Below are 57,464 nucleotides of genomic sequence, written 5' to 3' on the forward strand. Positions count from 1 at the left end.
TGAAGATTCTGCGTGAACCGATATCGATCCCCGCAGCATGATCGTGAATGATTTTCATGGCACATCAATTAAAATGTGAAACCATTAAGCCCATAGAGGAAAAATAAACGGCAGGCTACCATACGGACAATCTAAAAGATGTACCAAACTCCAATGCCTCAATCTATGGAACCAAGCTCAGGGACAGGCAAGATGCACTATACGATAGTCCGGTCAAACTGCAGAATGGTCAATGAACTAAGTTACTAAATGTCATCACCTTCCGATAAATTTAGTTCAAATTTTTAATTCTCAGGATGGCAAGCAAACGACGTTCAGGATGACAAGCAAACTACGCTCAGGATGACAGGTAAGCGCTACTTTTACTAAACTGGGAATTGAATTTCTGGACGATCTGTTTCTTCATTCCGAGCACCCGTAACCCGATAAACCTGATGGCTTCCCAAATCATGTGGATAAGGTTTGATCAACTTCTGAATATCTTCTTTCCGATTGGCAAACAGCCATTGATCTTGTTTATCTTCAGGAATAATCAACGGCATTCTTTTTTTAAGATTATGGATTTCCTCCAATAGGGGGTTAGCAGGGGTCGTAATAATAGAAAAAGTAGGATAGGTCTCTCCAGTCTGCTGATCTAAAAAATCAGCATATACAATCCCTAAGGTCATGATTTCTTTATTGGGCGCATAGATAAAGTAATTATCGGAGACTTTGCTGCCTTTGACCTGATGCGGTTCATAAAAACCAGTCACATAAAGCAATCCTCGATTTTTAAGGATATAGTTCTTGTAAGAAGCCTTCTCAAAGATACTTTCTCCCTCGGCGTTCAAGGTATTTGCATATTTGGCCGCATCGGCTTCAGTCTTTACCCAAAATGGAATAAGTTTCCATCTTGCCGACTCAATATGATTCTCCCGTGCATTTAAGGTGACAGGTAAGAAAGGCCTGCTAAAACCTGAAACATGAAAAATCTCCTTATCATTCTCATAGGTGATTTTCTTTTTTGGATACTTATTCTTCAAATCAGATTTCGATGGAGCGCCAGTATGATAACACATAGGATTTTAATTTTTATGAAAATACAAAAAAGCAAAGAATGATAAACATTTAAAATAGATATTCGTTTCCTCAATTAGAAGTTTTATTTTAGGAAAAAAATTACATTAACAGAGACATATGGCATCAGGAATATTTGCAGTTTTAGACGATATCGCAGCATTGATGGACGACGTGGCGGTAGCCAGTAAAATCGCTACACGTAAAACGGCTGGAATTTTGGGAGATGATTTGGCCGTGAATGCTGAGAAAGCAACCGGTTTTCTAGCATCTCGAGAAATCCCCGTTCTTTGGGCTATTACCAAAGGATCCTTCATCAACAAACTTATCATAGTACCAATCGCCTTATTATTGAATGCTTTTTTTCCGGTGATTATAAAATATATCCTCATCCTGGGAGGTCTATACCTCGCTTATGAAGGCGCCGAAAAAATCATACATTATCTTTTCCATCGGGAGAAGAAAGGGGTTGAAGTCGTAAAGGAACAAGAAGAAGAGGGAGAGGCTTTGGAAAACGCAAAGATTAAATCAGCGGTTACTACAGACTTTATCCTATCCGTAGAGATCGTGATATTAGCTTTAGGAACCGTATTGGATAGCCCTTTAACTGTACAAATTCTTACTGTTTCCGTAGTAGCTATTTTGGCAACAGTAGGGGTATACGGCATTGTTGCCTTAATTGTCAGAATGGATGATTTAGGTTATAGTCTTATTAAACGTTCCAACGAGAAAGGGTTTGGAAATACAGTAGGAAATGCCCTTGTCAAGCTATTGCCCATTGTCATCAAAGCATTAGCCGTAATTGGTACAATAGCCTTATTATTGGTTTCCGGCGGTATATTTGTTCATAATATTGACTATTTCCACCATATGCTACCTAACGTTCCTGCTACATTAAAGGAGTTTGGATTTGGGTTAGTGATCGGTATCTTGGTGGTCATTGTGGTCACTATATTTAAAAAGATATTTGGTTCATTCAAAGGCAAAAAAGCATAATTCGGATTCTACGTTCGAACAAAACTTTTAATTATCTGTTATTATGTAAAAGAACAGATAATTATGAGAAATGAAGACGAAAACAACAAGAAAGTAAATGCAGCCGATTCGGTCGATCCTACGGAAGCTCCAGAAATATTGGATAAAGAGGCAGATGATAAACCGGCAGCCATGAATATTAGGACAACCATTATTATAGCTGTGGTTATTTTGGCCATCATTTATGCTATTTATGAATTGTCAACAAAATAAAAAAGGAAGGTAATTGACCTTCCTTTTTTATTAAATATCTGTTTGCATCCTGCTGATAAGACCCTCTTTAAATATCATTTCCTTGATCAATAAGTAAGACATCCAAAAGGATATATTGCTTTCTGCACCTTGATTTTTGTTCACGCCATAACTTTCTAATCCATCATAACACGAATTATCCTGTGCATTGAATAAACTCATCCTTTGATCGTTCAAACCTAAATACCACAGAAACGAACGTTTGATCCTGTCAATATATAACGGATTGGGATCTATATTATAAACCTCTTGGTATAACCATAATATTCCGGGAATTTCAATAGGCTGTTGACCATAGGTGCATACTTCCCCATTTTTTTTCAACCAGTTCTCATTACCGATTAAGGAAAGATGATCTCCTCGAAATAGTATACTGTCTAAAAAGTCGAAACTTTTTTCAGCAATGATCAATAGTTCTTGATTATTTAGTTGTTTTCCAGCACGGAATAAGGCCAAGGGGATCATGGCATTATCATAGGAAATTATCTCTTCAAACCATGGCCATTCATCGGTAGCACACATCTGAAACTCCACTTCCAGAAATTTCGTTAAAGATTGAATAAGATTCAAAACATGCTGATCTTCAGGATATCTTTCCTGATAATGCAGTAAGCCTAATAGTGCATAAGAAATGGCCCTTGCCGATTTGAGTTCCAATAATTGATCTATGCCTCGGTCGAATATTCCACGCGCAACTGGCCAATAATGATCAAATGATTCATTCCCCAATAGGTAACCTAAGCACCAAATCGTACGGCCTTGACTGTCTTCAGAGCCTTTATCTTCCAAAAATCGAAGATCATAGGACATGAAATTCTTGAAGGATCCATCCTCATTCTGTGCATAGAAAATAAAGGAAAGATAGCTGGAGAACAAGGGATGTTCTATTCCGAGATTTTCCTGTTTTTGGGCCATCATTAATAATAATAAGGCCCTACAATTATCATCTATACAATATCCATGATGGTAATTCGGGATATTGAAACTGGCATGTTGAAAAATACCGGTTGAAGAACTAATTTTTTCGATATAGGAAAGATCAATCGTTGGATTACTGTAATAAAAGTTATTCAAACGCCGATCTATCTCTGCTGTATTTATTGTTAAAGTATCCATTTAATTATTTACAATGCTCCTTTGGGAAATCAATTTCATTCCCATGGGCAATATTTGATTTTTTAGATCCTTAATGATATTCTTAGATTTTGAAATTGGACGTTTTTCTATGATCGTATGGATCAATGCGATCTGTTTTTTACCAATATTTTTCCAGGTAATGGTCTTACCATAAGCTAATGCTTTCTCCCTGTAAGAAGCCATATGAAGAGGATCTTCCAAAAGTTGGTTGATGCTCAACGCCAATTGGTTGGCATTGTTGAAATCGAACAATTTACCTTTACCCTCTGCTAATAAATCAACAGCATACCAATATGGGGTCGAGAGAACAGCTGCTCCAGCACCTAATGCAAAGGTCAATGTTCCACTGCTGATCTGGTTTTCATTTGGATAAGGAGTTACATAGATATCACATGCCTTTAAATAGGTCTGTAATAATTTATCACTAGCATATTTATTTACAAATAATACCTTCCCATTCAATCCTAAATCTGCAGCTTGTTGCATCAAACTGTTCTTATAACTTTCGCCTTCGGCCAATAATACATTGGGGTGGGTCGCGCCTAGGATGATGTAAACAAAGTTATCATGTTTAACTTGGGATACCGCATCAATAGCTACTTCATAGCCTTTGTTCCGTCCTAATAAACCAAAAGACAACATCACTGTTTTATCTTCCAATCCGAGTTCCTCTTTTGCTTCTTGAGCGCTGATCTTAAAGTTGGGGATTCCATGGGGAATAACCTGTATCATGTGAAAAGGAACATGGTAAACCTGATTCAACATAGTGATGGCTCGTTTGGTCATTACCGTTATTTTATCACTTTTAGCAGCAATTTTTTGAATGACAGCCAGTTCATCTACCGATGGTTTTTCCAGAACGGTATGTAGGTTACTAATTAATGGAACCTCCAGTTCATTGATCAATTCCAAAATATAGTTACCGGCATCCCCAGCAAAAATTCCAAATTCATGCTGTAAGATGCAAGCATCATATTTTTGGGCATTGATCCATGCCGCAGCTTCTTTATAAGCTTGCCTCTCTTCTCTCAGCAACTTGTACTTGACCTCTTTGGGATGATTATGCTCTGATTGGTCAATCATCGCCAAAATATCCACTTCCTGACCGTTTGCGATCAAGGATTTATAGAGATCATGGGTAAAAGTTGCAATCCCACACTGCCGCGGAAGATATGTTCCAATAATTAATACTTTCATAGATATGCTTAAAATAAAATAGTTAAATGTATAAAGTGCATATGATTGCTTATCAATAGAACACTTTTAAAAAGATTTTGTTCTTTATGTATTATTTATTTAAAGAGGAGGCCAATGGGAATAACAGTAAATAGAAAAAACAGCTTTTTTAAACCAAAATTAGACCGTGTACTAGCGAGAAGATTTTTATTGCCACAGGAAAGGGCAAAAAAAATCGTAAACCGAGTTCTTGGTATGTCAGATGACCAAAAACTTGCCCTCATAACCCAGATTTTAAGGAATTATGCCCGTAGACATCGGAGTATCCTGAATGTTCTGGAAAAGAATTTCAACCTCATGGATAACACCTTCAAGGAGTTGAATCTGGATAAAAGAAAATTGACAGACATTGAAAAAATGCTGATAGGTTCCTATTTCACGATGGAATATTCCATTGAAGCAGCGGCCTACTTTAATCCGTCCATTATTTTATCACCGGACCAGACACAGACTCAGGAGGGGGAAAAGCGAGTAATCTTAAGTTTTCGTGCAGTAGGAGAAGGCCATTTATCTTCCATTGTGTTTCGGACGGCTATCATCGATAAGAATTTGGATATCCATCTGGATGAAGTAGGGATTTTATTGGATAAACCTAAGCATATCAAAAATCATCGGTATAAAAAGCAAGAATTTCTGGATAAATTATTTCAGCTCCATAAAGCCGAAGGGGAGATCGTGGAAGTTATAAAAAACAAATTTCCCGATACATTCACTTATGATGAATTAATCCGATATGTAAAGGAAATCCGTGGAGAAAATGAATTGAGTCCTGATAACGAAATCCTTATGCAGCAGATCCTGTGGGTCGCATCTTCTCATTATGAGATATCCTATTCCTTGGATACTTCCATTTCTGAAAGAGTCATCTTTCCCATCAGTGATACCGAAAAGAATGGGATTGAAGATGCCCGTTTTGTTCGATTTGTGAATGATCAAGGAAAAGTGACCTACTATGCGACCTATACGGCATATGATGGACATTCCATTTTACCGAAATTACTTTCCACCAAGGATTTTGTGAATTTTAAAATTCAACCGGTCAATGGAAAAATAGCTAATAAAGGTGCGGCATTGTTCCCCAGGAAAATAAAGGGTAAGTATGCGATGTTGTGTAGGGTCGATGGCGAAAACAGTTATATCGCCTATTCTGATTCGATCAATAATTGGCATGAAGATGTCATCCTTATTGCAGAACCCGAATATCCATGGGAATTTATCCAAGTGGGTAATTGCGGGTCTCCATTAGAAACGGATAAAGGATGGCTGGTTATTACACATGCCGTAGGTCCTATGCGAGAGTATGTGTTGAGTGCTTTATTGCTGGATCTGGAAAACCCAACAAAGGTTATCGGAAAGTTGAAAGAACCTTTACTTTTTGCTACAGAAGAGGAACGAAATGGTTATGTGCCAAATGTATTATATTCTTGCGGACAGATCATCCATAATAATCAATTGATTTTACCTTATGCTTACTCCGATCATGAATCGACTTATGCAACAATTTGTTTAGATGAATTGTTGAATGCACTTTTAGCTTCACCGGATTAATACTTGCAGGCGGGATAAGTACTTGTTTATGATTTAAGGACAACCATCTGGGCTGTGAGGTTTTCCATTTAAAGAAAGGGGCGAGATTCACTCGCCCTTAGAAATAAAAATCTACAGCGATGGAAAATCCAATGAACAATCCAAATTTAAACGAAGGCGAGACAACCAAAGCCATTGAAAATGTTACGGCACAATTGCCTTCCAAATTTTATTTATGCCTGGCAGTTGGAGCTATGGTCGGATCTGCTGTATTGAAATGTACAGGTCATAAACATGGGGCATTGTTTGTAGGGCAATGGGTAGCTCCATTCTTGCTATTTGGGATCTATAATAAGATCGTTAAAACAGAAGGACATGATTAATTAACACAGACATGGCAACAAAGAACGAAAACAAGAAAGTAGGGATTGTCCAAGAAGACAGACCGAAACGTAAAAAGAGTTTAACATCCGTATTGGAAAAGCAGAAGAAAAACCAGGATGCAGACGGCGAGGCAGGTGTTGATCCCCAGATGGAACAACTGAACGATATGCCAGATGCACATGAACATCCTAAAGAACCCAAAAAGATTAAGCCATAACTATCCACAAATTTCCTTGTAACTTACTGATGGAGTTCCGAAAAATCCCTTTTCCTGGTAATTTAAATATACTGTCGTAATGCTTTTATTTTAATCTCTGGGAAAGTGATTCTTCGATCTTGCTCTAATATGAAATGGATCAGTTTAGCTAGGTCTTCCGCTTTGAGCATTTCTCGATTTTCTTCTTTTTCTGCTTGCTCCTCCGCACTGATTTTTTGCATATCCGTACCAACTGCTGCAGGTTCGATTAAACTGACCCTGATGTTATCAGGATTAACTTCCTTTCTTAGTGATTCGGTAAACCCTTGTATGCCTGCTTTTGTAGCGACATATCCTGTGCTACTGCCACCTCTATCATCTGCACTCATCGACCCTATATTTATGATGTCGCCTTCGATATCTTCTTCCTTCATTTTTTTGGCAAAAAATCCAGCCAATAGGAGGTAGGCATCCAAATTTGTTTTGGTCATGTAGACCAAGCTTTCGGCATCTGCATCAGAGATGCCTGCAAAGCCAATACCCGCGTTATTTATCAAGATGTGAAATGGACCATGCACGTCCCACAGATTAGGCAAGATTTTTTTCCAGGCTTCATAATCCGCGAGATCCTGCAAAAGGAATTTGATTCGGTCTTCAACGCCGGCAGATCGAGCTTCCTCCATCAGCTGCTCTAATTTTTCAGAATTTCTGCCAACAATAAAAACCTTATAACCTTTTTCTGCTAAAAACAAGGTTGTAGCTTTCCCAATACCTGCGGTGCCTCCAGTAAGAAAAATATTTTTATCCCTTAAAACTTCCATGTACTAATTATTAATTGATTAACGATGTATGACTTTGAGCAATGAACACACCCTCGCAATGTTTAGTTCATTGCGGTTTATACTTATTTTTGGATCATTTGCTAACGGAATGATAATCAAAGTGTTCAAAAAGAAAAGTGAAGATGAATTTCTAAACGATATAAAGATGAAAAAGTATTTAGTAGGTATTGTTATGGTTCTGGGAATCCTAACAATCATGGCCTTTAAACAGATTGACGCGACCTTGGATTTCGTCAATAAAGCAAGTATGGCAAACAGGTTTGAGATTGCTGCAGCCAACCAGGCGTTGACATTATCAAGCAATGAAGGCATTAAAAAATTCGCACAGCAAATGATCGATGAACATCAGACCATTCTGGATGAATTGGCTGCCTATGCAAAATCCAAGGATTTGATGGTAATAGATAACTTGGATGATAAACATCAAGAAAAATTGGATTCATTGAAAAATGAAACCGACAATTACGACCAACGATTTAAACAGGCGATGGTCAAATCACATGAAAAAGCCATCAAATTATTTACGGATGCGAGCAATGATAAAGCGATTACAGATTCTACTTTTAGGGAATGGGCCGGAAGCAAAATTGGGCTATTGAATGATCATTTGGAAAAGCGAAAGCGCTTTCCAATGGTGGTTCATTGAAAGATGGTCCAAAACCGGTAATTAATGATACCCTAAAACCTAAATTGAAAAAAACAAAAGAATCAAATGATTAATCCTGATGAGTGGGCATGCATAGTTTGCTAAAAAAAGCCTCCGTTTTTAAAACGGAGGCTTTCTGTTTATATGATAGATAATGTGTGTTTATCTTTTGTCTAGGCGATTGAACCAGTCTTGGATTTCCTGTCTAGATTTTCCAAACCGTTGTTGAAACCGGCCATAAACATCTTCTTCTTTTCCTTCTTGGTAGTTGAAGTCTTCTTCAGGAATATCTGGAAATTCTTCCCTGATTCTTTCCTTAACAACATCCCATTTGCCTTTAAAATTAAAATCTTGTGATTCCATATTGATTTCCTTTCCTTGTTTTTTATAGAACAGGAGAGTTAAAAAATCGTTCATAAAATTTTTAAATATTTTTGTGTTTTTTTTCGGTAAAGCTATTGTATGTAATGCGATTTCTTTGTAAATTGTTGATAGTTAATTTCTTGTGATCAGATTCAGAATCACCGACCATAGCTTCATGGTCCCATTTTCAACAATATTGAGCTATCTATTTACTTATACACAACATAGGAGGAAAATATTATGGACAATTTAAAATTTGAAATCAGTACCATTAGCCAGAACCAATTAAGTAAGGTTAAAGAAGTATTGAACGATCTGGTAGATATCAAAGATTGGCAAATCGCTCCCTATATCGATGGCTATTTGGTATCTGTTCGGGGGATCAATCTGCGTTGCTATGCCATTCTTCAATCGCTTTTATCCATTGGGGTGAATGCCGAAAAACTCTATGAAGAATAAGGTTTATGTATAACATGTTAAAAACCTTTACTACTTAGGTAAAATCGTGTAATCTTTTTTAGATGTAATGGCTTAGTTTTACGTTAGTTTACCATCTGGGAACTAATTTAGGACAATAAAAGATTGAGCATAGCAACCTAAACCTGTTTTATTCGCTATGCTTTTTCTTTTTATGCTTTCCCTTTGGTTGATCATCAATAACCTATACATCTATGAAGAAACATTTTGCTGTAATTGCCTTATTAGGCTTATGGAGCCAAGCCTCTTATGCACAGAACCTATTAAAAGGAAACTCTTTACCTATTAAAAACACCTACCAAATTTTAGCTTCCGATAGCCCCGAAGAATTGATCCGTAAGGCTGCCCATGTGGTTCCCACCAAGAATCAATATGATGCTTTAAAAGATGAATTCATCTCCTTTATCCATTTTGGTCCAAATACATTCACACGAATGGAATGGGGGAATGGTAAGGAAGATCCACGGATTTTCGACCTGAAGAATTTGGATACGGATCAATGGTGTGCAAGTATGAAGGCAGCTGGAATGACCAAAGTGATATTTACTGCAAAACATCATGATGGATTTGTATTATGGCAAAGTCGTTATACCGATCATGGCATTATGTCCACAGGTTTTATGGAAGGAAAAGGGGATATTATGAAGGAACTTGCGACATCATGCAGAAAATATGGATTAAAATTAGGGGTATATTTATCCCCAGCTGATCTATACCAAATCGAAAATGAGAAAGGCTTGTATGGTAATTTAAGTAGCTATACAACGCGAACCATCCCCCGAAAAGTGGAAGGCAGACCATTTGCCAATAAAACCAGTTTTCAGTTTGAGGTGGATGATTATAACGAATATTTTTTAAATCAATTATTTGAGCTATTAACGGAATATGGTCCAATCCATGAGGTTTGGTTTGATGGCGCACATCCGAAGACAAAAGGAGGGCAGAAATATAATTATCCAGCTTGGCGAGAGTTGATCCATAAACTCGCTCCTGAAGCAATCGTATTCGGAAAAGAAGATTTGAGATGGTGCGGAAATGAAGCAGGTGCTACCCGTTCAACGGAATGGAACATTATTCCTTTTGATTCGGATCCACATCAATTGGCAAACCATAAAGATCTGACAGGAAAAGATCTGGGGAGTAGGGAGAAATTGCAAGGGGCAAAATTCTTACATTATCAACCGGCTGAAACAAATACTTCCATTCGAGAAGGATGGTTCTATCGGGACGATACCTATCAGAAAGTGCGAAGCACCGATGATGTTTTTGATATTTATGAACGATCAGTAGGAGGGAACTCGATTTTTCTTTTGAATATTCCGCCTAACCGTGAAGGTAGATTTTCACCGGAGGACGTTCGGGTATTAAAGGAAATCGGTGATAGAATTTCAAAGACCTATGGGAAAAACCTCTTGTCTTTGAGTAAGGGTCCAAAGGAGCTCTTCGATGATAATCCGAAAAGTAGTTTTGTATTCAGCAGTCAAACTGGCGAAGTGGAGTTCACAGCCAAAAAACCGATAACCATTAATCGATTCATGTTGCAAGAGGCCATTCAGACCAATGGCGAACGGATTGAAAAACATGCTATTGATGTTTGGTTAGATGGGAAATGGGAGGAGATTGCAGTATCAACGAATGTGGGGTACAAAAGGATTCTGCGTTTTCCAGAAGTTACAGCACAAAAGTTTAGATTACGGATTTTGGAAAGCAGGAGTTTGCCGGTGATCAGTAGTTTAGGCGCTTATTATGCGGTAAATCGACCACCTCAGTTGCAGATCAATCGGGGAACGGATGGGAAAATCAGTATAACAGCTAAAAAACACGAATTTGGGTGGAAACCCCATGGACAGGATGCTTCAAAAAATTTGAAGGCAGATTATCAGATTTTTTATACGGTGGATGGTACAGAACCTACCTCCAAATCATTGGTTTATGAGGGTGGTTTTTCCTCAACTCCTAAAATAGTGAAAGCTATTGCTATTGCTAAGGATGGTTTGAAAGGGGCGGTAGTGGAAAAGGAAATCGGTTTTTCAAAAGCTGATTGGAGTGTGGTGGAATTAAGTTCTTTTGAGGAGAAGCATCCAGGGAATTTGATGTTTGATGAAGATGAGAAGAGTTTTTGGCGATCGAGAGGTGGAAAAGAGGGGCATTTTGTGGTATTGGATTTAGGAAAAATGATGGATATAAAAGCATTTTCTTATATGCCACAGACACAGAATGGAAAGGGGATGATGGCGAAAGGAAATATTTTGGTTAGTGAAGATGGGAAGAATTGGGTTAAAGGTGGAAGTTTTGAATTTGGGAACTTGATCAATGATCCGAGTAGAAGGATGTATAGGTTGGAAAACGTGGTTAGGGGAAGGTTTGTGAAGCTGGAAGCCACGGAAATAGCCGGCGGGGATGATAGTTTGAGCATAGCTGAGTTGGATATTTTTTAGGCTGGCATTGCGAGGTACATAGTAATTTTCACCCCGTCATTGCGAAGGTTAGTCCCGTCATTGCGAGGTACGAAGCAATCTTTAGCCATGTCATGGTGAGCGAAGTCGAACCATCTGTTCGTGTACCAACTTACAGATCCTTCGACTTCGCTCAGGATGACAAAGAGGGCCCTCACAAATGAACAATGAGAAAACAAGGAGAAAACAAGGAGAAAGATTGCTTCGTCGAGCCTCCTCGCAATGACGGGACAGCCCCTCTCAATGAAGGGTCAAACCCTCTCAATGACAGTTCCCCTCTCTCCCCAAAAAAAAATCCTTTAAACAAAAAAGCCCCCTTGGATAAATCCAAGGAGGCCACAGCTAATATATGAAATTTATAATTTCATCAAAGGAATTAATCTTTCAAGAACTCAATTTCAAAGTTCTCCAGATATGGGTTTCCATCCATTCCGAAATCGGCAAGGATCTCAATATTCATCCAGTAAAGCGTCAATGCTGCAATATCCGTAGCATTCGTTGGGATGGATAACGAAGAAGTAACCGGCATAACAGCAGAGGCCGAAGGGTAGCTATCTCCCATATTCAACCAAACATAACTTCCGGATAAGGACATATTAGGCGTGCCTGGATACCCTCCAAAATACATACCCCCAGTTCCTTCATCCATTGGCCAATAACCAATGATATCCGCATAGTTAGGGTGCTTGGTCAAATCCTTCAGGCCATAATTATTCGTAATAGTACTTGCGCTCAATGCCGTGTTATAATAAACCAAGTTCGCTGGCGAAAAAGAACCTGCAACATCATTATCCCCAGCACGGTGTCCGACCCTTAAATCCTCACCAATATTCAAGCTCTTACGCGCAGAGATATTGATGGATTTCTGAAATTTCCCATCCATGTACATACTTAATGTCCTTGTAGATGAGTTTACATATTCCACGGTCATGATCAGGTTTCTCCATACACCGGTTCCAGGTGCTTCTTCCGAAGAAACTTCTTGCTTTCCACTTCCGCCGTTCAACGTTCCGCCGACAGTTACCACCCATTTTCCACCTGGATAATGTGCCCATTGCCAACCCGTAATATTCTGTCCACTCAAGTTTGTACTTTTTCCGAAGAAACTGGAATATCCACCTGGTACATTATTGAATTTCACATCCATCTGCACGGTGAAACTTTTATTTTCCCCGACATCAAACCTTCCAGTCTCATCATGAAAAGTTGCTCTACCTGTCTTATTATCAAATCTAACCGGATTAAATCCTGATTTTTGCAATTTGAATTCCTGGAAAGCAGGATTGTAAGCCATGGTAAATCCGAAATCGGTTTCATCTGCTCCACCACCATGGTTGGTGGTAATAATGATCAACCAGTCTTCTTTTTCATAATTCTCACGTCCTTTTATGGCGTTTACAATATTCCCAACATATTCATCTGTTTTTAGGACCGCATTCTTGAAATTTGCATTCCCCTCATTAAATCCGCCATTTTCACCCGCTTTCTCCACATCCTTAAAATTCACAATGATGGTTCCCAAAGCGCGGGATTGATTAAGAATATTCAACGTACTATCCTTTACCTGTACGTCATTGCTTACCACAGGGGCAAAATCTGCAATTTTCACAAAATTTCTCAAGTCTTCCCAAGGCGTAACGATCGCCGTTTTCACGGATCGATATTGCGTTACATAATCAAGCACATTACGATAGGAAGTGATGTTTTCATGTTGATGGTTATCATCGTTTTGGTCAGCTTCAAAATCATCATTAGAAATCTTATGCTTTGCATAACCCGTACCTGTCAACATGGATGCCCAGCCCGCTGCTCCGGTTTCTGTTTTCAGGGTGTTATAGGCAAACTTTGAGTTTTTCTGTAAGGCCATAATCTGCGGCGGAGCAATTTTCTCTAAGGAGGTTCCGCCCAAACCATCAATACTGATGACCATCACTTTCCTTTGGTTGGTAGTAAGGTCTTTTAGCTCCTCAAACACAGGAGGAGGGTTGTCGTATTTTGTACAGCTTGCAACTGTCATTGCTGACAGTATGCAAAGCATGGAAAGTATTTTGTTATATAATTTCATCGTCTAATTAAGGTTTAAGTAAATTCAATTCTCCGAATACTACATAAGGCACACCAGAACCGCCATAGCCATTCTTGATAATGATTTTGAAGTATTTCGCATTCACAGGACCATTAGGGAAGATGTATTCAAATCTACTGTTGTTGTTTGGCATTGTTCCAGTTCCTGCTAATTCATAATCTACATTGTTTCGGCTATAATAAACTTCGAAATCCTTACCATCTCCAACACGGTTTCCTCCAGGTCTAGCATAGGAATAAATTCCTTTAATCGGAATATTCGCTCCGGCGTTCAAGATAATAGTATGTGGATAGGATTCTGCTGCGGTAGGTGAGGAGTACTTCGCATGGTAAAAAGTGTTTGGATCGCCATCCACCAAATTCGCCAAGGAACCTTCCTGAGCAGGAGAACTAGCCGATACCACAGAAGTGCGGTAAACGATATCATTATCACCACCAGTCTTTGTCAATGGGTTATATTCCCAGATCGCTTTTTTCAAAAGTGGATATTTCTTGGATACCGTTACGGAAACTGCATCGCTATAAGTGATACCCCAAGCATCGAAGAAAGGAGAAAGATCTGTTTTTGTAAAATCAGATAATTTCTCATACACCCAGTTATGTTTGGTGATATCACTAGGATTTGTTCTGATGGCATGTCTTGCCTCCGTATACAAATGCGTCATGGCATCATAACCAAATTTCTCAAAGATCTGAACAAATGGGGTCATTCGTTTGAACGGATCATTCATAGCCGCATCGGTATCAAAATTCTTGGCAGCACCCGTTTGTTTCGCATACGCAATCGCCTGTGGAAATCCTGAGTTTACAGCAGGATGCATGACCGAATAATCTGCACCAATTCGGTTAGCTACTTTGAAATTGAACAGGTTATTGGTGGTTTCGCCCAAAGTACTCCAAGACCAAATACTAGGTTGCTGACAGTTATGGCCAAATTCGTGGTATGATCCCCACATACCATTACTGGTAGTAATGGAATTCAAACTGGTCATTGCTCCAAACCATTCCGAGTCATTCAATCCGACGAATGGGAATCCACTATGGCCATATCCAACGGACAATTGGATATCCAAAACGCCACGCCATTGTCCTTGTGGGCTGCGGTCTTTTTCATTTTCGGCATCATCCGATAAACCCATCCAACCATTATAATCATATTCGAATACCTCGTTCCATTTGGTCAACACGGCCGTAGGATTGGTGAATGGTTCATTCGAGGAGAATGTCTTGATCACGCGGTCTCTAGGAATCAAGAATACCACCCGTTTGGTCCTTAGTTCCAACCAAGGTACTTTGGAAGCTTTCACTTCGGCTACCCAAGCCGCATCATTGCTCACACCCAATACAAAATCTGGTGATTTTACGGCATTGGTTATCGTAAATTCTACTGGATTCTCATAGGCGCGATCCGCACGGATATAAATTGTTCCACCGTACAGGTTCCTTACATAGTTGACCCCAGCATAGATACGCTGGCGATTATAGATCAATGGATCACGTAATAGGGGATACTTCCCATTAAGATTATCCGTATGGCCACCGATCTGTACGGTTAGCCCCTCGATTCCTTCAGGAACAACAATCCTAACCAATTCCCCTGGAGCAGCATAGTAGCCTGTACTAAACTGAGGTTCTGGAGCAACATTGATACGCAGGTTTTGCGCAGTTTGTTTGGTAAAGTTGAGATCCAAAGTGAATTTAGCATTCTGAACACGGGGTTCCGATTGGTCCACCAAACCAGGGAATACCCTAGCTTTGGCATACATGGATTTGTCAATCTGTTTAAGGTTGGTATCTAAATCCCCACCTGGACGATCCGTATAGTCCGGATAGCCATCAGGTACATTATATCCATATTTTTCACAAGAGCTGGCACCCAACAAACCTGCGAATAATAAAAGGCTGTAAAATAATTTTTGCTTCTTCATGTTCAATTAGTCTCTTGGTAAATTAATACTAGGTACATAATATTTGCCCATTAAACCCCATTGCTGAGGAACGGTGATATTCATCCAAGAATAGATCATAGTTGGAATATCTACTGTATTCGGTACTGCACGGAATGCGGCAGGAGAAATGGCAGGTGAAATATTCGGAGAGATATCTGCGAATGATGTCCAGTTGATCGATCCTTTTAAAGAGAATGGTGCAGATTTGCCCGTAATATCATACAGTTTATTATCTGTAGTCACTTCATTTGCTGGCCAATAACCAACTAAATTATCATGATAGGGATCATTTTCTGCTGTTAATGGCGTTACGCGGCTTTTTGCTATCACTTCAGCATCTGGAAGGGCTACATTATAGATCGCCAAATCATTGATCATACAATTCACATTTGCATCCCCTATAGAGCCTAATCTTAATGGACTGGTCGTATTGATGTTACCAACATTGGTAATGTTCAATGGTCCAGCTGGGGCAGGAATCCCATCACAGAAAACTTTCACATATCTTGTATTCCCTTCTTTATAGAATACAGCGGTGATATTATGCCATTTTCCATCCGCAATAGCTCTGGTATGTAATCGTTGTGTATTTCCTTGTCCAGTCTGACTGAAATTCAATCCAAAGGTCGGTCCTTCATTGAAAAATGTCCAACCAACCACACCAGGGTTGAATGCTGCCCTTTTAGTTAAGAAACTTGGGTAATAAGTACCACCATAATCCCAACGGATATTGAATCGTATCGTAGCATTTTGGTCAGATCCAAAATTTCCAACATTTGGATCATCCATGGTGGCATTGTTGTTTGCTCCTACGTATTTTGGCGTTGTACCAACATATGGAAGAGCAGATACATCCGGTTTACTGAATTCTTGAGGGTTGAATTTTGGGTTATAGAAAGCGATGTAGGCATTTCTGGATGGATCGTCAAAAATGTTTGATCCTGAAGCACCGCCGGAAACACCGCCACCTTTACTGGAAGAAACCACCACTAACCAGTTTTCTTTGGCAAAAGTTGAGCGGTTTACCAATGCATTCATGATTTCTTTGATCTGTTGATCAATGGTGTGAATAGCACTTACATACGCTTCGTTTTCTACCGTGTAATCATTATTCGCCGCTAATTCGGCAGCATGCAGGTGGGCAACCACTAAGGATGAAGTTCCCGAAGAAAGTTCCTGAATAGTCGCATTCTTTACCTCCACATCATTTGCAAAAGTTTGTTTCTTTGTTGCATCAATTGCTAAATGATCAGTAAAAGCTGCCGAAGTACTAAATGAGGCAGTTTGTACATTTTTCTTCTCTGATTTTACCCGCGTAAAAATGGAAGGTGATGTTTCGTTGTTAAATCCTGAAAAGTCACTACCAGTAACGCCACTTACCGTATAATCCAAACCGGTCATCATATTGGTCCACGCGGTAGGAAGCGAGATTTGGTTCCTATGGTCATCAGCTAATCCATCATATGTAAAGATGGATCTATCGGTCAATAGGGTTAGGGTCTCAGGTGCAATGGATTCCACCACATTTCCTTTTACACCATCCAAAATGATGTAAAGTACACGTTTGGAACCATCGTTTATATTCAAGGTATCATTCTCATAAGGCTCCGGAAGCTTATTCGCAAATTCTTTATTACAACTGGATATACCTACCGAACCGAGCAGGATGGTTAATGCACTAAACACTTTAACCCTTCTCCAGATATTTCTATTCTTTTTCATGTCTAAATAATTAAATGTGGTTAGTTTGCAATAGTAATTCTAACTAAGCCTTTTGGAATGGTTGCATTGAAGCGAAGGATATTACCCACCAAAATCACTTTTGTTCCACCGGCAAAAGGAGTTTCAATCATATCATATACCCGGCCTTGGAAACCCCCAGAGTTATTGTATTCCGGTTTAAGGGTACCATCGGCTTCCAGAATCATAAATCCTTGACGAACATATTCGCCATATTTCGTGAAATTTCCGGTAACTAGAATCTTTCCATTGTTCAGTTGACCGGAATAAGTAACCGACCCACCTGTTATTTGTTGAGGGTTGAACGAATCCACCAACGATCCATCTGCGTTTAATAAGGCTACACCCGGTAAAGCTTTTCCATTGTAGTGTGTAAATGTTCCACTAACCACATATTGTTGTGTGGTGGCGTTGTACCTGATCGCATAAATATCACCATCTGCGCCAGAACCCGTATGGAAACTGTTATCTACGGATCCATCAAGGTTTAAGCGGGCAATGCGTTTAGCAGGGGTGCCGTTAAAGGTCTGAAAACCACCAACGATTACCAGTTTGCCATCGGCCTGCATCGTCGCATCCATAATGGCTCCATCACCGCCTAAGCCACTCTGATTGGTCGCTTTGATATAATGGAAGGTGGAATCTAATGAACCATCTGCATTTACTCTAACCATTTGGCGCATACGCGTAGCATCATAGACCTTCTCGTCCCAAGTAGAATTAGGATAGTAAGCACGGCGAAAGATTTGGAAATTTCCAATAATGTACACCTTCTCTCCAAAGGCAAATGTTTTTCTAACCGCACCATCTACACTCGCATTAAAGGAAGGAACGGTGTCCTGGTCTTTCCATTTTACCTCCGGTTTTGGATTTACGATAGGAACCAACGAGTTACCTGCGGCATCGCGTTGAGATGACATCATGGTATCCAATGTACCATTCGCATTTAAGCGGGTTACATTTCCAATGGTCTGTCTATTATTACGCTTGGAATTATAGGCATTGAAACTACCACCAATAATGAATTTTCCACTCTGCGGTCCTGCACTGATACGACTGATGGAATATATAGTTCCACCACTTCCCCAAGCCCCAAATCCAAAGTTGATATCGTTGGTGATATACCCACCATCTGGGTCCAATTGCGCGATACCTCCATTTGGAACGGCTTCCGTTCCTTTTAATTCGAAGGTATTGAAGGAACCACCAACCCAGAAGCGTCCGGAAGGTAACTGTTCGATATCAAAAATAGTTCCTACACCACCAGAAAGATAACCTGCACCATTGACCACCTTAAAGGTGTTATCCACAGAGACCTTGCCACCCACTCGGATCACTGGACCAAAGAATGTCTGTTCATTGGCTGTGATCCAAACGCTACCTGTACTCGCGGTAACAGGGATTTCGAAACGAATGGATGTATCTGTGAAGTCTATAACATTGGCTTCTATCTCATTGACGTATAATTTAAAATTATCCTTGTACTTCATCAAGCCATTTACCTGCAGCTCCATGACCGATCCTGCGGCAACTATACCTAATTCTGATGATTTGGATACGAAATTGATATCTAGTACTTGTTTACCTCCTGCATAGGGATCTTCTGCAAGTTCCGTCTTCTTGGTGCATGCTTGGAAACTCCCCAACATGAAAACCATGGAGACCGCAAAGAGGCCAGTTTTTAAGTTTTTTCTAGTTAACATTGATTTTTTCATTTATGTTAATACTCGATTAGGGTGTTAAGGGATCAATCCCTGCCGAAATGGCTTGATCAATAAACGTGTTGGAAAAGAAACCAAATGTATGTTTTGTTCTATTCAACACATGGATCACACCGTTATTGGTTTGAATATCTGAGGTAGCTATGGGAATATTTCGCAAGGATACCATTGGGTTTGATAGATCCGGTATATAAGCCAGGAATAATTGACGATATCCGGCATACTGTACACCACCCGCATCGTTATAGATGACACCGATATTCATGATGCGACCACCATAACTGGTATAGTTTTGTCCAGGATAAGCTAAGTAGGATACCGTATCGCGCTGAGGATAATCCTTCAACAAATTCTTGCCTTTGAAGATGTAGTTTGATAACATATTCTTCCACACCTGAGGTTTGATTTGGCTCAATTCCTTAACCGTATCTTTTCCATTGAACTGTAATTGTCTATTCAATCCCAATACGGCTCTGGTAATACAACCACTCGGAGGAGCAAAGAAAGTTACCTCTTCATTTTCGATGACATTTTTAATCCCAGCCAGGTCGATCACCATTAAGGTGGAATCGAAGAAATCCAACTTGGATTCTAAATACTTAATGGATGAACCATTGAATTTAGGATCATGGATTCCGGAATCAAAGTAATATTTTTTACAGCCGGTAAAACATATGAGCATCACCACTGCTAATTTCCAAACGATATGTTTCTGATTTTTCATAAGATTAGTTCCAAAAGATATTACCGATTAAACTTGGGTTTGCCACTTTTTCTGCATCCGAGATGATCAATGGCCATGTCCAAGCACCTGCATTAAAGTTTCCAACACTCATTACCGCATTGGAATATTCTGTATTTACCACTCGTTTCGTACGAACTAGATCAAAATAGAAATGACCTTCACCGATCAGCTCCCGCTTTCTCTCCTTGTAAATATCATCTTTCAGCGCGTTTCCAGTGGTGGTAAATGCCTGAGCACCAGCCGCTGCTCTAACTTGATTAACATAGCCTTGAGCTATTGCATCATTTCCCAATTCCGCCGCGGCTTCTGCTGCTAATAATAGCGCATCAGGAAGTCTGAAAATAATGGCGCTATCGTCATTCTTAACGGTTAGGTTAGAACCACTTCCTGTGGAATATACGTTAATGAATTTCTTCAACTGGAAATTTCCATTATCACTGCTCATGTTCTCAAACCAAACTGTTCTACGCTCATCCGACTCCGTAGCCGGAAAGAGTTTCTCTATGTATTCCTTTTCGTAGGTCATGTGACTGGTTGTTTTGGTTGTCGATCCTCTAAAAGGATAATGAGAGAAGAAGAAGGAAGGGTTTGCAAAATCAACAAAGCTCTCGCCGTAATTGTATTCCTGCAATATCCCAAACAGATTCTCTGCCGTCTTCCCTTTGAAAATACTTTTCGTATTATCGATGGTAATAGGCAAAAGGTGATACTGGGTATGGGAAGAAATTTCTTCTCCTAATGTTACAATTGCCTCATAATAAGGAACCTTATTGTTCTCTTCCCAAGCCGCTGCCCACATATTCAGATGCATGAGAAGTGCAATTGCAGCTCCACGGTTAGGTCTAAATCCTGCTTTGGAGTTGTCTGCATAAGTTACAGGCAAGTCATTTTTTACCGACTCCATGTCTGCAATAGCCAGTTTTAACACTTCTAATTGCGGTCTTCTAGGTAAGGATAAACTATGATAAGCTTCGGTGTAATAGATCGCATCGCCAAAAAGCTTACAAATAAATAAATAACTTAGGTTTCTCGTAAAAGTAGCTTCTGCGATATATTGCTTGCGATCGGTCTCCGACAGCTGATTGGCAGGAACTTTATCAATCTCGTAAATCAAGATATTACTTGCAGCGATCACATCATACCATCCTTTCCAGTTCATGATGTCCTTCAAACGGTTATCATAAGTGGTTGTACCAGACATAACTGGTTTTAAATTGTTGGATATGAGGTTATTTATTGGTCCATTTCCATTATTATCCAAATTGTTGACAATCTTTACAAAATTACCACGAAGATCCAAGGCTGGAATCAGCATGCTATTACCAAGCTTTGATTTTAAACGTGTGTAAATTCCTCCCATATAACCTTCTACATCTGCTTTGGTTTTCCAGAAGTTATTTCCGGAAAGAGCATCGATAGGTGTCACATTTAAGAAGTTATCACAACTTTGAAAACCTGTCATCAATGCGCCCAATACGAGGATATATTTTAATTTTTTCATTTTCATCTTCATTCAAATTAGAATTCAACATTTAATCCAAGGGTAAACTGTTTTGGAAGTGGGTAACCTCCAGACATATCTCTACCCAAAGCCGATACACTTTCCGGGTTAGGACCAGAGTACCGCGTGATGTACCCTAGGTTCGCAGCCGTGAAATTGATACTTAATCTGTTCATACCGTAGCGTTGTGACAACGTCTGTGGAACGTTATAATAAACTTTTACGGAGTTCAATTTGAAGTAAGATCCATCTTCCTGGAATAAGGTCTGGTTCGTACGGAAAGGGTTCAAAATTGCCGAACGTACGAAATCAAAAGGATTTGGATAAACAGCATCATCACCCACGTTTTGCCAGAAATTATATTGCGATATCGGAACTAAACCGCCCATTTCGGTAGGTTTTCCAAACAACCCAAATTGAGCAGCTAAACTGTTGTTTAGGATATCACGTTTTAAAGTAAAGGATGTATTTACTTCTAAACTCCATTGCTTATACTGCAATAGGGACATCAAACCACCAGTAATCTGTGGTTGCGAGTTACCTGCAATAACCTGATCATAATTATCAATGATATAGTTACCATCCAAATCCGTATAAATCGGATCCCCAGGTTTGAAGTAATTCAAAAGACCATTTCCGCCTACGCGAACTGGCAAACCAGTTACTGGATCAACAGGGATCTGATCCAAGGAAGTATAAACTCCTTTGGTATTGAATAAATAGTTGGATAGGGAGTTCGTTCCTAAACGGTAATATAGAGACTGCCCCAAGGAATTATCAATTTGAATAAATTCCCTCAAACCATCAGGAAGTTTTGCCAAGATCTCTCTATTGATGGCAAAGTTTCCAGAAAGGTTCCATTTGAAAGGACTGGATGGTGATAATGGTCTTGCTGTGGCTTGGAATTCCCAACCGTAGTTGACATTACTGATTTCCGTAGAACCGATGACATTGAAGGAGTTCGACGATGATAATTGCTTCTCCTTAAAGATATGGTCGTTTTGTTTGTAGTAACTATCAAACATAACGGATAATCTGTTCTGGAAAATGGAGAAGTCCATACCAAAGTTGTATGTTGTTGCCTTTGTTGGTTCTAAGGAAAGGTTTGGAAGTGTTCCTAAATCTGAAATAACCGTGTTTTGGTTATTGTAACGACCTCCAGCATATAACTTACCGTAAGCTTGGTAGATATTTCCATTTGGAGAAATGTTCGAACCATAAGATACACGGAAGTCACCATAGTCTAACCAGGTCCAAGCGTCAAGGAATGATTCCCGGTCAAAGTTCCATTTTAAGGAGATGGATGGGTTTTTCTTGTAACCAGCATTTGGTCCGTTAGTGGAAAGTCCATCTACACGGTAATTGAAATCCAATACATATTTTGATTTGTAGTTATAAGAGAAGTTTCCCGCGAAAGCTACAGTTCTCAGATCGGTATAGCCAATGGTACCACCTTTCGAGCTCAGGTAACTGGTCATTAGCGTTAATGGACCTCTCAATTGGTCATTCACCACCTTGTCATTCAACATCGCGTCGGATTTGAAAAAGGATGCCCTTAATTCAGAGAAGGCAAATAAATTGAAGTTATGTGCTAATTCCTCATCACCAGGTTTTTCCCGGAAACCGAACACGTAGGATAATTGCGCACGGTTGTACAAGGTAGTTGCCCTGTCATTATAGGTATAATATTTCGCTTGGTTTGAATTCAAAGCAGCAGGAGAGAAGTTGTCCTTGGTGCTTGAAACGGTCGTATAACTATTGTAAACACCTGCTTTAAAATTCCTGAACAGGTCATAGAAAATGTTCACTGTTGCGTTGGTGTTCAATACCTTATTATCATCATCTGTGGTTAAAGCACCTAATACCGAGTTTACCGATGAATATAAGGATGGTGCTGGTAATAGGGAAGAAGATGCTCCTCCTGTGGCTACCCCATTATTCAGCAGACCATTACCACTTCCCATCCGTTGCTTCTGAATGGAATTATTGAGCAAGGCTTCGATCTTGAATTTTTGAACCGGATTATAGATCATGTTCATATTCAGATTGTAACGAGAGTAGCCCGTGTTTTCCTGAATACCTTTTTCATCATAAGCTCCTAAAACCACTTTGTAGTTGAACTGTACATCACCACCCGATACATTCAGGTTATGGTTGTGGTTGTACGTTGGTTTATAGAAGTAAGATTGCCAGTCGGTAGAGTTGTTATAATACGCATTCAAACTATCCGAAAGGAAAGGGGTGTTATTCACTAAATCTAAGGCGTGGATAGCTGAAGTATCGTTCATCAATATTTGACGGATACGCATTAAACGTTCTTCTTTACCTCCGATTACTGATCTTAATTGGGGAACAGCAGACATAAAAGCAGAACCATTATAGCGGACTACTGGGACTTTAGAATTACCACGTTTGGTCGTTATCAAGATAACACCGTAAGCACCTCTGGAACCATAAAGGGAAGTTGCTGCCGCATCTTTCAATACGGTGATATCTTCGATATCCTCGGGTGGAATTTGGGATGCAGGAGAAACACCTGGCCCAGCTTGTTGGAAACCATAGGAATAATCGGCATTATCATCTACAGGAACCCCATCGATCACATATAAAGGCGAAGTAGGTGTTAAGAAGGCATTATTACCATTACCTGTCACATTGATGTTAGAGATACCACGGATGGTCACACTACCACGGAAACCTGGGGCTCCTGTATTGTTTTGGATATTAAGACCCGCCACTTTACCTTGTAATAAGCTCATCACGTCGCCAGCTGGCTGGCCTTGGATGTCTTTTCCGGAGATGGTAACTGCAGAACCAGTATTTAAGGTTCTCGATTTGGTTTGGTAACCCGATGTTACGGTTACTTCGGCAATTTTTTCACTACTAGAGGTCAGACCAACCGTTAAGGAAGTTTTATTGTCCACCTTTACCGATTTACTGTCATAACCAATGGTTCTGAAAACCAAGGTCGCATTGTTCGGTACATTGATACTGAATTTACCATTATTATCTGTTGATCCGATCGACAGGCCATTACTTAGAATGGTTACACTGGAAAGCGGATCTCTTTTTCCGGAGGATGCGTCATATACTGTTCCAGTCACCGTGATGCGCTGTTGAGCCCAGGCTACATCCTGCATGGTGAAAAGCAGTAATACGATGATGTATTTTATATATTTCATTGAAATAATCATTTAAAATGAATGTAAAGGACCACTAATCATTATCGAATTTTGGCTTGTCCCGTTTAAACCAGAAAGTCAATTCCCAATCGGCTTTTTCGAAGATTTTAAAGTTGAAGGTCAGGTAGTTCTTTTGAAGGACATTCCCAAAAGCCATTCTACTATATCTAAAAACCATATGTGCCTGATCTCCTGATACCGTTGTGTATCTGGTCGGGTAGGAGCTCAAAGGAATTGGATAAGCCACATCGTATTTCACTTGTTTATCATCTTTTTTCATGTTGAACCCATGCACGAGGTTTTCCCAATCTGTTTCGTCGAAATTGTTCGGATCGATAGGATTGGAAAGGGAATCGATGAACTTAATGGTTAAGCTGTTTCCATTTCCAGTTTTCTTGAACAATACTTGTACATCATCACGGGTATTGAAATATTGACCTCGTTGACCGGCCATAAATACCGAAGTGGGATTTACCGAAACGCTTGTTCCTTGACCGGTGATTGGGTCTAAATTGGAAGGTTCATACGGACGTTCTCGCAGTGGCATTAAGCGCATATTCTGAAAATATTTTCGGCCACCTGAGTTCGACATTTCCACATCAAACACGTATCCAGAATCTGGTTGAGCTTTAATCATGTTTGAATTGGCGGATGCCCACATGATAAAATCGCCAGAATGTGGTCTGATATCAAATAAGGGATGGTTCTCTATGGTCCTTTTCGCTTCAATTTCTTCAATGGACTTTTCAGTACCATTGTAGATCCCTTTCCAAACCAGGACAGGATAATGTTCGGTTAGTTCGGGAGCTGGTTCACCATCGAAAGTTCGCATGTTGACAATCTTGAAATCAAGCGGTCTACTGGAATTTCCGTATTGGAAAATATTGTTGAAAAGGGTACTTCTTCCGAGCACCGGTTGAAATACAGTTACATTGTATTTGGAGTCATTTGCAATCGACAAACGCTCTTCTGGAAGGTTCTTTTTACATGATGAAAAAGTAAGCACTCCCAAGCATAGCGCGATGCCAATCTTGAATATTGATTTACTAGTTTTCATCTTCATCATCTTCTATAGGGTTCATACGGTCTGTAAATTCACCAAATCCAAAACTGTGGATAGCAGATAGGATATTGATGGTTCCATTGGTTGTTTTAATGTTCACCGTTGTAGCACGAGTAGTGATCCAATCTTTGTTGATGTTCGATCCGAAAGGATTGCTGAAATCAACGGCACTAGCGCCTCCACTCTCGAATCCTGAAGCACTTAGTTTGACGTAACGGACATGCATTGGATAATCGTAAGCAATCGAGGTCAATAAAAGCCCATCCAACTCAGGGATATAATCGTCTGTGGTTTTTACACCACGGATAATATATCGGGCAACTAAGGTGTCCAACTGTAGCGGATCAACCGTGCTTAAAGAAAGTTCAGGTTCACCTAATTGGCGACGTTCAAGGTTTAAATATTTCATCGCAGCAGCAAAGTTCAGATTCACTGGGGCGAATAAGGTTACTTGGTTATTGTTCAAAGAATCCTTCAGGCCAGGAAGACGGTCAAGCACCAATAACAGGGAATCAAATGTTCCTGCCGGTTGGGCTTGCAGGTATTCCAAGGTCGTACCATTGAAAGATTGTACGTCATTTTTATAATCGTAATATGGTGAGTCACTCTTTGAACAAGAGCTGAACCATAAGCATAATATTCCTAGGAATACCGCTATTGGAGTTTTTACTAATAATGTTTTCATACTCATCAATCTAGATTTATAACCAATAAGGGTTTTGTGTAATCGAAGAATTGGCATTGATAACAGCTTGTGAAACCGGCCAATAGATACCTCCGGCATCTTCAAATTCTTTGAATGTTAATTGCTTGCCATCTTTTTCTGCAAAAGGGGCGTTCGATCTTTTCAATCGTTGGTACCGGATGATATCATACCATCTCCAGCCTTCACCCATTAGCTCTTTTCTTCTTTCATCAAAAATCGCTTTGATGACATCTGGTGAGTTTTGGGTTGAATAAACGATTCCGCGCAGGTTACATGCTTTATTCAAAGCAGTATAGGCGCCGTCGATATCACCCAAAGCAGCTAATGCTTCTGCACGTAAAAGGGTAATCTCTTCCATGCGGCTGAACACCATGGATGAACTGAACAGGGTAACATTTCCTGAAGTCTGCGATGGGTATAATACTTTGATCTTATTGAAGATTGGAAGTTCTGAATCGAAACCATAGAAATAGTTTGTTCGGTAGTAGCCGGATACCAAATCCTTACTAAATCTTAAATCCTTAGGGTCGGTAAAAATATTGATAATGCTATCCTTGCTGACGAACATTTCCGGTTTTGATTTCGGAATGAAAGGGGATGCCAAGGTCAATTGCTCGATATGCCCATTCGCAGTAGATAAACCATTTCCTGCTTCAAATGGGAAACCAACCATTACCGTAGCACGTTTGTAGGCAAATGGGCTATAGTTGTTCTGGTTTTCTGTTAAAGCATCCATATTGATGTAATCCAATGGGTTGGCACCATCAACATAATATTGTGTGGATTGGTTGTCCAAAACGAATTTTGAATAAGTAGCTGCATCGATATAGTTTCCTTGCCAAGCAGCAATATGAGCTAAGATGATGTAGGCTGATAAACGCGTCCAAACGTTTCCATTCCAAGAAGACCATCCGCCACCGTAATACAAGCCAGGATAGATCGGGTCAGTTCCGCCATAACGGAAAGGAACCACCTGCGCTGCGTCCAATAGTTCTGAAGTCGCAAAACCTAAAACACGATCTTGGGAGGTGCGCTCTGTTTTGATAAAATCACCATCGTGGGAGGAAGTGATCAATGGCACATCTCCCCATATTCTACTCATATAGAAGTAAGCATATGCTCGTAGCATTCTTGCTTGGGCGATATCCACCTTATTGTTCAATTCCGTATAACGGGGATCAAGCTCTAAAATTTCACTAGAACGTTCAATGAATAAACTTGCAGCATTGATACCTGCATAGAAACGTCTCCAGTTACTTACTCGTTCAATAACAGGGTAGGAGGCATTTAGTTGATTGTTGACGACTGCCTTTAGGTCAGATCGATTGGTGATGGTGAAATCACCCTCCCGAAGATCGCCCATTAACCAGTGACCATTATCTGCTACCGTTGCCGAACGCATTAATCCATAGATGGACATTAAGTTGGCTTTTGCATCTTCCAAGGTTTTCCAGTTGGTTTCCTCGGATGCTAAGCGGGTAGAAGGAACATCGTCGATCTTGCTGCACGATGCACCAGTTCCCAGTAGGGCGGCCGTCATGGTAAGACCAAAAAATGCTCTTTTAATTTTTATATTTCTTATCGATAAATTCATGATATACACGTTTTAATCCTATAAATCCAATTTAAGGCCCAATACAAATGTTCTTGGGATGGTTAAGTTTGCTCCATCGTATAAACCGTTGTAATTGCTCAATTCAGGATCAACACCAGTGAATTTGGTGAAAGTCAATACGTTCAATGCCGTAGCATAGAGGTATACTCTTCTGAATTTGCCGGATGAGCTGTTCAAGAAAGAAGCGTTTTTGAAATCATAACCTAGTGTAACAGATCTTAATTTCAAGTAGGAAGCATCTTCCAGGAATAGATCCTGATCAACACGGTAAGCATTTACATCCGACCAAGGATTGTAGATTGGGTATGTTTTTTCTTTTTCAAAAGATTGCCATGAGGATACTTCTTTTACAGAAGTGATATCGTTACTGGCTTCACGTTTGATGAAATCATACTTGGTTGCCTGGTATTGGTTAAGGATTTTATGGCCTGTCGCGAAGAAGAAATGGAAATTCAAGTCGAAGTTCTTGTAGGCAAAGGTATTGCTCCAGCCTCCGATCAACGAAGGTAATCGATTACCTTCCATTACTTTATCGCGTGTATCGATGCGGTTATCGTTATTCAGGTCAGCCCATTGTGGATCACCCGCAAATAATGGGATTCCATTGAAGGTATGGCCTGCAGGTACATCTGCATCGGTATTGTAGATCCCTTGGTTTTTATAGATCCAATAAGAGGTAACAGGTTTTCCAACTTCTAATCTGTTGTCACCATTGATGATTTCCTTATAACCATCCGGAAGTGCCGTGACTTCGTTCTTGTTATAATTCAAATTGATGGATGAACGCCAGTTGAAGCTTTCAGGATTTTGAATGATCTGTCCGTTCAATAGGAATTCAATTCCTTTGTTGTTAACTTCCAGACCTGATTTATAATTTACGGAATAACCGGATTCCAACGGCACTGGTACACCAACCAATTGGTTTTTATCATTTCTGTTATAAACGGAAATAGCGGCATTCATGCGGTTGTTCAAGAAAGTTCCATCTAAGGAAATATTGGTCCTATCGGCATAAGGAAGTTTGATTCCATAGCCAATAAATCCACTCTCATAAGGACGGTTGATCCCTAATACACCTCCATATCCTGGAATGGTAGGTTCTTCATACCATCCACTCTCAGAACGATATTGAGGTCCTGCTGCATAGCGATCATCTAAGAAGATACGTACATTTCTTCCCCAACCTGCTGATAGCTCCAATTGATTGAAGAAACTGCTTCCAGCGAACAATTGATCTTTGAGGTTATAGGTCATGCTGACAGCTGGCGAAGTCATCCAACGGCTATCTGGTTGCCCATTCGATGAACCATCACGACGTACCATAGCGTTTAACTTAAAGATGTCCTTATAGCTGTATTTTGCCGAACCATAGAAGGAAAGCAAATTGTTAAGCTCCTTGTCGATGTAACGGAAAACGTAAAAATTTCCTGCATTCAAGGCATTCAAATAACTATCTCCTTGAGCTCCCGGATCTACAAAAACCAATTTTACGTAATCGTTAGGTCCATTATAGGCTCTAGCATAGTTATACTTATAGGTGTCACCTTGGTAAACATGGCCAACTTCTAGATCTAAGGAATGGTCATCACCCAGGTCAAAATCATAACCGATCGTATTGTTCCAGATCATCCGTTGGTTATAACCAAAATAGGTGGAAATATAACTTACCCCGTCCATTAGGGTAGACGGCGTAAAGTAATCGCGGATACCTTCGTTATAATCGAAGAATAAACTCGATTGAAGCGAGAATCTGTTCAATTTGGAACTAAGGGTCAAATTACCATTGATGGAAGTAGTTCTGTTATTATCCACATTTTTCTTGTTCTCGTCTAAATAAAGACCAAAGTTGTCTTTGTTTGGAGAAAGGGGAGTTGATAGATCGGGAATATAGCGGGTCTCTGCAAAACGGTCGCGAAGACTTTTATTGCGGTTTCTATCCAAACGAACAGCATTCACGTTACTGGATACGGTTAACCATTTGAATGGTGCCATATTGATTCCGAAGAACACGTTGTAACGATTGATGTTTGTCTCATCGGCATTTCCGGCATTTTTGGTTCCAGAACCGAAGAAACGGAAATTCGCTCTTTCATTTCCTCCGGTAATACCTAGATCGGCTGAATAGGTTGGGGTGTTTTTATAATATAGGTCGTTCCAATTGGAAGGGCCAAAGTAGGCGGTGTTCGTCGAATCCCTTAAATACAAGGCGTAATCATCATAACGTTGCTGATTACCATATTTCTCGTAGAAAGGTCTTCTGAAGTTATTTTCATAAACCCCATTGACGGTATTTACTTTCGGTGCGGTTGCATAGCCAAAATAAGTGTTCAAGCTGATATCACGGATTCCGGCTTTGGCATTTTTTGTAGTGATGTATAAAGCCCCATTCGCAGCATTTGGTCCTAATTTGGCCAATTCGAAGGGATCTTTCACCAATACCACTGATTCGATGTTACTGATGTTGATCTGTGCTAAGAGGTTATTCGCCGGTCCCACCCGATTGTAATCGTATTTCTGAACATCAAATGCGAAAGGGTTGTCGGCCACTAAAGGAACGCCATTTAGATAAACGGCAGGTTGAAGGGCATACACATCTTTTTTGGAGAACAAGATTCCTGAAGGACCTTGAACGATCATGCTCTGTTCTGTTCCTGGTTCACCATTAGGTTCTTGTACATAAAGACCAGCAAGATGCCCTTTAGCAATTTGTTGAAGGGATAGGTTTGGAACAGCAGATGCTTCGCGGATGTTGATTGTATCCTTAGCATTTTTGAACTTTTGTAAGGCCTTTACCATTTGGCCTATGGTGTCTGTTTTTGCATTATACTCCGAAGTGTCAACTTGGGATTTGACAAATGGAATACGATATCCTTTTAAGGAAGATTCTCCAAATGTTTTCGCGTGCGCAGAATTCAATTGGAGGCCACCAAAGGATAAACATAAAGCAATAGAAAGACTTATGGAAGTTTTTACCATTATTTCCAGTTTAAATTTTGTTAATAAAAATGAATGTTATTGACCAGGTTATTTTAGGCCAATGCTAGGATGTGTTTCGTTTATTCGACGAAGTTTTGATGTAGATGTTTGTTCATAATTTTAATATAAAAAGTGTTTCGGTTAAATTATTTCTTATTGATTTTTTTGGTTCTTTTATTAATGGTATTTGGTTATAAATTCCTAATAATCTGGTTTAAAATAAATCAAGGAATAAACCAAAATTGGTCACCTTGACTTAAGGCTACTAACAATAATAATATTCTTTTTTATAATAACATAAAGGTTAAACAACGCAAACGTTTGTCCAAATTCACGCAAACGTTTGACTAAAATATGTATTACATAATCTGTAAAAATTTCCTAAAATATTAAATTATATAAATGCATTTTATCACTAAAGTTGCTTAGTATTAAGTTTAGAGCAATATATTTGATTATTTAATTTGGGTAATTTAGTTTTTTACAAAATTAAAAACGGATAGAATAGTTGAGATTGTTTTAATGATTAATCAATTATGAATGGCATGTATTCGATTCGGGGTGTAAGGGATTTGTAAGTGACATGTAAGTGAGGTGTAAGTACCTTTTAGCACTTACACCTCACTTACATGTCAATTAAACTATACTTTTACCTTGAAGCAAACTATCTGTTATTTGTAGGTACGAAGCAATCATCCCGTCATTGCGAGGAACGAAGCAATCTTTCGATTAGTGTAAAGATTGCTTCGTCGTACCTCCTCGCAATGACGGGAAAACCGTCGTAATGACGGGAAAACTTTCGCAATAACGTATAATATGAGAGATTTAAGTCTACTTACATCTTCGCATCCATCAATTTATCAGATTTTATTTTAGGTTGTCCGAGTTTAATTTTTATAACAAAGGCGCGATCTGTTTGGAAATCCTTCGGTAGCACAATATCAAAGTAGGTGTTCTTATCCAAATCCAAACCGATATCAGCATGTTTGATTGTTAATTCTTTATTATTCAATAATAACTTAGCACTAATCGGTAATGCAGTAGATTTTTTAGGGAATGCTAACCTAGCCAAATTATTTACCGGCCTATTAAATACTGTTAGATAAAGGGTTGAATCCTTCTGGGTCAAATATCCCATCTTAGTTTTTGGAAGATCCGCGTGCCTTACGCCTTGAACTGCCTCGCCATTCACTTTCATCCAATCGCCAAGTTCCTTTGCGATTTTATCTTCTCCAGGGTGCATCAATCCTTTTCCATCGGGACCAAAATTGAGCACAAAATTTCCATTCAACGAAACGGTATGCATTAGCATATCCAAAATATCATCCGTTGTTTTGGTATAGATTCCAGACCAATCTTTCATGTATCCCCATCCATTAGGTGGTATGGTCATTACGGCATCCCAATCATTACCATCCAACCATTCGTATTCTTGAGGTAATTTTCTTTCCCAACCTTGTTCGTAATCTCCGAGGATATCTCCATTGCTATCAAAATGGCGCTTTCCGTGTTCATCATTTCTGAACCTTGATCCAATGATCAGACCTGGATGTTTTTCACGCAATTCTTTTTCCAGGTTGTACGTGAATTCATAGGCCTGAACCCATGATTTATCCCAAGTACCATCAAACCAAAATCCTTTGATGGTCGGATAATTCTGGAGAAGTTCCAATAATTGGTTCTTAGTATATTGAAGAAACCTATTATATCTTTTTTTCTCCTCTTCTGTTTCAGGAGCCTTGGATAGGTAATCCGGATTGTTCCATTCCAAAATAGAGAAATATAGGTATACATCAATGCCTTCAGCGTTATAGGAATCCACCACTTCTTTTACGATATCTTTTTTATAAGGAGAGTTGCTGATGTTGTAGGATGAATATTTCGTTGGCCATAGGGCATAACCATCATGATGTTTTGTCGTAAAAATCATGTATTTGGCACCCATATCCTTGGCCTGTTTAGCCCATTTCTTCGCACTGAAAGCGGTAGGATTAAACTGTTTGTAAAGATTGTCGTAGATTTCCTTCCAGTTTTTTGGCGCATTGGGTCCCGACCAGGTACGGATCCATTCCGAAGCGGCTGCACCGCCTCTTGCGGATACACCTTCCCATTCATTGCCTGGGATGGCATAAAGTCCCCAATGGATAAATTGTCCCAAACCATAATTACGGAAAGCTTCCATGGCTTCATCTGTCCGATGCTTAGGCGTGATGGGTCCATATTTAACTTCGATACGTTCTTTTGGTTTTGTCTTTGGACCGGTCCATTGCGCATTTGCGGTCGAGTTCATCAATAGTCCTGTTAATCCTAAAAGGATTAATTTTGATGTTCTTCTCATTGGTATCTTGATTTTTAGAAATATAATCGTGTTTTTCAAAATGATAAAGATACGATTCAGCAGGCTGATTTTGGAAAAAGAGGTGGCTTTTATCATGGAATTCTACGGAAACGATTGCGGATTAGGCGAAACTCTTGGGATTTGGTAAAATGTATTAACTTCGTTATGCTTAAGGAGGAACAAACAGTGGAACAAGAAAACAAATCAAAGCCTGACCTTTATTATAAGGTGGACATCGTGGTTATCGGTGCGGGCCAAGCTGGCCTTTCTGCGGCCTATCATTTGCAGCGTGAAGGATTGGAGCCAGGAAAGGGATTCGTCGTGCTCGACGATGAGTTTGGTGCTGGAGGTGCCTGGCAACATCGATGGGATTCCTTGACATTGAGCAATGTGAATGGGATCAATGACCTTCCTGGTTTAGGATTTGACGAGGTGATCGATAAGGACGATAAGGCAATGCAGGCCAATGTTGCCCTTCCAAAGTATTATGAACAGTATGAAAAGACCTTTAAATTGCCGGTAATACGGCCTGTAAGGGTTACTGAGGTTATAGAACGCAATGGTCGTTTTTTGATCAAGACGAATGCTGTGCAATTCAATGCACGGGGTATTATCAATGCGACAGGCACCTGGAAAACACCACATTGCCCCAAATATCCGGGCTGGGATAAATTCAAAGGTATACAATTGCATACCGGGCAATATAAAAGTGCAGAGGAATTTAAAGGAAAACATGTGATCGTGGTGGGGGGAGGTATTTCCGCCGTCCAACTGCTGGGAGAGATCTCCAAAGTGACGAGCACAACTTGGGTCACCCGTAGACCGCCTGATTTTCGGAATTATGAATTTACACAGCTGGAGGGTAGGGATGCGGTAGCTTTGGTAGAAGCCCGCGTGCGGGAAGGTCTTCCCGTGGAATCTGTGGTTTCTGTTACGGGATTACCTTATACACCTGCTATAGCAGACCTTTTGGAAAGTGGCGTTTTGGATCGGAAAGAGATGTTTCAGGAAATTACAGAAACTGGGGTGAAATGGGCGGATGGAACAAGCATGGAAGCCGATGTCATTTTTTGGAATACCGGGTTCCGTCATTCCATTGATCATTTAGCGGGATTAAATTTGGTAAATAAGTTAGGGGGCATAGAAATGACCGGAAAATTAACAACGCAGGTAGCCAAAGATCCTAGAATCCACCTGACGGGTTATGGGCCATCAGCTTCTACCATCGGCGCAAACCGCGCAGGTCGTGCCGCAGCAAAAGAATTGATAGATTTTCTCCATCTAAAACAGCAATAACTTGTTGTAAGGATAATGCACTAATTATTTTAGACATGAATTTTTCAAAATATGAAGCGCTTTTGGTGGCTTTATTGGCCGTAGTGCAATTTACCGTAGTTTTGGATTTTGCCGTTATGGCTCCATTGGGTGCGGAACTGATCAAGGCATTAGGAATCTCTACCCATCAATTTGGTATCTTGGTCTCGGCCTATGCCTTGAGTGCGGGCGCTTCGGGATTTCTCTTGGCAGGTTTTATTGATCGTTTTGATAGGAAACAGATTTTGCTATTCATGTATGTGGGTTTCCTTTTGGGTACTTTGTTCTGCGCCTTGGCACCCAATTATTACCTTTTGATGGGGGCTAGAATTGTTGCTGGGATATTTGGTGGAGTGATGTCGGGAATTACCTTCGCAATCGTTACGGATTATTTTAGGTATGAAATCCGAGGACGCGTCATGGGGTTTATCCAGATGGCATTTTCGGTTAGCCAGATCTTAGGAATTCCTTTGGGACTATACTTGGCCCATATTTGGAGTTGGCATATCCCTTTCTATTTTATTGTATTTATAGGGCTGATCAATTTTTTGTTATTGATCCGGTATATGAAACCGATTCCCTCGAAACGAATCCCTGGGGTTGATAGTCGGTATTTTCAGGTAATAAAACGAGTCTTCAGTAATAAAAATTACCTGGTCGCTTTTTCCACCACATTTTTCTTGGCGACCGGCGGATTTATCCTTCAACCTTATATTACGCCACATTTGGTTTTTGACCTCCATTATGCTGAGGATCAATTGCCATTGGTGTTCTTTAGTGCGGGGATTGCCACCTTGATCGGTTCACCAATTTTTGGTCGTATCAGTGATTCTTGGGGAAAGTATAAGCTATTTGTGTTGGGAAGTCTGTTGGCAGGTGTTGCCATTCTTTGGTTTGTAAATATTCCAGCGGGAAATATTTTCATGTTGGCATTAAGTTTCAGTTTGATGATGCTCTTTGTTTCTTCTAGGATCATTAGTGCAACGGCGATGATGACTGCCATTCCAGAGGCTGCTGAAAGAGGCGCTTTCATGAACATCAATTCTGCCATCCAGCAATCCAGTGGGGGTATTGCTTCAATCTTAGGTGGTGTTATTTTGATTGAGGATGCAGATGGAAAGGGTTTTGAGAATTTTAATGTGTTGGGGATAATAACATTTGTAAGTATTATAATCTGTGTTTTGCTGATGTATAGGGTAAATAGGATCGTGGAAAAGAAACGAATTACTTAAAATCGATACTGATTTTAAAGGAATTGGTCGTGTTTTTTTTGTAGTTTTAAGGACTAACTATTTAATTATTAATGGTATGACGCATTCAAGATTGTTGTTTTTGACCTTCCTTTCTATCGCACTTTTAACGGCTTGTGAAGTTGGGAAAAAAGTTGATCGTACAAATTATGATCATTTAACTATTAAAGAATTGGCAAAGGGTGATCAATTGATCGATTTTTCTGATAGTATGTTGATGGGTCCGATCGATATTAATAAGCTTTCTAATGATGATGCAAAGATAGCGAAAGCAGCTATTTATAGGGTTTATTCTAATCTGGAACTGAAGGATAATCAATATCTATTTAGAGTTAAAGATGCTGAAGAACTGCATTTGTCAGAAAGGGTTTTTGATAGGTATGTGAAAGATATTGAAGAAATGAATGCACATGTTCGTAAAGAGGATGAAATGAAGAAGCTGGAACCTATAAGCAGTGAATATTTGAACTCTTTGTTGAAATAAAAATTTTAGTTATAATGTCATATTAGTTCTATTGATTCCTCATTAGGGCTTGTTTATTTAATTATTCTTATAAGCTAATAACCCATTTATTAGCCTAGGATTTTCTTTTAACTTTCTTTTTCCTTTTGGTTTTTGATTGAAAAACCAAATCCTTTTAAAATTATTTTTTATCGGAATAGTACTCGGTTTTCGATTTGGTGTTATTACTACTATAAACCAAATTATAAACCAATTCTATAAGCATGAGTCAGCGAATTGATAATGCATTTATCGGAAGATTTTTTTCAAGGAACTGTTCTAAAGCGGAGGTGATCTTGCTGAATGAATATTTTCAAACCGAAAAGGGAAGAGCACATTTAGAGAAGTTTTTAAAGAATGCTTGGAAAAGTAAAAATTCAGGATTGAGCGAGGAAGAGCTTAATCGTCATAAGGAAGAATTTTTGGAGAGATGGAATTTAGTGAACAATAAAAAAATCATGCCATTTTCCCCTTGGAAAAAGATCCTAATTACGGTATCGGCGCTATAAAAACCAATTAAAAAGAAATCAGAAATAGAAGATATAGGCTATTCACGCCTTGGAGTTCCTTGCGCAAAAATTGAAGGGAGGCTGCCATTTGATTTCGTACAGTATGTACTGAAATATTCAATCGCTCTGCTATTTCGGCGTAGGTCAATTCTTCTTCTCTGCTTAGAATAAAAATCTTTTTACGTTGTTCGGGAAGTTTGTTTACAACATAAGATATTTTTGCTTCCAATTCTTTGAGGTCCATCGCAGCGTCTGTCAGTGAGTCATCACATAAGCCATGAATACTTGGATTATCATCTATGGAACTGGTAAAGATCTTTACGGAGCGTAGGTGGTTCAGCACTGCGTTTTTTGTTGCTCGGAAAAGATAAGGTTTCAGGTTCTGCCCTTCTTCTAAGGAGATGCTATTGTTCTTTTCGAAAAGTTTAAGCATCACGTCCATGCTTATTTCTTTTGCGATTTCTGAGTTTTTAAGGAGGTAATTTGAAAAGGAGAAGATTTTATTATAATACCGGTTAAATAGAGTTTTAGAGACGGCCTGGTCATCCATGATGTTCAATGATAATAGTTCTCGGTCAGAGAGGTGTTGCATGGTTTGAAGTGCTAATTTGTCCAAAAATATTATGTTATTTAAAAATAATAAATTTTAGGCTAATATTTTAATTTAAATTTACTTATTACTTCAAAAATAGATAATTATTATAATATTTGGGTATAATAATTATCTATTTAAATTGTTTTATTTTATATTATTTCTCAATAGGAAATTGAATTTTACACGTCAAAATTCTTCACTTTATGCATTATTACTAAATAAAGTATGATAATCAATCTTTATTTAGTAAAAAAATAAGCCCTGAGTTACACTCAAGGCTTATAGAAAATAAGATTTTCTTACTATGAAGACCATAGTTTTTGTTAACTAGGTAGGAATTTTAAGTAATAGAAATGCGGAAATCAATGAAATTGCTCATTTCGCTTTGCATAGTAAAAAATCTCATATAGGCAGAAGAATTTATTCCCGAACTGAAACATTCACCGCCCCTACACATCACAAATTTTAATTGCCTTTATTCACCGGATCAAATTCTGGAGTCTGCTCTGTATTGGCTGAATACATTGATTTGACTTGTAATTGTTCTAGCACTTTTTTTAAAATAAATTTTCAGTAAAAATACATCAAAGATTAGAAACAGGCAAAGCGGTTGTAAATAAAGACTTTACAGCCGTTTTATGATTTTTTGGTAATGAGGTAAAAAGCAGTAAAAAGCGAGGTTTGGCAAAAGTAAGGTTACTAAAACGTTACTTTTGAAAACAGAAAATAACCCTAATAAAATACTGTATTTCAGCTTTCTGCATAATTTTTCATATTGTTCCGTAGCTCACATAAGTTTAATTTTATCATTAAGAATTGTGAGTATGGAAACGACAAAAAAATCAACATTTAAGGTATTGTTCTACCTTAAAAAGAATGCTCCGAAGAAAAACGGAAAGGTTACGGTTATGTGCAGGATTACTGTAAACGGCAAGCAGTCTGCATTCAGTACTAAACTGGATATTTCCGCAACAAATTGGGATTTGAAGTACGGCAGGGTTTTGGGCAAGAGCCGAGAAGCACAAGAGGTAAACGGCAAACTTGATAAAATCCGTTTGGGTATCGAGGAATGCTATTCCAAAATCTTAAAAAACGAGGGGGTTGTAAACAGTGCCAAACTTAAAAACGCCTTTCTCGGTATGGAAAGCGGAGAACTGACTTTTTTCAAGTTCTATGAACAGTTCCTTTCCGATTATGAAAAAAAGGTAAACAGCGGACTTCGGGTAAATGGCACACGCAGTAAGTACAAAATACTTTTAAAGCACCTGCGTAATTTTGCACTGACAAAATACGGCTACCCTGACTTATCATTCAACGACCTTACTTCTGATTTTGTGCAGGAATTTGATTATTACCTGCGTGACGACCAAGGTTTGACACACAACACCATTTGGCTGTATATGATTGGATTTACCACGCTCTGCCGATTGGCAATGAGCAGAAAGCATCTTGCCTTTAATCCGTTCAGCGAGTACAAGAATACCAAAAAGGACAAAGACCGTGGCTATCTGTTGCGGAACGAATTGGAACAGCTCGTAACGTTCAACTGCGAGAAAAAGAAAGACGAATTGGTTAAAGACCTGTTTGTTTTCAGTTGCTTTACAGGGCTTTCCTATTCCGATATGAAAGGGCTTAGAAACAGCAATCTTCAGGATTTCTTTGACGGCAACCAGTGGATTATTGTACGCAGGAAGAAAACGGCTACATCATCAAATGTGATGCTCTTGGATATAGCGAAAATGATTATTGAGAAATATGCAGGATTTACAAAGGACGGAAAGGTATTTCCTGTACCATCAAATACAGTTTGCAATGATAGTTTAAAGCGTATATCCCAATTGATTGACTGCCTAAAAGAAAAGAAAGTAACCTTTCATTTGGCACGCCATACCTTTGCCACTTTATTTTTAAGTGAGGGTGTTCCGCTCGAAAGTTTAAGCAAAATGTTAGGGCATAAGAATATTGCCACCACACAGATTTACGCCAAAATTCTCAACGAGAAAGTTGGTAAGGATATGCAGAAGGTATCGCATAAATTTAAGGGTATGGAACAGTCTTTTGTGGCAAGCCTGTAACTTATATCATAGTTCCTTGAAACAGCACAGCCCACCGTTTTTTAAGCGGTGGGCTGTTTGTTTAATTGACCGATACGGTTACAGTTTCAGAGCATTCTTTTTTTTAACGGCTAACGCTGATAGTTATCTTCCAATACCTTGATAATATCGCTTTCACGGAAAAGGATTTTCCGTTCGAGTTTAATAAACGGTATCAGTCCGTCATCTCTGTACTGTTGCAGTGTCCGTTTACTGATGTGAAGCATCTCGCAGACCTGTTCGCCTGACAGGTAGATTTCCCCTTTTAAAAGTGGGTGGAAATATTCCCTGATATACAGCAGTTCATTTTTGATGCCTACCACAGCTTCGAGCAGTGCAAACATATCTTCGTTTGAATCTCCAATCTGTTTCATTTCTTCTGCTTTTTTAATGGTCGCTCTCCCTGCATCAGTAATTCCACTTCGGATAATCTGAAATACGTCTTCCGATTGATTTGCGTTGCCCCAAGAATGCCTTTTGCCCTGTACGTCTGCAATGTTCGTTTGCTGATGTTCAGCAGTTGGCAGGCTTCCTGCTGGTCGAGCCATTTCGTTGCCTGTTGCAACGCCTTGTAGGGTGCGGTCATTTCCTTAATCAATAAAGAAACTTCCTTAACTTCCCTGTTCAGTGCTTTTAAAATCTGAATGTCTAAAACTGTTATTTCCATATCTGCATCATTTAAACCTCGAAAATAAAAGCTATTTACATAGGTCATCCTAATGTTGCATCTGATGGCGGTATTTGGCGTACAGTTGCCAAATGCGGTATTAAAATCCCAGTTTTGGTTTATTGTTTTTCGGGCGAGCCTGTTGTGTTTTGACTGTATTGTCCATTCTCAAGGCAGGCTTTTTGTTAGGCTGTACAGTCTGGCTTTTTTCATCGTTTTTGAAATCCGAACGCATAACCGTTTTTGTAGCACCAATTACGCTTTCGGGCTGGGCAGGCTGTTTTGGCTGTTCGGCACGTCTGCCACCGAACAGCCTGTTCCAATTTATTAAGCCTTTTGTTTCCCTGAACTGGCGTTTAAAATTGGCGATGAAATTGGAAATCGGGTCGCCCTGCTTATCAACCTGCATCAAAGGGCTACGCTCTTCTTCCTTGATTTGTACTTTCTCTTTCCGCTCCTTGTCGGTTGTTGCTTTTTGTGCCATAGTTTCAAAATTTCCCCCAATATAGAACACAAGGGAATGTATTTTTTCCTTTGGCTTTATGTGGCAGTATTTGGCTCGTATTGGCACAATGTAAATGGAAAGCAATCCTCAAAACACTTTAAATTTTCCTCGCAAAGCCCCTTCACATTTAAAAAGTTTTGTACGGATAAGGGAAAGCATACCAAAAACACCCCATCGTTAGCCCACACGTGTTTTTTGTACCCTTTCATTATATTAGAATGGGATTAAAAAAAGAACAAAAGGTAGCAAAGATAAGGCGGACACCCACCGCACCGCCCAACCAAAAGACTACGGCATAATGGCAGGGCAGATAAGGTGGCTTCGCCGAGTTTTTTTGTTGCCCTGCCACCCTTCGGGACTTATTCCGTTTCCTTTTGGTTTTAACGCCTGTCCGCCTTGTTTGAATGGCTTTCTTTTTTTTCTATTTTTTTGTTTTGGAAAATAATTTTAGGAGAGAGAACGTACCACCCACCACGTATATTTATTAGAATAACGGTTTGTGTTTCTCGTTGTAGATTTCCCTAATCAATTCACCAAACTCCTGAAAGTGGTATTCGATAATATTGTCCAGATACGCATAAATCGTCAGTTTGTCGATGCCCATAATATTGGTGAGCCTGTTAAATGTTTCGTGGTGTTCCTGCCGTACATAGACCGATTTCCCCCTGCTTGCTGTACTGTTCGGAATTTTAAAGAACTGTCCGTAGTAATCCTCTTTGGTCAGCTTCTTTGGCTTATAAATCATCTTTTTTGTATTACTCGCAGGTATTTTTGTATGTTGCGTTTCAGTTTCCGAAGGTTCTTCGCCTGCCATTACACGCATAATAGCTTCCTCATCTACTTCGGGTTTGGCAAAGTCTTCCCGATGTGTTACTACCTGTTGTTCCGTGAATGGTTGCTTCTTTTCATCAGTTAGGAAATTTTCAATAGAAAAATCCTCTTTTTCGGGTTGCTGATTTTTGTTTTCTTCGTGTACCATATCTCTTGTTTTTAATATTATATCCAATTAGCTGTTTGGTTAACTAAGCAATCAGCTGTACATACTGTTGCATCTATCTACCTATCTACCTAAGCACCTGCATACCCCTAATTGGTTAGTTCATTAACTCAAAAATCTGTAATTCGTCTGCATTCAATCACGCAGATTTGCTGTCAGGATTTATGCTGATTGGTTACATAGTTAAGGATATAAACAATCAGCCAGCTAACCATATACAAAGAAAGCAAAAGCAGTCCCAGTCTATGTTGATATGGCACTCAAAGGTAGCATTTGGCGTTCATTGTCGTTATGGTAAATAGCTGTTATTCAAATAGTCTTGCCGAAATTTGTAATCGGTAGCGATGGGTTTTTCCTGCTAACTCCAATCCGTTTGCAAAACGGATTTTCTGAACCCTTGTTCAGAGCAAGTTATCTTTTGAGGTACTCGAAATGAATTTCGGCACTCAAAAGCACTTGCCCTTGCAGGGAGCTGAAAACCGCTCCGAAGTCGCAGTTTTGTTTAACATTAGAAATGGATTTATTATGGAAGAAAAGAACAGTAAACAAATTAGGAAAACAGGGAGAAAACCGAAGAATGACCCTGCCGTACATCGGTATTCTATTAACCTGAATGCAGAGGAAAACGCCAAGTTCCTTGCCCTCTTTGACCAATCGGGGATAAGTGTAAAGGCACATTTCATTACGGCTTGCATCTTTCAAAAGACCGTAAAGACCGTAAAAATTGATATGAATGCGGTAGAATACCACGCAGGACTGACCAAATTTTTCAGTCAGTTTCGAGGAATAGCAACCAATTACAATCAGATTGTAAGGCTATTGAACGCCAATTTTTCGGAGAAAAAAGCATCTGCATATCTCTATAAATTGGAAAAACAGACCGCAAAAATGAAAGAACTGTTGCTAAAGGTTTTAATTCTTACCGACAGATTTGAAAAGCAATATCTACATAAAGAGTAAAATTATGATTGCAAAAATCGGAAAGGGAAGCAATATGTACGGAGCGATTTTGTACAATCAGCAGAAAGTGGACAGGGAAAACGGAGCGGTTTTGTTGCTGAACAAAATACCCGACACAATGGACGGCAGGTATTCCGTAGCGTATTTCAATAAATGTTTTGAGCCGTATTTGTCTGCAAACATCAAAACAGAAAAAACGGTACGGCATATTTCATTGAACCCAGACCCGAAAGACGAGGTAAGCGATGAGCAGTTTACGGAAATGGCACAGGAATATATGGAACGTATGGGCTACGGAAATCAGCCTTATATTGTTTTCAAACATACGGACATTGACCGAATGCATATCCATATCGTTTCGACCTGTGTAGGCATTGACGGTAAGAAAATCCCCGATGATTACGACCACCCACGTTCAATGGCAATCTGTCGGGATTTTGAAACGAAATACAACCTGCACAAAGCAACCGAGCAGGAGCAGAAACAAGCCAACAAAGTTTTCAAACCTGTGGATTACCACAAAGGCGACATCAAAAGTCAGATTGCTTCGGTAGTACGGCATTTGCCGAAATATTACAGCTTTCCGACTATGGGAAGCTATAATGCTTTATTGTCGCTGTTCAACATCACAGCGGAAGAAGTCAAAGGCGAGCGGAACGGTCAGCCGGTAAACGGATTGGTCTATGTGGCAGTGGACGAAAACGGAAACAAGGCAAGCAATCCGTTTAAGGCATCGCTTTTCGGAAAAGACGCAGGAGTTGCACAACTACAAAAGCATTTTGAACAGTCAAAAGAGAAAATGAAAACCAATCCTGTAAGGTCAGTTTTAAAGAATACTGTTGAATTGGCTATGCACACGACAAGCAACGAAATAGAATTTAGAAAACAATTGACCGAACACGGTATTAATACGATTGTTCGCAGAAACGACAACGGACGGATTTACGGAGTAACTTTCATTGACCACGAGAGCCGTAGTGTATGGAATGGTTCACAGTTAGACAGAAACCTGTCTGCAAATGTTTTTAACGATTGGTGGAACAACGGCAACAAACCCGAACTGAAAACACAGGATAACCCTCTTTCCAAAACGAATACAATAGACAACCAACCAACGAAAGACCTTTTTGAGTTTATCCCACAGGAACATTCTCAGAATTTCGATATAGGATTATTCAGCCTTTTACCTGATGCACAAGGCGTGGATTATAAAGAAGAAACATTTGCTAAACGGATGAAGAAGAAAAAGAGACGATTGCAATAAACAATGCAATGCCATTGCATTACTTTTTTACTAACTTTGCAAAAGAATATGAAAGTCTTTTACTCCATATTGGCAATTTATATGATGACGGTATTTTTAATGCCGTGTACCGATATGTATGAAAAGGACAACTTTCAAAACCATAACCATTCGGAAGAATTAACCCATCAAGGAAGCCACGACCATCAGGAAACAACTGATATGTGCAGTCCATTTTGTTTATGCGGTTGTTGTGGAATAGTTTCAGGTATAGTGCTTCAATGGAATGTATACAGCTTAGTTAAGGCGAAGACTTTTGACCTTTCTAAGCCTAAAGTTTATTATAAATGTACCTTTATATCCCACTATCTGGGGGGAATTTGGCAACCGCCAAAGATTAATGCATAATTTTTAATGTTTTAATGATTATAGCTTTTTGCGTACAGCAACAAGCTGAATGTTTTGGGTCATACTTCGTATTTCTCGTATTCATAATCATTGCAATTTATCATTAATTATTCATCATTAATCACAATAGAAGTGTTAAATAGTATTATAAAATTCTCTATAAAGAATAAGTTCATTATAGGATTGATGACCTTGTTTCTCATCATTTGGGGGGTATGGAGTGCCAAGCAAATCCCCATTGATGCCCAACCTGACATTACAAACAATCAGGTTCAGATTATTACCCTGTCGCCTACATTGGCAGGACAAGAAGTAGAACAATTAGTAACATTTCCCGTAGAGCAAAGTATCGTTAATCTTCCAAAAGTAGAAGAGATAAGAAGTGTTTCAAGATTTGGATTATCTGTTGTAACCGCTGTCTTTCAAGATAATGTCGATATTTATTTTGCACGACAGTTAGTAAGCCAACAGCTGAAAGAAGCACAAGACCAGATACCTGACGGGATTGGAACACCTGAACTTGCTCCTGTCAGTACAGGTCTTGGCGAAGTGTACCAATATATTCTTCATCCCAAAGAAGGCAGTGAAGACAAATATTCCGCAATGGATTTGCGGACAATGCAGGACTGGATTGTTGCCAGACAACTTTACGGTACTCCGGGAATTGCAGAAGTCAATAGTTTCGGTGGTTTGCTTAAACAGTACGAAGTTTCTATCGACCCAAACCGCATCAAGGCAATGGACGTTAGTATTTCCGATATTTTTACCGCCCTCGAAAACAACAACCAAAATACCGGAGGTGCATATATCGATAAGAAGCCCAATGCTTACTTTATTCGCGGGATTGGTCTGGTTACTTCATTGGAAGATGTAGGAAATATCGTCGTTAAAAATACAGGTAGCGTTCCGGTATTTATCAAAGATGTGGCAGAAGTACAATTTGGTCACGCAACCCGGTACGGAGCATTGACCTATAATGGCGAAGTAGATGCTGTGGGTGGGATTGTAATGATGTTGAAGGGAGAAAACACCTCTGAAGTTGTAAAAAGTATCAAAGAAAAAATACCGGTTATCCAACAATCTCTACCCGAAGACGTGGTCATAGAACCATTTTTAGACAGAATGGATTTGGTTGATAGAGCGATAAGTACGGTTCAAAAGAACCTCATTGAGGGCGCACTGATTGTTATTTTTGTATTAATTCTATTCCTGGGGAATTTCAGAGCAGGACTGATTGTAGCCTCAGCCATACCGCTATCTATGCTTTTTGCGTTGGGAATGATGCGGCTGTTTGGTGTAAGTGCCAACCTGATGAGTATGGGGGCTATTGATTTCGGATTGGTAATAGATGGTTCCCTGATTGTTGTTGAAGCGACAATGCATCATTTGGGCTTGCGGAAATCCACACAAAGACTTACGCAGGCAGAAATGGATGAAGAGGTATATGAATCTGCACGGAAAATTCGTACGAGTGCCGCATTTGGCGAAGTTATCATCCTCATTGTCTATATCCCTATCCTTACTTTGGTGGGTATAGAGGGTAAAATGTTTACGCCAATGGCACAGACTGTAAGTTTTGCCATTTTGGGAGCATTGATTTTGTCCTTTACCTATATCCCGATGATGAGTGCTTTGTGTTTGTCTAAAAAGCCGATTACCAAAAAGAATTTTTCAGACAAAATGATGGACTATCTTCAAGGGGTTTATAAACCATTGTTAGAAAAAGCCATTCGGATGAAATATGTGGTTATTGCGGTTGCCGTTGGGCTGTTTACCATAAGTATATTCTTTTTTTCACGGATGGGCGGAGAGTTCCTGCCAAAATTGGGCGAGGGCGATTTTGCTTTCCACTGTATCCTGCCACAAGGAACATCGTTAAGCCAAAGTCTGGAAACCTCTATGCAGGCATCAAGGATAATCAAGGAATTTGACGAAGTGAGAATGGTCGTAGGCAAGACTGGTGCTGCCGAAGTACCGACAGACCCGATGCCTCCCGAAGCCACTGACCTGATGATTATCCTAAAACCGCAGGACGAATGGAAAACAAAAAAATCCTATGACGAGCTTTCCAATGAAATGATGGAGAAACTTGAAGTTATTCCCGGTGTATTCTTTGAAGCCAATCAGCCGATACAGATGCGGTTTAATGAACTGATGACAGGTATCAGGCAGGATGTAGCCGTTAAGATATTCGGAGAAGACCTCGACAGTTTGTTGGTTTATGCCAATAAAGCGAATGCTATTATTCAAACAGTAGAAGGTGCGACTGCTCCGCAGGTAGAACGGGTAGCAGGTCTTCCCCAAATCAATATCGAATATGACCGTACCCGAATAGCCAATTACGGCTTGAATGTACAGGAAATAAACGATATTGTCAGCTCTGCGTTCGCAGGTAAATCAGCAGGTGTGATTTATGAAAACGAACGAAGATTTGATTTGGTGGTACGGCTTGATGAAGCCCACCGCAGTTCCATTGAGGATGTGAGCAATCTGTTTATCCCACTACCAAACGGCGACCAAATACCGCTTTCACAGGTTGCAAACATTGATTACAAATTAGGGCCCGCACAAATCAGCCGTGAAGGCGGTAAACGCAGGATATATGTCGGCTTCAACGTACAGGGGCGGGATGTAGCCAGCGTTGTCAATGAAATTCAGGATAAATTGGCTGAACAGATTAAGCTACCGACAGGTTATTATTTTACTTATGGTGGTCAGTTTGAGAACCTCCAAAAAGCTACCGACAGATTGCTGATTGCTGTACCTATCGCATTGCTTTTGATTTTTATCCTGTTGTATTTCACATTCCATTCGTTTAAGGAAGCCGTTTTGGTATATACAGCTATCCCGATGAGTGCCATTGGAGGCGTATTTGCCCTGTTATTGCGGGATATGCCATTCAGCATATCAGCAGGTGTCGGATTTATCGCCCTGTTTGGTGTTGCTGTTCTGAATGGGATTGTACTGATTGCCACGTTCAATAGACTGGAAAAAGAGGGTTGGAACGAGATTATTCCGAGAATTATCGAGGGAGCTAAAACAAGGCTTAGACCTGTATTGATGACGGCATCTGTGGCAAGTTTAGGTTTTTTACCAATGGCGTTGAGTACAAGTGCAGGTGCAGAAGTACAAAAACCGTTGGCAACCGTGGTTATCGGTGGACTGATTTCGGCAACTGCCCTGACATTGTTCGTCCTGCCATTGCTGTACCTCGTATTTATGAGAAACCAAAAACCTCCGAAAAATAGTAAAACGAAAGCCATAGCACCCGTGCTGTTGCTGTTTGTGTTCTTGGGTTTTTCTCAAAACGGTAAGGCACAAACTCCGATGAGTGTAGATAGAGCTATTGAAGTAGCTGTGGAGACCAACCCTCAGCTACGTTCCAAAAATATGGATATTCAATCTGCCCAAAGCCTTAGCAAGACGGCGTATGAACTACCGAAGACCGATGTAAACTTCCAATACGGGAATAATGAGGGATTTGAATATAATGACGGTTTCCAAATTTCACAGACCATTCCCTTTCCGACACTCTTTGGGGCAAAGAAAAATCTTGTCAAAGAGCAGGTAAAAGGTCAGCAGTGGGCGAAGGCTCTGACAGAAAACGAACTGAAAAAACAGGTAAGAACCTATTATTATCAGTTGGAATATTTGGAGCATAATGCTTCGGTTTTAAAGTATCTTGATAGTATTTATGTAGACTTTATCCGTGTTGCGGAACTCCGGTATAAAACGGGAGATATAGGTAAATTAGACGTTAATACTGCAACTACCAAGAAAGGGGAAATAAGTCTTTTGTATCAACAGAACGAGGTTTTAAGGCAGAACGCCTATCAAAGCCTTAAAAATCTGATGCAGACACAGGAAGATTTCTTAATAGAACCTCAACCGGATTATACACCATTGCTGTTAAGTTCTTTCATTGACAGTTCGGCTGTTGCAAATCATCCGAGCATCCAGCTATTGTACCAAGAGGCGAAAATTGCCGAACAGAACAAGAAATTGGAACGGGCAAACAGCCTGCCTGATTTTACGTTCGGCTATAATAACATATCGCTGATAGGAATGCACAGTAAAAATGGTGTAGAGCAATTTTATGGCAGAGGACAGCGGTTTAGTTTTGTTGATGTAGGTATTACAATCCCCATTTTTACAACCACCAAAGCAAAAATTCGCTCGCTTGATTACAAGAAACAATCATTGGAATTAAATGCGCAATGGCAGGAACAACAGCTTAAAACGGAATTGGCAAACGCCTTGAAACAATACGAACAATATGTAGCGCAGTTTACCTATTTCAAGGAGCAGGCACTTCCCAATGCTGATGAGATTATCAATGCTGCAAAGCTGGGGTACAGTACCGGAGATATTTCTTATGTGGAGTACCTATTTGCCTTGCAGACAACAGCAGACATTCAGCTTAATTATTTAAATAGCATTCAGCAAATCAATGAGGCTGTAACGCTTATCCATTCATTAATCAGTAAATAATACAATATATGAAACGTATCATAAATAATATAGTTTTTAGCGTTCTTGTCCTCGTAGCATTCTTTGCTTTCAACGCCTGTACAAATAATCATAAAGAGGGCGATGGGCATAATCACGGAACGGAAGCAGAAACAACAACGGACGAACACGAAGAAGAAGAAGAAAATGTTGCAGTGCTGACCGATGAGCAGATGAAAGCGGTGGGTATTGAAATCGGTTCAATTGAACAGAAGCAATTATCCGCAACATTGAAAGCCAATGGAGCATTAAGAGTTCCCAACAGCAACAAGGCGAATGCAACCTCGTTGTTTGGTGGTGTTATCAAATCCCTTAATGTGGAGATAGGCGATTTCGTAAGGAAAGGTCAGGTTATCGCTACTATTTCCAATCCGCAATTCATACAATTGCAGGAAGAATACCTAAGCATCAATAGCCGGATAGAGTTTGCCGAACAGGAACTTGTAAGACAAAGAGAGCTGAACGACGGAAATGTCGGAGCAAAGAAAAACCTGCAAAGTGCCACTACTGAACTGAACACGTTGAGAACACGGAAGTCTTCTTTGAACCAGCAAATTCAAATGATGGGGATTAATCCGGCTTCCTTGTCAAATTCGAGCCTTAAATCCTCATTGGTCGTTACAAGTCCGATAAGCGGTACTATCAGCAATGTTTTTGCCAAAATCGGAAGCTATGTAGATGTGTCATCGCCTATTGCTGAAATCATAGAAAACACAGCCCTGCACTTGGACTTACAGGTGTATGAAAAGGATATTCCTTTAATCAAAATAGGTCAGAAAATAGATTTTGTCGTAACCAACAATCCCAATAAGACTTATTCTGCCGAAGTTTATAGTATCGGCTCATCCTTTAGCGGAGAGAGTAAAACTATTGCTGTTCACAGCAAGATTACAGGAGATAAAGCAGGGTTGATTGACGGAATGAGTATAACCGGAATGGTAAGTTTAGATGATGTATTAAGTACGGCTGTACCCAACGATGCTATTGTCAATGCAGACGGAAAGTATTACATCTTTTTGGTCAAGGAGCAGGAAGAAGAACCCCACGAGCATAAAGAGGGAGAAGCTCACGACCACGATGAAGAGGAGGCTCACGACCACGGTTCTGAAAAGGGAACTCGATTTCTAAGAATGGAAGTCATTAAAGGTGCTTCTCTATTAGGTTATACGGCAATTACACCTGTAAGTGAAATTCCTCACGGAACGCATATCGTGGTAAAAAGTGCATTTTTTGTGAATGCAAAAATGGATGATTCGGGAGAACACGCCCACGCTCACTAAAAAACATTGGATAATGAAAAAAAACATTGAACAGAAGCTGTTGTCAAAGAACACCAATCCGACCAGTATGCGGATATTGGTTTATGATTTCTTGGAGCAACAGCAAACAGCAATGTCCCTATCTGAAATCGAGAGCCATTTTTATAAAGCAGACAGGGTTACGATTTACAGGACTTTGAAAACTTTTGAAGAAAAAGGCATTGTACACAGTATTCAGGAGAACACTACGGTCAAGTATATTCTGTGCCACGATGGGTGTGATGAAAATACACACAAGGATTGGCACTTACATTTCTATTGTAAGATTTGTAAGCAGACAACCTGTAAGGAGGATTTTATAATACCGCAGAATGGAAGTCAGAATTACCGTATCGACGAACTAAAATTATTTGGTAAGGGAATTTGTGAAAACTGTTTAAAGGAGAGTTTGCAATAGCATTGCAGGCTCTCCCTGTGTAACTTTGTTATAAATATAAATGTGTTATGGACACCTATCTTAAAGAAACAAAAATCCTTGACTACTCCAATGCTTCCATACAAAAGCTATTGGAGCAGAGAGGGTGGGAAAACTTGGACACCGTTGCCAAAGTTCAAGCCATTTACAATTTTGTACGGGACGAAATAAAGTTTGGCTATAATGTTTCTGATTATATTTCCGCATCGCAGGTGCTGAATGACGGGTACGGACAATGCAACACAAAAGCCACTTTATTAATGGCTTTGTTAAGAGCAACAGATGTACCTAACCGTATTCACGGCTTTACCATTGACAAGGCATTGCAGAAAGGAGCTATTACAGGTATTTGGTACAGACTATCGCCTAAGAATATCTTGCATAGCTGGGTTGAAGTTTGGGTAAACGAGCAATGGTATTTTTTGGAGGGCGTGATTTTGGATAAACCGTACCTCACTAAATTACAGGAACAGAACAGTGATTGCAAGACCACTTTTTGCGGTTTCGGGGTTTATACCGATAATTTTGAGAACCCGCCGATTGAATGGAACCTCAATAATACATTTATTCAGGATAAAGGCATCAATCGGGACTTTGGCGTTTTTGATACACCCGATGCGTTTTATGCAAAACATCAACAAGAACTGAACGCTTTCAAGAAGTTTATTTTTCAGCATATCGTGAGGCATATAATGAATAATAATGTAGAAAGAATAAGAAATAAAAAAGTGTAACGAACCTAAAAAATTAAAGGCTATGATAAATACAGACAAAAATCACAAGCATACTTACGATGCACAAGGCAAAATGACTTGTTGCACACAGGAAGAAAAAATCTACACCAAAGCAGGTGCTAAGGAATTGGTAAAAGGGCATCACAAAAATGACGGGCATAATCACGACCACAGTGATGATGACGGACACGACCATTCGCATTCAGGAGATACTGACAATGTTTTCAAGATGTTTCTTCCCGCCATTATTTCCCTTGCGCTGTTGCTTGCAGGTATTGCAATGGATAATTGGTTTCCGCAGACGTGGTTTACCGATTGGGTACGGATTATTTGGTACGTGGTGGCTTATGCTCCTGTTGGACTGCCCGTACTCAAAGAAGCCGTTGAGAGTATTCGCAAAGGCGAGATTTTCTCGGAGTTCTTTTTGATGGGCATTGCAACTATCGGGGCATTTGCCATTGGCGAATATCCCGAGGGCGTTGCGGTAATGTTGTTCTATGCCGTTGGCGAAGTTTTTCAGACAATGGCTGTTTCGAGGGCAAAATCAAACATCAAATCTTTGCTTGACCAAAGACCCGATGAAGTAACCGTTTTAAAAAACAATGAACCGCAAACCGTAAAGGCAGAAACTGTTGCCGTTGGCGAAATTATACAGCTTAAACCGGGAGAAAAATTAGGCTTAGACGGAGAACTGTTGTCCGAAACGGCATCTTTCAATACATCGGCTTTAACAGGCGAAAGCAAACCAGATACAAAAAACAAAGGCGAAACCGTTTTGGCAGGGATGATAAATCTCAACACCGTATCGCAGGTAAAAGTTACGACCGCATACACCGACAGTAAGTTGAGCAAGATTTTAGAATTGGTGCAAAACGCCACTGCACAAAAAGCACCAACGGAATTATTTATCCGGAAATTTGCAAAAATCTATACGCCTATTGTAGTGCTGTTAGCCATAGCCATTTGCCTACTGCCTTATTTCTTTGTGGAAAATTATGAGTTTAGAGATTGGCTGTACAGGGCTTTGGTATTCCTGGTTATTTCCTGCCCTTGTGCGCTGGTTATTTCCATTCCCTTAGGTTATTTCGGTGGTATTGGTGCTGCGAGCAAAAATGGAATACTGTTCAAAGGAAGTAACTTTTTAGATGCTCTTTCCGATATTCAAAACGTAGTGATGGATAAGACAGGTACAATGACAGAGGGCGTTTTTAAGGTTCAGGATATCAACTTCAATCCCGAATTTGATAAAGCTGAAATTCTGGAATTAGTCAACATTTTGGAAAGCCATAGCACACACCCCGTAGCAACCGCTATTCACGAATACGTGGGGAGACCGAATAATGAAATTCGATTGGAAAATACGGAGGAAATCGCCGGACACGGTTTGAAATCAACGGTAAACGGTAAGGATTTATTGGTCGGGAATTTCAAACTGATGGGTAAGTTCGGCATATCATACGACTTAGACCCGAACAGCATCGTTTATACAACTATTGCCGTTGCATACGACAGCAAATTTGTTGGTTACATCACGATTGCCGACAGTATCAAAGAAGATGCACAAGAAACCATAACCCTATTGCATAAGCTCAATGTTAAAGCAACGATGCTTAGCGGAGATAAAAGTACCGTTGTGAAATATGTAGCGGAGCAGTTGGGGATAGACAATGCCTTTGGAGATTTATTGCCCGAAGACAAAGTAAACAGAGTTAAAGACATCAAAGCCAAAGGCGAAAGCGTTGCTTTTGTGGGCGATGGTGTAAACGATGCTCCTGTTGTGGCATTGAGCGACGTAGGTATCGCAATGGGTGGATTAGGGAGTGATGCCACTATCGAAACCGCAGATGTGGTCATACAGGACGATAAGCCAAGTAAAATACCTATGGCAATCAACATCGGTAAACAGACAAAGAAAATCGTTTGGCAAAATATCGGTTTGGCTTTCGGTGTCAAAGCTATTGTACTCGTACTTGGAGCAGGTGGATTGGCGACAATGTGGGAAGCTGTTTTTGCGGATGTTGGCGTAGCGTTATTGGCAATTTTAAATGCGGTAAGAATACAGCGAATGAAATTTTAAACCCCTTCAATTTATGAGTTTTGAAAAGGAAAAAGAAAATACGCAAAAAGAAATATATCCCCAATCGGCATATTTCTCAATCAAGAAAGCCTGTAAAAAGGGTAGAAAGATTGCATCACCGAATACTTAATTGGACAATGCTGATTTTCCTCTCTGCCATATTGATATTCCTAATTTTTGCTGTTGTCCGTCATATTTATCATCATTATATAGGTAATTTTCAGCACCATCAACACCAACATCATCATCATCGTTGAAATGACAGATGTTTTTGATGAGGGAACAGCGCTGTTGGTAATTCACTACTCATAGTGCGCTTAAACATTTCAAAATAATCGAATGAATAAATTTTACAACGAAACATTACATAGGTTAAAAACAACAGTCAACGAATTGGAGGTTGAAGCTGATTGCTCCATACAACGGATAGAAGCTGTTATACTTCTTATTGTAGAATGCCTATCCGAATTAAAGGAATATGTGCTAAAAACAGGGTTCAGCGATGAAGACGAAGAAATCCGTTTTTTCAAACATCAGAAACCTACCATCGTTGCAAAGCTCATTTATTACAATGCTGTGTATAAGATTGAAGCCAAAAGACCTTATGGCGGAAAAGAAGTTTTGGAAGAATATTTCAATAAAGAATTATCAAAGCTCAAAAGGTTTTTTGATAACAATATGGCGTTTTACAGCTATTACAGAACCGACAGCACTTATCTTGACCACACCTATTTTGTTCGTGGCAAGCACAATGTTCAATTGAGTTTGGACACATTCTATTTTGAAACCGACCACAGTTTTTCCACTTCCCACGATTACAAAGTAGCAAAGATTATTGCCAATGATTTGATACAGGACTACCTCGAAGACCAACTATCAAAAACAGCCACAAGCGACAAACCGACAACCCTGCATTGGACAGGTAGCAAGACCGCTTTAACCGAATTGATTTATGCACTACATTCACAAGGCATATTCAATAACGCCAATGCAGATATTAAACCTATCGTCAAAGTCTTTGAAAGCACTTTTAATGTTGATTTGGGAGATTTCTATCACACGTTTTTAGAACTCAAATCCCGAAAAATGAACAGAACTAAATTCCTTGACAGCCTTAAAGAAAGCCTTATCAAAAAAATGGACGAGCAGGACGGTAGGTAGGGTTTGCTATATCTGTACAGCGTAAAAAGGGTTTAATAAAAGCCCTTTTTTCTTGTCCTGTTTTACCAAGTGTAATAATCGGATATTAAAATCCTTTGTATGGTTTTGAGAATAATAAATTTTGTATATTTGCTGTGAGCTAACGGAAACGTGTTGAAAAGCAAAGCAATAAGCACCGTTACCAAATCGTTACTTGACTATCTTTGATAACCCACATAAGAGCCTTGTATTCAACCGAAAAGGCTTTTTCCTGAAAACTTTAAAATAAATTCGGTTTTCCAAGATCTATTAGGAATGCTCCATTCCAAAACCTTTAAGAAGAAATATGTTAATATTTCCACTTTATTTCAACTTTTAGAATCTGAAGATTTTCAAAGTTTTTTAATCTCTTGATTTGAATTTTAGATACCAAAGTGTTTCATGGTAAAAAATCGGATTACATTACATATTCTCTTTTTGTTTTTTCTCGGAAAAAGTAAAAGGTAAAAAAAATGAAAATTTCATGTGTTTGCCTCTTTTATATATTACGGGCATTTTTTTAAATAACCGAGCAACCCGTATCGCTTCTTGAATAAAAATCTCGTTGTTTCCGCGAATTGATAATATAGAATCCACGTGTCCCAATTCATTGGCCTCAACTGAAAGTTGCACTTTAATTGTTTCTGTGATTGGAGGGAGGGCCTGCCAGTTAATAAGGGAGTCGATGGTTGAATTAGGGTTCCGAATTTGTCCATAAAAAGGTGTATTTTTCGACAAGGAATTATCAAAGTAAGAAGCATTTTTTAATAAGCCTTTTTCAAAGCTGTATTCGAATTCATGTTCGAAAATGGAGGAAAAGCCCATATGCATATAATATAGAAGTTTCCCTTGGTATGCAGTCACTGTATCCGAAAACCATTCTGCGTACACTCGCCCATCTTTAACTTTTTCAGCAAATAAAGACTTTAGATTTACTTTAGCCGTTCTCTCTCCATTGAAGATATTTGTTAGGTACAATCGGTTATCTATTATTTCCCAATAAGCGATATAGCCTCGCCAACATCCAGAAGAAACACCGCTTAATGAATCGGGAAATAGCGGTTTATTCCACTTGTTTTGTTTTTTCCAATGCTCTAAAGGTAAAGCATGCAGCAGCATGGTATCACCCTTAATAATCAAACGATCTGGTTCTTGTTCTGTTGCATATGTCCTAAAAAATAGGCTCATAGCGAATATTAGGCAAATAATGGTAATGTGTTTCATATGGAATGATCTTTACTCTATGATAAAATATATGGCATAATTCCATAAATTAATTCTTCCAATGGCCAGACCAGACGAATATTACCGGTTTCAAAAAGTATGGATTACCTGGATAAATTTAAAAGATATTCAAGAATAGCTAAAGCAAACAGGAGCTTTCATGTTTATGAAATGCTCCTGTTGTTTTTATAAAATAAGGTTAATAACCTTCATTCTGTTCCAGATTTGGGTTCTTGATAATCTGTTCCTGTGCAATAGGATAAAACTGATGGTAATGTTCTCGATCAGGGAAAAATTGAATTCCTGTTTTGAGCCAGCTGCTACCGATATTTTCCTTTCTTGTGTCGTAAAGGAAATAAAACTCACTTTTACAGATGTTCACCAGTTGGAAGATCCAGGCTATATTTTCCATCCTTATCGGTAGAAGTAGATAAGCCCAATTTCGGGATACTTATTGTGGCTCCAGGAATTGGTTTTCCTGCGGTATTTGTCACTATTCCAGTTATGGTACTGGTCTGTTGAACACTAGTATTGGTTATTTTTAGATTTTTTGAATGGAATTCTGAAGTGATTATGTGGAGATTAGCACCACTAGAATCCTTAATGCAGCATAACTGCAGGATAAAACAGAGACCAAATACGAAGTAAAAACTCGCATAGTCTTTATTTAAGAATGTTAGCATGTAGAATTTTTTTTAATCAATCCGATTGCTTGAATTCAAAGGATTGAATTTTAAGGTAGATTTTTATTAGCCGTTAGTTAGATGTGTTGGGCAGGTTGATTTTCCTCTTCATCCTTTCTTTTTGTTTTTCGGAGGGTAAATTTATGTAAGGTTTGTTATCAGAAAATTAGGGAATTGTTTAATGTTAATTAACTGTTTGAAAGAGAAAAATATGTTTACATGTTAAAGTTGGATACTGATTTATTCTATCCTATATTCTTATAATTTAATTAATATAACACATAAACTCTCAATAATTTTAAATCAATATTCAATGAGCTACCATTTAATCCCAAATAGGATTCGGGCACAAAAATGTTGGCTCCTTCTGATTCTACTTCTATTGAACCATATAATCCTTTCTTCAATTTAATTTGATATTTTCCGGATTTATCAACTGTCATTTTTTTTACCAAGATTTTATCTTGATTGTAGATATATAGCGTACTGTACTCAGGTATCTTTCCTGTTGAACATACTGTTACTTTTCCGTAAACTGTTACACTATCTTTTTCTTCAGGAAATTTATTCGTATAATTAAATGTGTAAGCTGAGCAATTATTCTTATATAATTCTTCTTGGTTTTTATTCTTTGGAGTTGGGAAATAAGATGATTCCTTCTTCATTTTATTAAGTTCATGCTGCTGTTTTGAAGCACATGATCCAAAAATGAATAATGATGAAATTACAACTATCTTTAATTTATTAATTACAACCTTTGTAACCCTCCCTATTTTCGGACTGGCATCCAGGCGAGTTTTCAAATTTAAAAATAGTTGTTATCAATAGGTCAATCTTTTTTAAAGTTGACCTATTGATAACATGCCGCCGGCAGGGCATCGTATTCCATTGGTGTCTTTCCTCCCAATGACTCATGTGGTCTTTTGTAGTTGTAATCCTGAATCCATTCTTCTGCAAGTATCTGTACTTGCTGTGTATCTTCAAAGAGGTAGGCATCCAGGATACTTTCCCGAAATGTGCGGTTGAAACGTTCAATGTAACCGTTTTGCATCG

Annotated in this window: 50 protein-coding genes; 22 read left to right on the forward strand and 28 right to left on the reverse strand. The window is 39.3% G+C overall.

Going from position 1 to position 57,464, the window contains the following annotated elements; all coding sequences use genetic code 11:
- Positions 1 to 365 precede the first annotated feature (365 nt).
- Positions 366 to 1,058, reverse strand: a complete 693-nt coding sequence (locus CRJ00_RS06065; RefSeq protein WP_099365990.1) for an SOS response-associated peptidase — start codon at positions 1,056 to 1,058, stop codon at positions 366 to 368.
- Positions 1,059 to 1,176: 118 nt separating this feature from the next.
- Between CRJ00_RS06065 and CRJ00_RS06070 the strand changes: the two genes are divergently transcribed.
- Both CRJ00_RS06070 and CRJ00_RS06075 read left to right on the forward strand, forming a co-directional pair.
- Positions 1,177 to 2,052 carry a DUF808 domain-containing protein gene (locus CRJ00_RS06070; protein WP_099365991.1) on the forward strand — a complete coding sequence of 292 codons (876 nt, stop codon included), beginning with the start codon at positions 1,177 to 1,179 and terminating at the stop codon, positions 2,050 to 2,052.
- Positions 2,053 to 2,115: 63 nt separating this feature from the next.
- Positions 2,116 to 2,304 (forward strand): hypothetical protein, encoded by a 189-nt coding sequence (locus tag CRJ00_RS06075; RefSeq protein ID WP_099365992.1) that lies wholly within the window; start codon positions 2,116 to 2,118, stop codon positions 2,302 to 2,304.
- Positions 2,305 to 2,334: 30 nt separating this feature from the next.
- Here CRJ00_RS06075 and CRJ00_RS06080 read toward each other — a convergent pair whose 3' ends face one another.
- Positions 2,335 to 3,459, reverse strand: coding sequence for a hypothetical protein (locus CRJ00_RS06080; RefSeq protein WP_099365993.1), 1,125 nt, complete (start codon positions 3,457 to 3,459; stop codon positions 2,335 to 2,337).
- A complete protein-coding gene (locus CRJ00_RS06085; RefSeq protein ID WP_099365994.1) occupies positions 3,460 to 4,677 on the reverse strand; it encodes a glycosyltransferase in 1,218 nt (405 codons plus the stop codon).
- A gap of 114 nt (positions 4,678 to 4,791) precedes the next feature.
- Here CRJ00_RS06085 and CRJ00_RS06090 point away from each other — a divergent pair, with 114 nt between their 5' ends.
- The 3 genes from CRJ00_RS06090 (at position 4,792) to CRJ00_RS06100 (ending at position 6,844) form a co-directional block, all read left to right on the forward strand.
- The gene (locus CRJ00_RS06090) at positions 4,792 to 6,264 is read left to right on the forward strand and encodes a glycoside hydrolase family 130 protein (RefSeq protein WP_099365995.1); all 1,473 of its coding nucleotides are present in this window, start codon (positions 4,792 to 4,794) and stop codon (positions 6,262 to 6,264) included.
- A 119-nt stretch (positions 6,265 to 6,383) separates the two neighbouring features.
- Positions 6,384 to 6,626, forward strand: coding sequence for a hypothetical protein (locus CRJ00_RS06095; RefSeq protein ID WP_099365996.1), 243 nt, complete (start codon positions 6,384 to 6,386; stop codon positions 6,624 to 6,626).
- 11 nt (positions 6,627 to 6,637) lie between these two features.
- Positions 6,638 to 6,844, forward strand: a complete 207-nt coding sequence (locus tag CRJ00_RS06100; protein WP_099365997.1) for a hypothetical protein — start codon at positions 6,638 to 6,640, stop codon at positions 6,842 to 6,844.
- A gap of 62 nt (positions 6,845 to 6,906) precedes the next feature.
- Here the strand turns inward: CRJ00_RS06100 and CRJ00_RS06105 are convergent, their stop codons facing one another.
- Positions 6,907 to 7,644 carry an SDR family NAD(P)-dependent oxidoreductase gene (locus tag CRJ00_RS06105; RefSeq protein WP_099365998.1) on the reverse strand — a complete coding sequence of 246 codons (738 nt, stop codon included), beginning with the start codon at positions 7,642 to 7,644 and terminating at the stop codon, positions 6,907 to 6,909.
- Positions 7,645 to 7,810: 166 nt separating this feature from the next.
- Between CRJ00_RS06105 and CRJ00_RS06110 the strand changes: the two genes are divergently transcribed.
- Entirely contained in the window at positions 7,811 to 8,311 is a 501-nt protein-coding gene (locus CRJ00_RS06110; RefSeq protein WP_180268426.1) for a DUF4142 domain-containing protein, read from the forward strand.
- A gap of 162 nt (positions 8,312 to 8,473) precedes the next feature.
- Here CRJ00_RS06110 and CRJ00_RS06115 read toward each other — a convergent pair whose 3' ends face one another.
- Positions 8,474 to 8,728, reverse strand: coding sequence for a CsbD family protein (locus CRJ00_RS06115; RefSeq protein ID WP_099366000.1), 255 nt, complete (start codon positions 8,726 to 8,728; stop codon positions 8,474 to 8,476).
- 186 nt (positions 8,729 to 8,914) lie between these two features.
- On the opposite strand from CRJ00_RS06115, the gene CRJ00_RS06120 reads away from it, so the two are divergent.
- Together CRJ00_RS06120 and CRJ00_RS06125 are read left to right on the forward strand one after the other, a co-directional pair.
- On the forward strand, positions 8,915 to 9,133 hold the full coding sequence (locus CRJ00_RS06120) for a hypothetical protein (RefSeq protein ID WP_099366001.1): 219 nt from the start codon (positions 8,915 to 8,917) through the stop codon (positions 9,131 to 9,133).
- A gap of 212 nt (positions 9,134 to 9,345) precedes the next feature.
- On the forward strand, positions 9,346 to 11,589 hold the full coding sequence (locus CRJ00_RS06125; RefSeq protein ID WP_099366002.1) for an alpha-L-fucosidase: 2,244 nt from the start codon (positions 9,346 to 9,348) through the stop codon (positions 11,587 to 11,589).
- Between the two features lie 394 nt (positions 11,590 to 11,983).
- Here the strand turns inward: CRJ00_RS06125 and CRJ00_RS06135 are convergent, their stop codons facing one another.
- The 12 genes from CRJ00_RS06135 to CRJ00_RS06190 form a co-directional block, all read right to left on the reverse strand.
- A complete protein-coding gene (locus CRJ00_RS06135; RefSeq protein ID WP_180268427.1) occupies positions 11,984 to 13,645 on the reverse strand; it encodes an alkaline phosphatase family protein in 1,662 nt (553 codons plus the stop codon).
- A 34-nt stretch (positions 13,646 to 13,679) separates the two neighbouring features.
- Complete coding sequence (locus tag CRJ00_RS06140) at positions 13,680 to 15,620, reverse strand: M60 family metallopeptidase (protein WP_099366005.1); 1,941 nt, start codon at positions 15,618 to 15,620, stop codon at positions 13,680 to 13,682.
- Between the two features lie 6 nt (positions 15,621 to 15,626).
- Positions 15,627 to 17,363 carry a LamG-like jellyroll fold domain-containing protein gene (locus CRJ00_RS06145; protein ID WP_099366006.1) on the reverse strand — a complete coding sequence of 579 codons (1,737 nt, stop codon included), beginning with the start codon at positions 17,361 to 17,363 and terminating at the stop codon, positions 15,627 to 15,629.
- Between the two features lie 20 nt (positions 17,364 to 17,383).
- The gene (locus CRJ00_RS06150; protein WP_167554282.1) at positions 17,384 to 19,084 is read right to left on the reverse strand and encodes a DUF5008 domain-containing protein; all 1,701 of its coding nucleotides are present in this window, start codon (positions 19,082 to 19,084) and stop codon (positions 17,384 to 17,386) included.
- Between the two features lie 28 nt (positions 19,085 to 19,112).
- Positions 19,113 to 19,826, reverse strand: a complete 714-nt coding sequence (locus CRJ00_RS06155) for a fasciclin domain-containing protein (RefSeq protein ID WP_099366008.1) — start codon at positions 19,824 to 19,826, stop codon at positions 19,113 to 19,115.
- Positions 19,827 to 19,830: 4 nt separating this feature from the next.
- Positions 19,831 to 21,348: a RagB/SusD family nutrient uptake outer membrane protein gene (locus CRJ00_RS06160; protein WP_180268428.1), complete on the reverse strand. Its 1,518-nt coding sequence runs from the start codon at positions 21,346 to 21,348 to the stop codon at positions 19,831 to 19,833.
- A gap of 17 nt (positions 21,349 to 21,365) precedes the next feature.
- Complete coding sequence (locus tag CRJ00_RS06165; RefSeq protein WP_099366010.1) at positions 21,366 to 24,530, reverse strand: SusC/RagA family TonB-linked outer membrane protein; 3,165 nt, start codon at positions 24,528 to 24,530, stop codon at positions 21,366 to 21,368.
- A 34-nt stretch (positions 24,531 to 24,564) separates the two neighbouring features.
- Complete coding sequence (locus tag CRJ00_RS06170; protein ID WP_180268429.1) at positions 24,565 to 25,587, reverse strand: DUF5007 domain-containing protein; 1,023 nt, start codon at positions 25,585 to 25,587, stop codon at positions 24,565 to 24,567.
- On the reverse strand, positions 25,577 to 26,278 hold the full coding sequence (locus CRJ00_RS06175; protein ID WP_099366012.1) for a fasciclin domain-containing protein: 702 nt from the start codon (positions 26,276 to 26,278) through the stop codon (positions 25,577 to 25,579). Before CRJ00_RS06175 ends, CRJ00_RS06170 begins: the two co-directional genes overlap by 11 nt.
- Positions 26,279 to 26,294: 16 nt before the next feature.
- Positions 26,295 to 27,893: a RagB/SusD family nutrient uptake outer membrane protein gene (locus tag CRJ00_RS06180; protein ID WP_099366013.1), complete on the reverse strand. Its 1,599-nt coding sequence runs from the start codon at positions 27,891 to 27,893 to the stop codon at positions 26,295 to 26,297.
- An 18-nt stretch (positions 27,894 to 27,911) separates the two neighbouring features.
- A complete protein-coding gene (locus tag CRJ00_RS06185; protein WP_099366014.1) occupies positions 27,912 to 30,890 on the reverse strand; it encodes a SusC/RagA family TonB-linked outer membrane protein in 2,979 nt (992 codons plus the stop codon).
- Positions 30,891 to 31,725: 835 nt separating this feature from the next.
- On the reverse strand, positions 31,726 to 33,228 hold the full coding sequence (locus CRJ00_RS06190) for an alpha-L-fucosidase (RefSeq protein ID WP_099366030.1): 1,503 nt from the start codon (positions 33,226 to 33,228) through the stop codon (positions 31,726 to 31,728).
- Between the two features lie 165 nt (positions 33,229 to 33,393).
- On the opposite strand from CRJ00_RS06190, the gene CRJ00_RS06195 reads away from it, so the two are divergent.
- From CRJ00_RS06195 to CRJ00_RS06210, 4 genes are all read left to right on the forward strand, one after another.
- Positions 33,394 to 34,524 (forward strand): NAD(P)-binding domain-containing protein, encoded by a 1,131-nt coding sequence (locus CRJ00_RS06195; protein ID WP_099366015.1) that lies wholly within the window; start codon positions 33,394 to 33,396, stop codon positions 34,522 to 34,524.
- Positions 34,525 to 34,559: 35 nt separating this feature from the next.
- Positions 34,560 to 35,774 carry an MFS transporter gene (locus CRJ00_RS06200; RefSeq protein WP_099366016.1) on the forward strand — a complete coding sequence of 405 codons (1,215 nt, stop codon included), beginning with the start codon at positions 34,560 to 34,562 and terminating at the stop codon, positions 35,772 to 35,774.
- A gap of 76 nt (positions 35,775 to 35,850) precedes the next feature.
- Entirely contained in the window at positions 35,851 to 36,276 is a 426-nt protein-coding gene (locus CRJ00_RS06205; protein WP_099366017.1) for a hypothetical protein, read from the forward strand.
- A gap of 242 nt (positions 36,277 to 36,518) precedes the next feature.
- On the forward strand, positions 36,519 to 36,803 hold the full coding sequence (locus CRJ00_RS06210) for a hypothetical protein (protein ID WP_099366018.1): 285 nt from the start codon (positions 36,519 to 36,521) through the stop codon (positions 36,801 to 36,803).
- Between the two features lie 7 nt (positions 36,804 to 36,810).
- On the opposite strand, the gene CRJ00_RS06215 is transcribed toward CRJ00_RS06210, so the two are convergent.
- Positions 36,811 to 37,419 (reverse strand): RNA polymerase sigma-70 factor, encoded by a 609-nt coding sequence (locus tag CRJ00_RS06215; protein ID WP_144038111.1) that lies wholly within the window; start codon positions 37,417 to 37,419, stop codon positions 36,811 to 36,813.
- Positions 37,420 to 38,222: 803 nt separating this feature from the next.
- Here CRJ00_RS06215 and CRJ00_RS06220 point away from each other — a divergent pair.
- Complete coding sequence (locus tag CRJ00_RS06220) at positions 38,223 to 39,473, forward strand: site-specific integrase (RefSeq protein WP_099366020.1); 1,251 nt, start codon at positions 38,223 to 38,225, stop codon at positions 39,471 to 39,473.
- Positions 39,474 to 39,583: 110 nt separating this feature from the next.
- Here CRJ00_RS06220 and CRJ00_RS06225 read toward each other — a convergent pair whose 3' ends face one another.
- The 4 genes from CRJ00_RS06225 to CRJ00_RS06240 form a co-directional block, all read right to left on the reverse strand.
- Entirely contained in the window at positions 39,584 to 39,865 is a 282-nt protein-coding gene (locus CRJ00_RS06225; protein WP_099366021.1) for a helix-turn-helix domain-containing protein, read from the reverse strand.
- Positions 39,862 to 40,158 carry a helix-turn-helix domain-containing protein gene (locus CRJ00_RS06230; protein WP_082691723.1) on the reverse strand — a complete coding sequence of 99 codons (297 nt, stop codon included), beginning with the start codon at positions 40,156 to 40,158 and terminating at the stop codon, positions 39,862 to 39,864. Before CRJ00_RS06230 ends, CRJ00_RS06225 begins: the two co-directional genes overlap by 4 nt.
- Before the next feature lie 100 nt (positions 40,159 to 40,258).
- Positions 40,259 to 40,642, reverse strand: coding sequence for a hypothetical protein (locus CRJ00_RS06235; protein ID WP_059333860.1), 384 nt, complete (start codon positions 40,640 to 40,642; stop codon positions 40,259 to 40,261).
- Between the two features lie 505 nt (positions 40,643 to 41,147).
- Positions 41,148 to 41,642: a DUF3408 domain-containing protein gene (locus CRJ00_RS06240; RefSeq protein ID WP_099366022.1), complete on the reverse strand. Its 495-nt coding sequence runs from the start codon at positions 41,640 to 41,642 to the stop codon at positions 41,148 to 41,150.
- A gap of 543 nt (positions 41,643 to 42,185) precedes the next feature.
- Between CRJ00_RS06240 and mobA the strand changes: the two genes are divergently transcribed.
- The 8 genes from mobA (at position 42,186) to CRJ00_RS06280 (ending at position 53,325) form a co-directional block, all read left to right on the forward strand.
- The gene (gene mobA / locus CRJ00_RS06245; RefSeq protein WP_013597184.1) at positions 42,186 to 42,620 is read left to right on the forward strand and encodes a conjugal transfer protein MobA; all 435 of its coding nucleotides are present in this window, start codon (positions 42,186 to 42,188) and stop codon (positions 42,618 to 42,620) included.
- Between the two features lie 4 nt (positions 42,621 to 42,624).
- Positions 42,625 to 43,884 carry a conjugal transfer protein MobB gene (gene mobB / locus CRJ00_RS06250; RefSeq protein ID WP_003010403.1) on the forward strand — a complete coding sequence of 420 codons (1,260 nt, stop codon included), beginning with the start codon at positions 42,625 to 42,627 and terminating at the stop codon, positions 43,882 to 43,884.
- A gap of 48 nt (positions 43,885 to 43,932) precedes the next feature.
- Complete coding sequence (locus CRJ00_RS19335) at positions 43,933 to 44,271, forward strand: DUF6660 family protein (protein WP_003010400.1); 339 nt, start codon at positions 43,933 to 43,935, stop codon at positions 44,269 to 44,271.
- 132 nt (positions 44,272 to 44,403) lie between these two features.
- A complete protein-coding gene (locus CRJ00_RS06260; protein ID WP_099366023.1) occupies positions 44,404 to 48,762 on the forward strand; it encodes a CusA/CzcA family heavy metal efflux RND transporter in 4,359 nt (1,452 codons plus the stop codon).
- An 8-nt stretch (positions 48,763 to 48,770) separates the two neighbouring features.
- Positions 48,771 to 50,060 carry an efflux RND transporter periplasmic adaptor subunit gene (locus tag CRJ00_RS06265; protein WP_099366024.1) on the forward strand — a complete coding sequence of 430 codons (1,290 nt, stop codon included), beginning with the start codon at positions 48,771 to 48,773 and terminating at the stop codon, positions 50,058 to 50,060.
- A gap of 13 nt (positions 50,061 to 50,073) precedes the next feature.
- Entirely contained in the window at positions 50,074 to 50,496 is a 423-nt protein-coding gene (locus CRJ00_RS06270; protein ID WP_013597180.1) for a Fur family transcriptional regulator, read from the forward strand.
- Positions 50,497 to 50,543: 47 nt separating this feature from the next.
- The gene (locus CRJ00_RS06275) at positions 50,544 to 51,248 is read left to right on the forward strand and encodes a transglutaminase-like domain-containing protein (RefSeq protein ID WP_003010388.1); all 705 of its coding nucleotides are present in this window, start codon (positions 50,544 to 50,546) and stop codon (positions 51,246 to 51,248) included.
- A gap of 22 nt (positions 51,249 to 51,270) precedes the next feature.
- Positions 51,271 to 53,325, forward strand: a complete 2,055-nt coding sequence (locus CRJ00_RS06280; protein ID WP_013597178.1) for a heavy metal translocating P-type ATPase — start codon at positions 51,271 to 51,273, stop codon at positions 53,323 to 53,325.
- Positions 53,326 to 53,451: 126 nt separating this feature from the next.
- Here the strand turns inward: CRJ00_RS06280 and CRJ00_RS18780 are convergent, their stop codons facing one another.
- Positions 53,452 to 53,628, reverse strand: a complete 177-nt coding sequence (locus CRJ00_RS18780) for a hypothetical protein (RefSeq protein WP_180268430.1) — start codon at positions 53,626 to 53,628, stop codon at positions 53,452 to 53,454.
- Between the two features lie 36 nt (positions 53,629 to 53,664).
- Here CRJ00_RS18780 and CRJ00_RS06285 point away from each other — a divergent pair, with 36 nt between their 5' ends.
- Positions 53,665 to 54,486 (forward strand): RteC domain-containing protein, encoded by an 822-nt coding sequence (locus CRJ00_RS06285; protein ID WP_099366025.1) that lies wholly within the window; start codon positions 53,665 to 53,667, stop codon positions 54,484 to 54,486.
- Positions 54,487 to 54,927: 441 nt separating this feature from the next.
- On the opposite strand, the gene CRJ00_RS06290 is transcribed toward CRJ00_RS06285, so the two are convergent.
- From CRJ00_RS06290 to CRJ00_RS06310, 5 genes are all read right to left on the reverse strand, one after another.
- Positions 54,928 to 55,728, reverse strand: a complete 801-nt coding sequence (locus tag CRJ00_RS06290; RefSeq protein ID WP_180268431.1) for a hypothetical protein — start codon at positions 55,726 to 55,728, stop codon at positions 54,928 to 54,930.
- A 199-nt stretch (positions 55,729 to 55,927) separates the two neighbouring features.
- Positions 55,928 to 56,140, reverse strand: a complete 213-nt coding sequence (locus tag CRJ00_RS06295) for a RagB/SusD family nutrient uptake outer membrane protein (RefSeq protein WP_099366027.1) — start codon at positions 56,138 to 56,140, stop codon at positions 55,928 to 55,930.
- Entirely contained in the window at positions 56,097 to 56,411 is a 315-nt protein-coding gene (locus tag CRJ00_RS06300) for a carboxypeptidase-like regulatory domain-containing protein (RefSeq protein WP_099366028.1), read from the reverse strand. Before CRJ00_RS06300 ends, CRJ00_RS06295 begins: the two co-directional genes overlap by 44 nt.
- 269 nt (positions 56,412 to 56,680) lie before the next feature.
- Positions 56,681 to 57,214, reverse strand: a complete 534-nt coding sequence (locus CRJ00_RS06305; RefSeq protein ID WP_099366029.1) for a hypothetical protein — start codon at positions 57,212 to 57,214, stop codon at positions 56,681 to 56,683.
- Positions 57,215 to 57,261: 47 nt separating this feature from the next.
- The coding region (locus CRJ00_RS06310; RefSeq protein ID WP_099367019.1) for an integrase core domain-containing protein at positions 57,262 to 57,464 on the reverse strand (203 nt) is incomplete at its 5' end.

This window comes from Sphingobacterium sp. 1.A.4, assembly GCF_002734245.1.
Classification (GTDB): domain Bacteria; phylum Bacteroidota; class Bacteroidia; order Sphingobacteriales; family Sphingobacteriaceae; genus Sphingobacterium; species Sphingobacterium tenebrionis.

Coding starts and splice junctions, on each gene's coding strand:
- CRJ00_RS06065 (WP_099365990.1), bottom strand. CDS start 1,058: ATGTGTTATCATACTGGCGCTCCATCGAAATCTGATTTGAAGAATAAG.
- CRJ00_RS06070 (WP_099365991.1), top strand. CDS start 1,177: ATGGCATCAGGAATATTTGCAGTTTTAGACGATATCGCAGCATTGATG.
- CRJ00_RS06075 (WP_099365992.1), top strand. CDS start 2,116: ATGAGAAATGAAGACGAAAACAACAAGAAAGTAAATGCAGCCGATTCG.
- CRJ00_RS06080 (WP_099365993.1), bottom strand. CDS start 3,459: ATGGATACTTTAACAATAAATACAGCAGAGATAGATCGGCGTTTGAAT.
- CRJ00_RS06085 (WP_099365994.1), bottom strand. CDS start 4,677: ATGAAAGTATTAATTATTGGAACATATCTTCCGCGGCAGTGTGGGATT.
- CRJ00_RS06090 (WP_099365995.1), top strand. CDS start 4,792: ATGGGAATAACAGTAAATAGAAAAAACAGCTTTTTTAAACCAAAATTA.
- CRJ00_RS06095 (WP_099365996.1), top strand. CDS start 6,384: ATGGAAAATCCAATGAACAATCCAAATTTAAACGAAGGCGAGACAACC.
- CRJ00_RS06100 (WP_099365997.1), top strand. CDS start 6,638: ATGGCAACAAAGAACGAAAACAAGAAAGTAGGGATTGTCCAAGAAGAC.
- CRJ00_RS06105 (WP_099365998.1), bottom strand. CDS start 7,644: ATGGAAGTTTTAAGGGATAAAAATATTTTTCTTACTGGAGGCACCGCA.
- CRJ00_RS06110 (WP_180268426.1), top strand. CDS start 7,811: ATGAAAAAGTATTTAGTAGGTATTGTTATGGTTCTGGGAATCCTAACA.
- CRJ00_RS06115 (WP_099366000.1), bottom strand. CDS start 8,728: ATGAACGATTTTTTAACTCTCCTGTTCTATAAAAAACAAGGAAAGGAA.
- CRJ00_RS06120 (WP_099366001.1), top strand. CDS start 8,915: ATGGACAATTTAAAATTTGAAATCAGTACCATTAGCCAGAACCAATTA.
- CRJ00_RS06125 (WP_099366002.1), top strand. CDS start 9,346: ATGAAGAAACATTTTGCTGTAATTGCCTTATTAGGCTTATGGAGCCAA.
- CRJ00_RS06135 (WP_180268427.1), bottom strand. CDS start 13,645: ATGCTTTGCATACTGTCAGCAATGACAGTTGCAAGCTGTACAAAATAC.
- CRJ00_RS06140 (WP_099366005.1), bottom strand. CDS start 15,620: ATGAAGAAGCAAAAATTATTTTACAGCCTTTTATTATTCGCAGGTTTG.
- CRJ00_RS06145 (WP_099366006.1), bottom strand. CDS start 17,363: ATGAAAAAGAATAGAAATATCTGGAGAAGGGTTAAAGTGTTTAGTGCA.
- CRJ00_RS06150 (WP_167554282.1), bottom strand. CDS start 19,084: ATGTTAACTAGAAAAAACTTAAAAACTGGCCTCTTTGCGGTCTCCATG.
- CRJ00_RS06155 (WP_099366008.1), bottom strand. CDS start 19,826: ATGAAAAATCAGAAACATATCGTTTGGAAATTAGCAGTGGTGATGCTC.
- CRJ00_RS06160 (WP_180268428.1), bottom strand. CDS start 21,348: ATGAAAAAATTAAAATATATCCTCGTATTGGGCGCATTGATGACAGGT.
- CRJ00_RS06165 (WP_099366010.1), bottom strand. CDS start 24,530: ATGAAATATATAAAATACATCATCGTATTACTGCTTTTCACCATGCAG.
- CRJ00_RS06170 (WP_180268429.1), bottom strand. CDS start 25,587: ATGAAAACTAGTAAATCAATATTCAAGATTGGCATCGCGCTATGCTTG.
- CRJ00_RS06175 (WP_099366012.1), bottom strand. CDS start 26,278: ATGAAAACATTATTAGTAAAAACTCCAATAGCGGTATTCCTAGGAATA.
- CRJ00_RS06180 (WP_099366013.1), bottom strand. CDS start 27,893: ATGAATTTATCGATAAGAAATATAAAAATTAAAAGAGCATTTTTTGGT.
- CRJ00_RS06185 (WP_099366014.1), bottom strand. CDS start 30,890: ATGGTAAAAACTTCCATAAGTCTTTCTATTGCTTTATGTTTATCCTTT.
- CRJ00_RS06190 (WP_099366030.1), bottom strand. CDS start 33,228: ATGAGAAGAACATCAAAATTAATCCTTTTAGGATTAACAGGACTATTG.
- CRJ00_RS06195 (WP_099366015.1), top strand. CDS start 33,394: ATGCTTAAGGAGGAACAAACAGTGGAACAAGAAAACAAATCAAAGCCT.
- CRJ00_RS06200 (WP_099366016.1), top strand. CDS start 34,560: ATGAATTTTTCAAAATATGAAGCGCTTTTGGTGGCTTTATTGGCCGTA.
- CRJ00_RS06205 (WP_099366017.1), top strand. CDS start 35,851: ATGACGCATTCAAGATTGTTGTTTTTGACCTTCCTTTCTATCGCACTT.
- CRJ00_RS06210 (WP_099366018.1), top strand. CDS start 36,519: ATGAGTCAGCGAATTGATAATGCATTTATCGGAAGATTTTTTTCAAGG.
- CRJ00_RS06220 (WP_099366020.1), top strand. CDS start 38,223: ATGGAAACGACAAAAAAATCAACATTTAAGGTATTGTTCTACCTTAAA.
- CRJ00_RS06225 (WP_099366021.1), bottom strand. CDS start 39,865: ATGAAACAGATTGGAGATTCAAACGAAGATATGTTTGCACTGCTCGAA.
- CRJ00_RS06230 (WP_082691723.1), bottom strand. CDS start 40,158: ATGGAAATAACAGTTTTAGACATTCAGATTTTAAAAGCACTGAACAGG.
- CRJ00_RS06235 (WP_059333860.1), bottom strand. CDS start 40,642: ATGGCACAAAAAGCAACAACCGACAAGGAGCGGAAAGAGAAAGTACAA.
- CRJ00_RS06240 (WP_099366022.1), bottom strand. CDS start 41,642: ATGGTACACGAAGAAAACAAAAATCAGCAACCCGAAAAAGAGGATTTT.
- mobA (WP_013597184.1), top strand. CDS start 42,186: ATGGAAGAAAAGAACAGTAAACAAATTAGGAAAACAGGGAGAAAACCG.
- mobB (WP_003010403.1), top strand. CDS start 42,625: ATGATTGCAAAAATCGGAAAGGGAAGCAATATGTACGGAGCGATTTTG.
- CRJ00_RS19335 (WP_003010400.1), top strand. CDS start 43,933: ATGAAAGTCTTTTACTCCATATTGGCAATTTATATGATGACGGTATTT.
- CRJ00_RS06265 (WP_099366024.1), top strand. CDS start 48,771: ATGAAACGTATCATAAATAATATAGTTTTTAGCGTTCTTGTCCTCGTA.
- CRJ00_RS06270 (WP_013597180.1), top strand. CDS start 50,074: ATGAAAAAAAACATTGAACAGAAGCTGTTGTCAAAGAACACCAATCCG.
- CRJ00_RS06275 (WP_003010388.1), top strand. CDS start 50,544: ATGGACACCTATCTTAAAGAAACAAAAATCCTTGACTACTCCAATGCT.
- CRJ00_RS06280 (WP_013597178.1), top strand. CDS start 51,271: ATGATAAATACAGACAAAAATCACAAGCATACTTACGATGCACAAGGC.
- CRJ00_RS06285 (WP_099366025.1), top strand. CDS start 53,665: ATGAATAAATTTTACAACGAAACATTACATAGGTTAAAAACAACAGTC.
- CRJ00_RS06290 (WP_180268431.1), bottom strand. CDS start 55,728: ATGAAACACATTACCATTATTTGCCTAATATTCGCTATGAGCCTATTT.
- CRJ00_RS06295 (WP_099366027.1), bottom strand. CDS start 56,140: ATGGAAAATATAGCCTGGATCTTCCAACTGGTGAACATCTGTAAAAGT.
- CRJ00_RS06300 (WP_099366028.1), bottom strand. CDS start 56,411: ATGCTAACATTCTTAAATAAAGACTATGCGAGTTTTTACTTCGTATTT.